Origin of the sequence: Comamonas odontotermitis, from assembly GCF_014207855.1 — a bacterium.
In the GTDB taxonomy this organism is placed as follows: Bacteria; Pseudomonadota; Gammaproteobacteria; order Burkholderiales; family Burkholderiaceae_C; genus Comamonas; species Comamonas odontotermitis_A.
In genome coordinates, this window is record NZ_JACHKZ010000028.1 from 1 (window position 1) to 51,272 (window position 51,272).

A 51,272-nucleotide genomic window follows, 5' to 3' on the forward strand; every position below is an offset into this window, starting at 1 on the left:
CAGTTTGTGGTGCGGTACTTGCGCCGACCCCAGTTCGTCTCACTCATCATCCGAGCCTACTACCGCTGCGGCCCGGATTTGTGCAACAAAGCCCAGTGAAGACTACAATTCAGTCATTAGGCCCTTATCTGGAAAAATGGCCAAATGTCCAAATATTAACCAGATAAATAATGAGAGGAGCTATCGCTTTAACCCTTGCTGCGGGCTTCTCTTCGCCTCATACTGTTGCAGGTACTTTTGGGAACCTCTCACAACCATTGATTTCCAGCCATCCATTGCGCATGACGAGCGAATCATTCATCGCCGGTTGGTGAGAAGCAGATTTCGAGCGTTTGGAGGCCAGGCAGCGCCCAAATCCTCAGGCTCTGCCCGTTTGCAGACGCACCTGTCTCTTTGAGCGCGTTGGTTTGAAGAACGCATCCACCTTGTTCTCAAGGAACGACGCCAAGCGCTTCAAGTTGTAGCGAGCGGCCATCATCGTCATGACCGTGGTGGCTCTGGTCTGTTCAATCGTGCGGACGAACTTGCCGCCCTGGCCGATGCTTCCTCCAGGCCCATCTGCTCTCCCAAAGCGATCTGCGAGTCCAAAGCCTTGGGCGTGCAGCACAAGTTCACCAGGCCGTATCGGCCACAGACCAATGGCAAGGCCGAGCGATTCATCCAATCGGCGCTGCATGAGTGGGCCTATGGTTGGACATACCAGAATTCAGCTGAGCGAACACAAGCCTTACATAGCTGGCAGCATCACTACAACTGGCACAGGCCTCACAGTGGCATTGGTCGAATTGCCCCGATGACCAGGCTCAAATCTGCAAACAACCTCTTGACAGTTCACAGCTGGTGCCCGAGCTGCGGGCACCCAAGGCGCTTTTTCAATCAAACCCCAGGGGCCTGCGCCGCAATCGGGCCAAAACCCACCACCACATCGGCATTCTGCGCGCGGTGGCGCAGGGCATGGTCCATCAGCACCATGGCCAGCAAGGCCTCGGCAATGGGTGCGGCGCGGATGCCCACGCAGGGGTCATGGCGGCCCTTGGTGATGACTTCGGTGCTGTTGCCGTCGACATCGATCGACTCGCGCGGGCTGATGATCGAGCTGGTGGGCTTGATTGCGATACGGATCTCGATGTCCTGCCCCGTGCTGATACCCCCCAGAATGCCGCCCGCGTTGTTGCTGCGAAAACCCTGGGGGCTGAGCGAATCACCATGGGTGGTGCCTCGCTGGGCCACGCTGTCAAAGCCTGCGCCAATCTCCACGGCCTTGACGGCATTGAGGCCCATCATGGCGTAGGCAATATCGGCATCGAGCTTGTCATACAGCGGCTCGCCCAGGCCCACGGGCACGCCGCTGGCGTTGACACGAATCAAGGCGCCGCAGGAATCGCCCGATTTGCGCAGCGCATCCATGTATTCCTCGTAGCGCGTCACATCGGCCACCGGGGCAAAGAACGGGTTATTCGGCACATGCTCCCAGCTCTCGAACGGCAAAGCCACCTCGCCCACCTGCAGCATGCAGGCGCGGAACTCGGTGCCAAACTTCTCCTTGAGCCACTTTTTGGCCACGGCGCCTGCCGCCACCGTAGGTGCTGTCAGGCGCGCAGACGAGCGGCCACCGCCACGCGGATCGCGGATGCCGTACTTGTGCCAGTAGGCATAGTCGGCGTGGCCGGGCCGAAAGCTCTGCGCAATATTGGAATAATCCTTGCTGCGCTGGTCGGTGTTGCGGATGAGCAGCGAGATCGGCGTGCCGGTGGTCTTGCCTTCGTAAACACCCGAGAGGATTTCAACCTGGTCCGGCTCGTTGCGCTGCGTCACGTACTTGCTGGTGCCGGGGCGGCGACGGTCCAGATCGTGCTGAATGTCCGCTTCGCACAGCGCCATGCCGGGGGGGCAGCCATCAATCACACAGCCGATCGCGGGCCCATGGGATTCGCCAAAGTTGGTAACAGTGAATAAGGTGCCGAAGGTATTGCCGCTCATAGCCCGCCATTATGCGGGTGAAAGCGGCAGCCGCCAGAGAGTGCGGACAAGCCGCCAACGCAACTTGCCTGCATGCCGTGCCACCCACGCCCGCCAAACGCAGGTTTTTTGCAGAAAACAAGCTTTTCGCGCCCTGCCAATGCGCGGCAGCACATCAAAAACCCTAGCAACCACTGCACACAGATCAAGACCACTGGGGCGCTGCGCTGCCCGGCGGCATGGACGGGTAGCGCCACGGCGTAGCCACGCCGCCCAGCACACCACTGGGGCGCACCGCAACCAATGGGCCAAAACCGCTGGCCAGCGTTTCAAGGTAAGGTGCCACTCTGGCTGCGACCCCTTCTCCCTCCGCATCGCCAAACCTTTGGGGCAGCACGGGCCGCTGCCCCAGCTCCTGGAGCCACTGGGCCGTGCGCGCCAGCGACACCTGCACATGCCAACTCCCCCCTTGCACGGCCTGGCGGTGCAATGCGGCCTGGATGCCAAAGGCCAGCCAGAGGCCCGCAGCGTAATCCAGAATCTGCATCGGCAGCGCGCGCAGGCCGCTACTGCTTGCGATGTCGTCAAAGGCCTGGCCCTCCGCCCAGTTGATACCGCTGGCTGTCTGTACCAGCGAATCGAACCCGCGCCGGTCTGCCCAGGGCCCACTGCGCCCATAGGCCGACAGGCTGGCATACACAATACCGGGCTGCAACTGCGCAGCCTGCTGCGGGCCAAAGCCGAGTGCATCCAGGCTGCCGGGATGGTAGCCCTGCAGCAGCACATGAGCGCCGCCCAGCAGGCTGGCAAACTGGGCCTTGCCAGCTGCAGACTTCAAATCGAGCAAGGCCGAGCGCTTGCCCCGGCTCAGATCGGCAATGGCTCCAATGTTGGGCAGGCCCGGGCCGTTGATCATCAGCACTTCTGCGCCATGTGCGGCCAGTGTGCGCGCCGCCACCGGGCCCGAGAGAATGCGCGTCAGATCCAGTACCCGAATCCCCGATAGAGGCCCTGCACCTTGCAAGCCTGGCCAGGCACGCGGTGGCGCAGGCTGCCCGGCATCCAGCTGCGTGATCTGCACCAGCGGCTGCGCGGCCACCGCTGCGCTTTGAGGGTGGGTAGCCCACTCTTGCGGCGTGCGCGCAGCCGCCACAACCAGGCCGCGTGCGGCGGCTTGCGTTTCAAAATCAATAGCATCCCATCCTTTCAATGCCTGCACTACGGCTTGTTTTGAAGTCAAGTTACCGGTGGGCAGACCCAACAGTTGCAACGCGCCATCACGGTGGTGGTCGAAATTGGCGTGGATGCGCACCCAGCCCGGTCTGCCCAGCGCCGCACCGCAGGGGTACAGGCCCGAGATGGGCGACCACAGATCGGGCTGCACCCCATCGAGGGTGAAGTACCCCGTGGTTTCTGCCAAGGCATGCGGCACCTGCACATTGGCGCAGGCAAGCGCGCTGCCAGTGCGCAGGCTACCCAACTGCGCCGCAGCCAGCGTGGCTGCAGCGACGCAAGCGCCTGCCGCCACATCCACCGCAAAGCTGGAGGGGTAGCCGCCGCCATCGCCGCCCAGCTGCAGCGCCTGTGCATCGGCGGCGGGGGCCCCCGGCAGACCTGCTGCATGCCATTGCTGTTGCACGGCTTGGCGAATGCGGTGATGCAGGTCATCTGCAGGCGGGGTGGTGTGGGACATTTGCATTTCTGGCTTCATGGGCAAGGGCGTATGAAAGGGTTGCGCTGGCCGCCATTGCACGCGCTGCGCCCTGCACCGTCAATCTTGATTGGGCCAATCCATGTGGGCTAGCATGGCGCATGCCTCACCCAACTGCCGCCTCTCCAACCTCTCAGGCCGACGATTCCCCTTGGCTGAGCAGCCAGCAGGCCGCCGCCGTGCTGGGTGTACAGCGCGCCAGCCTGTACAGCTATGTCAGCCGCGGCCTGCTGCGCGCGCAATCCCAGCCCGGCCAGCGCGGCCATGTGTATGCACGCGCCGATGTACAGCGCCTTGCCACCCAGCGGCAATCGGTACGTAACCCGGCGCGGCTTGCCCAGTCCACGCTGGATTGGGGAACGCCCGTGCTGGCATCCGCCATCACCCAGGTCGAAGGCGGCCAGCTGTACTACCGGGGCCATCTGGCGGCCTCGCTGGCCGCGCATGCGAGCCTTGAGGAAGTGGCGGCGCTGCTGTGGAACCAAGAACTGCCTGCCACGCCCGATGTAAAAGCGCCAACCGCTCACAAAAAGGTAGCAAAAACCGGGCTGCCACGCAGGCCTTCCCAGGCACTGTCAGCCTGGTACGGCGGCAAAGAGGCGTGGGAGCCCGAGATGGAGCAGGCCGCACTCTGGCCGCTGGCCCTGCTGCAGCGCATGGCCGAGGTGCTGACCGGCCAGCCAGTTACAAGCGGGGCAAGGCAATTGCAGTTGCTACAAAAAATAAAGCACCTGCAGCCACTGCATATAAGTCTGGAGCGGATATGGGCTACAAGCCCGGCCCATACCGATATCCTGCGCCAGACGCTGGTGCTGTGTGCTGACCATGAACTCAATGCATCCAGCTTTGCCACGCGCGTGGTGGCATCCACCGGCGCCAGCCTGCATGCCAGCGTGGGCGCGGGCCTGGCGGCGCTGTCCGGCCCGCTGCATGGCGGCATGACGGATGTGATCGCCAGCCATTGGGAAGACTGGCATCGCGCGGGCCGCAAGGGGATTGCTCCATCGCTGCGCACATTGCTGGCAGACACCCGCCTGGGCACCACACCGCACTACTGTGCAGGTTTTGGCCACCCGCTCTACCCGGCGGGCGATCCGCGCAGCCTGCACCTGCTGGGCCTGCTGCCACCGGATGCGGCGCGTGAGCAGTTGCTCCAGCGCGTGTACCAGGACACCGGCCTGCACCCCAGCCTTGACTACGCGCTGGTTGCCATCCAGCGCAGTTTGGGGCTGCCAGCAGGCGCGGCGTTTGTGCTGTTTGCCCTGGGCCGCACTGCTGGCTGGATTGCCCATGCGCTGGAGCAGCGCGCAGGCGGTCAGCTGATCCGGCCACGGGCCCGGTATGTAGGCCAGCCGCCCACGCACAGCAGCGACACACATGCTGCACCGCGCCCTTCCGGCCGCATCATCCGCTTTTGAGCGCAGGCCGGGCTGTGAGCGGGTATGAAAAAGCGGCCTTGCGGCCGCTGTCTGACAGGATGTTGCGGGCCAGCAGATTGTTGCCGCGCCGCCACGTCAGTCGGCCTCGCCTTCCACCGGCCAGTCACGGATATAGGCCTTGAGCATCTTGTTCTCGAAATTCTGGCTGTCAACCACAGCCTTGGCCACGTCGTAGAAGCTGATCACGCCCATCAGCATTTTCTTGTCCATCACCGGCATGTAGCGCGCATGGCGGTCCAGCATCATGCGGCGCACCTCGTCCATGTCGGTTTCCATGGTGCAGGTCAGCGGCGCATCGTCCATCACGCTGCGCACCAGCGTGTTCCCGGCAGAGCCACCGTTGCCCACGATGGCGACGATCACCTCACGGAAAGTCAGCATGCCTACCACGTCGCCGTGCTCCATCACCACCAGCGAACCGATGTCTTTCTCGGACATGGTCTGAATGGCGTCGGAGAGCGGGTCATTCACGCTTGCGGTGTAGAGGGTATTGCCTTTGAGGCGCAGGATGTCACTGACTTTCATGCTCGTCTCCTTCAAGATCTCCAGCAGATGCATGCCCTGGCTGGCGCTCGGTGGAAGTGGATGCGGCCACCCAACGCTTGCGCGACAGGGCTGCCAGCAATGGTTCGTTAAATATAGCCGACAATCCCCACCCAGAATGACAATCTGATGGAGATCCGCCATGCCTGGCTATTCAGACCCCGGTTTTGACACCCTGAGCCTGCACGCAGGCGCCCAGCCCGACCCGGCCACCGGCGCACGTGCCGTGCCCATCCACCTGACGACCTCGTTCGTCTTCGAATCCAGCGACCACGCCGCCAGCCTGTTCAACCTGGAGCGGCCAGGCCATGTCTACAGCCGCATCAGCAACCCGACCAATGCCGTGCTGGAGCAGCGCGTGTCGGCCCTCGAAGGCGGCGTGGGAGCCATTGCCGTGGCCAGCGGCCAGGCAGCGCTGCACCTGTCGATTGCCACACTGATGGGCGCGGGCAGCCACATCGTGGCCAGCACCGCGCTGTATGGCGGCTCGCAGAACCTGCTGCACTACACGCTGCGGCGCTTTGGCATCGAGACCACCTTCGTCAAACCCGGCGACATTGACGGCTGGCGCGCCGCCATCCGCCCCAACACCAAGCTTTTCTTTGGTGAAACCGTGGGCAACCCCGGGCTGGATGTACTGGACATTCCCACCGTGGCACAAATTGCCCACGATGCGGGTGTGCCGCTGCTGGTGGATTCCACCCTCACCTCGCCGTGGCTCATCAAGCCCTTCGCGCATGGCGCGGACCTCGTCTACCACTCGGCGACCAAATTCCTCTCAGGCCATGGCACGGTGATTGGCGGCATCGTCGTGGATGGCGGCAGCTTCGACTGGGAAAAGAGCGGGCGCTTTCCCGAGTTGACCGAGCCCTACGACGGCTTTCACAACATGGTGTTCACCGAAGAGAGCACGGTGGGCGCCTTCTTGCTGCGCGCACGCCGCGAGGGCCTGCGCGACTTCGGCGCCTGCATGAGCCCGCACACCGCCTGGCTGATTCTGCAAGGCATCGAGACGCTGCCGCTGCGCATGGAGCGCCACATGCGCAACACCGAAAAAGTCGTGCAGTTCCTCGCCAGCCATCCGCTGGTGGGCCGCGTGGGGCATCCAATGCTGGAATCGCACCCCTCCCATGCGCTGGCGCAAAAGCTGCTGCCACGCGGCGCGGGCTCGGTGTTCAGTTTCGACATCGCAGGCAACCGCAACCAGGGCAAGAAATTCATCGAAACACTCAAGGTCTTCAGCCACCTGGCCAACGTCGGCGACTGCCGCTCGCTGGTCATCCACCCGGCCAGCACCACGCACTTCCGCATGACGGACGAAGCGCTGGCCCAGGCAGGCATCGGCCAGGGAACGATCCGCCTGTCGATCGGGCTGGAAGATGCCGACGATCTGATCGACGACCTCAAGCGCGCGCTCAAGGCCGCAGAAAAGGCTGCTTGATGAGCATCATGGACGCCACGCATTCCATGCAGATCCGCAGCTTTGCTCCCGCCGATACCGACGCCGTGATCGGCCTGTGGCGCGACTGCGGCCTGACCCGCCCCTGGAATGATCCGCACAAGGACATTGCGCGCAAACTCAGCGTGTCGCCCGAGCTGTTCCTGGCCGGCACCGATGGAGCCGGACAACTGATCGCCAGCGTGATGGTGGGCTACGACGGCCATCGCGGCTGGATCAACTACCTGGCCGTTCACCCGCGCTGCCAGCGCCAGGGCCATGCGCGCCGCCTGATGGAGCGGGCCGAGCAATTGCTCACCGAGCGCGGCTGCCCCAAACTGAACCTGCAGGTGCGCGAAGGCAACGAGGCGGTGATCGCCTTTTACGAAAGCCTGGGCTACAGCAATGACAAGACCGTGTCGCTGGGCAAGCGGCTGATTGCGGATATCTAAGAACGTGTTTACGATCTCCTCGCGCCGCGACAGTGGCTTTGCGGGAGGGGATGCGAGGCGCAGTGCGCAGCCAATAGCCAGCTATTGGCAAGTGCTGCAACGAAGCAGACCGCCCCTAGCCGGGCGCCCCCAAACCCACTGTCCCTCTGGGTTGGAGTGAAATCGGGCGATTTCTTCGCGCTAGCCCTTGCTTGCACCCCGGTGCAAGCTGCGGCCCAGCGCTTCGAACTCATCCCGATTGCACTCCAACGCGGCTGCGCAGAGATCGTAAACACGTTCTAAGCACCAGCCTGCCACGTGAGCCACGAGATACCGCACAAGAATCTGGAGACCGAAATGCATATCCAAGTACAGGGCACAGACATATATGCCTATACCGGCGGCAAGGCGTTCGACGCCGCCAGGCCCACCGCCATCTTCATCCATGGCGTGCTGTGCGACCACAGCGTGTGGGCCCTGCAAAGCCGCTACCTGGCCAACCACGGCTGGAACGTGCTGGCCATCGACCTGCCGGGCCACTGCAAGAGCGGCGGCAAGGCGCCTGCCAGCGTGGAAGAAGCCGCCACTTTCATCGGCCAGATGATGGACGCCGCCGGCCTGCAGAAAGCTGCCTTGATCGGCCACAGCTGGGGCAGCCTGATTGCCATGCAGGCAGCGGCCCAATTGGGCGCGCGTGTCAGCCACCTCGTATTGGTAGGCACCGCTGCCCCCATGAAGGTATCGCCTGTACTGCTGGATCTGGCGCAAAGCGCGCCGGACCAGGCCATCGCCATGGTGCAGACCTTCTCGCGCGCCACCCTCTCGCCACCCAATGGCGCTGGCAGCTGGGTGTTTGGCGCGGGCACCGCGCTGGGCCGCCGTGTGCTGGCCAGCAATAGCGACACCAACCTGCTGTATACCGGCTTTGTGGCCTGCGACAGCTACAGCGGCGCCGAAGCAGCCATGGCGGCCGTCAGTTGCGCCGTTCTGTTTGTGCTCGGCGAGCAAGACCAGATGACTCCGCCCAAAGCCGCCAAGGGCCTGATCGATGCAGCCAAGGCCGCAGGCAAGACCGTGCAGGTGCGAACGATTCCCAACGGCCATAATCAAATGATGGAATCTCCCGATTCAACGCTGTTTGCAATTCGGGATTTCCTTCAGTATTGAGCAATAATTTTGATAGCGAGATATCTCACCTGTATCGGCGGTAAGCAGTGGTAAGGACGGCCATTTTTTAGCGCGCAAATTGCGCAGAATGCGCTAGCCTATGGCCTGTCGCTGCATCGGGGTGCACTACGAACAGTGCACTACGCAGCAGAAATACCTCCAGCCATGCTAGATACCGCCCTTCCCAGCCTTTTGCAGCATTGTCACGCGCTGCCGTGGCATCTGCTGCAACCTCGCCAGCCCGTGGATACCGAGCGCTGGAACGAGGCATGGGCGGATGCACTGGCCCAGTTGCACGAATTTGCCAGCCACGGGTACTACGGGCTGGACATGCAGGATCTGGCGCCCGGCAGCCAGCAGCAGGCCTGGGATGACTGGCGCAATGCGGTGCGCCAGGCACTGCGCCTGCCCGAGTTGGCCTACACCCGGGGCCTGTCGCTCACCAGCCTGGAAGCGCTGTTCGAGCATGTGCTGCACTGCTGCAATGAATTTGCCAGCATGGCCCGCAGCATGAGCGAGAAAGGCCTCGCCCACCACCACACATTGGAAGTGGCGGGCCAGGACTATTGCGCGGCAGTCCAATTGCTGTCCTTTCCGGTACTGCTGGAGCGCCAGGAGCTGATTCCCCCCATCGTGCAGCGCCTGCTGGACAACCAGTGCGACCGTCTGCTCGATTACCTGAGTGCCGCTGCATGTGACAAGACCGAAGCGGTGGAAGCGCTGTTCTGTCCGGAGCCCTACGCGGCCCTCACACCGTTCTTCGAGCAGTTGGAGGTATACAGCGCCCCCTTGCAGGCTTACCTGCAGCAGGCCTATCCCGCTACGCCCGATGCCCTGTCACCCGCCTCGTGGACCGACATTGCCCGCAACCACTGGGCCTGGGAAGTTGCAGCCCTGGTGGTGCTCTACGACCTGAATGACAACGCCTTTGCGGCGCACCCGCGCTACCCCGCAGATCTGGTGGCATTTGCACGCCAGCGACTGGAAGCAAGCTACCCGCAGTCCTTGCGCGCCTGATTTTTTCCGCCCTCGCAGATTTCAGGCTGCGGCGCGTTCTGCCTCCTGCACCTCTCGCGCTTGCAGCGCACCGTGGCGGCGCTCCAACAGATCGATCAGCATGAGGTGATCGAGCCCGCAGTGCCACCACAGGGGCTCGGTGGCTTCGTTGCATTCCAGCAGCAGCGCCGTCATCAATGGCTGCGCACGCGTTGCCGCGGGCTCTACCAGCAGCACGTAGCGGGCATCGCTGTCACTACTCTGGCCCTGTTCTGCGCCGGTGGCACGGCCCTCCACATCCACCACGGCTCCCACCCAGTCCAGCTGGGTCAGCACATCCAGCGCACGGTGCAGCTGCACATCCTCCACCTTCAATTGCGTGGCCAACTGGTGCAGGTACAACCCCTTTTCGGGCTGGTAGCGCATGGGATTGAGAGCGTGCAGGCATTCGAGGGCCAGCTGAAAATCCCAGCTCTGTGCCGTAGGCAGACGAGCCACGCCCGCCAGCAGGCTAGGCAGATAGGCGGCCACCACAGCGCCGAGCAGCACGATCACCCAGGCCACATAAATCCAGATGAGCAAAATGGGCAGGGTGGCAAAGGTGCCATAGATCGTGGAATACGTGGGTACATTGGCCAGGTACAGGGCCAGAATCTTCTTGGCCAGCTCGATCCCGATGGCCACAAACACGCCACCCGCCAGCGCGTCGCGCCAGCGCACATAAGTGTTGGGCACATAGCGGAACATGGCAGTCACCCCTGCCGCCAGCAGTACAAACTCCAACGAATCGAAAGCGAGGCGAATGAGGTACGGCAGCTCCCCCATGGCGCTGCGCGAGGCGGCCATCACCGACGAAGTCAGCGCCAGGCTGGCGGCCAGCAGCAGCGGCCCCAGCGTGATGGCTGCCCAGTAGATGAGCACGCGCTGGCCCAGGGGCCTGAGCTTGCGCACCCGCCAGATGTTGTTGAGCGTGCGGTCCATGGTGAGAATCAGCGCCAGCGCCGTGACCAGCAGAAAACTCAGGCCCGCCATGCCCAGACGGCTTGCCTTGCTGGCGAACTGGGTGATATAGCCCAGCACCTGGCTGGCAATGCTGCTGGGGATCAGGCTCTCGACAAGCCAACGCTGCAGTTGCGCCTCCATCTGCGAGAACATCGGAAACGCGGTGAACAGCGCCAGCGCTACCGTCATGAAGGGCACCAGCGCCAAGGTAGTGGTGAAGGTCAGGCTGCTGGCCGTCAGGCCCAGCCGGTCTTCGCCGAAACGCCTGCGCAGGGTATCAACCGTGTTGCCCCATGGAAAATCAGCCAACGCTTGCCACCAGCGCTCTGACCTGGTGGGGGTGGTATCCAACGCCCTCGATGCCGCGTTTTTCTCTTCTGTGCCGTACATGCCGATATGATGCCATTTTCACACCACGCACCATGCCTTCTGCACCTTCGAATCTGCCTGATTTGGTAACGCCCGCCGCAGCGCCAGGCGTGGCGCAGTTGTCGCGCACGCTTGCGGTGGTATCGCTCTTGGGCCTGGTGATACTGTCCGTGGCGTGGGAGCTGTGGATCGCGCCGCTGCGCCCTGGCGGCTCCTGGCTCGTCATCAAGGCGCTGCCACTGTGCCTGCCGCTGGCAGGACTGCTCAAGCACCGCATGTACACCTACCGCTGGGTCAGTCTTCTGGTGTGGCTGTACTTTACCGAGGGTGTGGTGCGCGCATTTGGCGATGCGCCCCCCAGCCGCTGGTGCGCCATGGCCGAGATTGCGCTGTGCCTGCTGCTGTTTGCCGCCTGCGTTCTGCACGTCAAGGGCCGCCAGAAAGCCGTGCGGCCTGCCGAGCCATCGGCCGGGCCGTCGCCCCACTGACCGCATTTTTGTTTTTGGATATTTGTTGAGACCAAGCCATGACCGACCTGATTGCCAGCCTGCGCCGCATTGTGGGCGATAACCACGTACTGACCGATGGAGACCTCAGCGCCTACGAACAGGACTGGCGACGCCGCGAACACGGCAAGGCCCTGGCCGTGGTGCGCCCCGGCTCCACCGAAGAAGTGGCTACCGTGGTCAAGGCCTGCGCCGCCAATGGCACGGCCATCGTGCCACAGGGCGGCAACACCGGCCTGGTGGTGGGATCGACCCCCGATACCTCCGGCACGCAGGTGGTGCTGAACCTGGGCCGCATGAATGCTGTGCGTGCGCTGGACAAGGACAACCTGACGATCACCGTCGATGCGGGCTGCATTCTGCAAAGCCTGCAGGAGCGCTGCGAGAAGGAAGGTTTCCTCTTTCCCCTGTCGCTGGCAGCTGAAGGCAGCTGCACCATTGGCGGCAACCTGGGCACCAATGCCGGCGGCACGCAGGTGGTGCGCTATGGCAATACCCGCGAGCTGTGTCTGGGCCTGGAAGTGGTCAACGCCCAGGGAGAAATCTGGAATGGATTGAAAGGCCTGCGCAAGGACAACACGGGCTATGACCTGCGCAACCTTTTCATCGGCAGCGAAGGCACGCTGGGGGTGATCACGGCCGCCACGATGAAGATCTACCCCATGCCTGCCAGCCAACTCACCGCCTGGGCCGCACTGCCCTCGTTTGAAGCGGCCGTGCAATTGCTGGGCCTCGCCCACCAGTACCTGGGCGCAGGCCTCACCGGCTTTGAGGTGATGAACCGCTTTGCACTGACCCTAGTAGACAAGCACATGCCGCAGCTGCGCGTGCCCTTCATCGACAACCCCGATTTCCCATACGCCGTGGTGCTGGAGAACTCCGACAGCGAATCCGAGGCACACGCCCGCGCGCGCTTTGAGGCGCTGATGGAGGCCGCGTTCGAGCAGGAAATCGCACTGGACGCCGTGGTGGCCGAAAACCTGGGCCAGGCCCACAACCTGTGGCACATCCGCGAAAGCATTCCGCTCGCGCAGGTCGAGGAAGGCCTCAACATCAAGCACGATATCTCGGTGCCGATTTCACGCATTCCTGCCTTCGTGGAACATGCCACCGCCGTGCTGGCGCACAAGGTGCCGGGCATGCGCCTGGTGAACTTTGGCCACCTGGGAGACGGCAACCTGCACTTCAACGTGCAGGCCCCCGAAGGCATGGATGCCAAGGCATTTCTTGAGGAGCGCGAACACGAGATCAACCACATCGTCTACGACGCCGTTGCCGAGTTTGGCGGCTCCATTTCGGCCGAGCACGGCATTGGCACCTTGAAGGCAGCCACCCTGCCCGATTACCAGTCGCCGGTTGCGCTGTCCATGATGCGATCCATCAAACAGGCGCTTGACCCGCAAGGCATCATGAACCCCAACTGCATGTTGGCGCGGCAAGCTTGATTTTTATCAAATAAAACAGGCCGGAGCGGCAGCGCATTGCCCTGCCCCGTCCTGCCCTCATTGCGCCACTGGCGTGCGGCTCAGGAACCAGGTGTATTCAGCGCGTTGGAGATCATGGTGTTGACATCCTTGGGCCAGAGAAAGGATGCGCCGGGATCCTGCACCACGCGCGGCTGACCGTCCTGCAACCACCAGATGCGCATGGTATTGGTCTGCGCGTCCAGCGCCACGGCGGCGGCGTTGCTGGCGCCCTCATGCTTGCGATTGCCGGTGATGAAGTAGACCGATCCCTCCTTCTGCAAGGGGCCGGCCACCTCCAGATTCCGCATGAAAACCGGCGCCTGCGCGCCCAGCAGATGCTGCAGGCGCGCCGCCATCACGCCGCGCTGCAAAAACGGCGCATCGCTGTGGTATTTGCCCACCTGGGCCTGCAACTCTTGGTAGGCCTGCTGGCCATCGGTCGCCTGTGCGGTTGGAGCCCCTCCAGGCCCGCTCTGGCAGCCTGCCAAAGCCAGCACAGCCGCAAAGCCCCATGCTCTATACCAGGTGTGCCCTTGCATCCTCATACCTCACCTTTCAAAGTGCTTTTAACAAATGTATTGGGATTCCAGCGCTCTCCCATTCAGCGCCTATAGCTACTAAAAAATAGCTATAAATGTGTTCAGATTCCAATCCGCGCCAAACCGCCATGCTTGCACCAGTGCAACAGTTCGGCAGGCCTGAACAGAGAAAACTGGCACACTATACGATTAGTTGTCTCTGTAACCAACTATGGGTATCCTGCACCGGATAGCTGCAGGGGAAAGCGGCCATCGCGTAAAGTACGAGCATTGTGCCCATGCCTGCATGCTGCAGTACGCGGCCGTGGCACCTGGGCCTGACGCATGAAACCATGCCCGGGCCGGCAACCCTCTTGAGAATCCAATGAAGCAATACCTCCAACTCGTGCAGGACATTCTGGACCACGGTTCGTGGCAAAACAACCGCACCGGCATCCGCACCCTCAGCATGCCAGGCGCCAGCCTGCGCTTTGACCTGCAGCAAGGTTTTCCCGCCGTCACCACCAAAAAGCTGGCGTTCAAATCTGCCATCGGCGAGATGGTGGGCTTTATGCGCGCATGCCGCAGTGCAGCCGATTTCCGGGCTCTGGGCTGCAAGGTCTGGGATCAGAACGCCAACGAAAACAAGGCATGGCTGGCCAACCCCTATCGCCTGCAGGAAGACGACCTCGGCGCCGTCTACGGCGTGCAATGGCGCCAGTGGCCAGCCTACAAACTGATTGATCTGGCACAACCCCAAGGCGCCGCACAGATTGCCGATGCCTTGGCCAAGGGCTACCGCCAGATTGGCCAAGTGGACGAAGGCGGAGTGCCGCACGCCGTGCTCTACAAGGCCGTTGACCAGTTGCGCCAGTGCCTGGACACCATCATGAACGACCCCGGCAGCCGTCGCATCCTGTTCCATGGCTGGAACTGGGCGCAGCTGGAGGAAATGGCCTTGCCGCCCTGCCACCTGCTCTACCAGTTTCTCGTCAACCAGCAGGCGGGGGAGATATCGCTGTGCCTCTACATTCGCAGCAACGATGTGGGCCTGGGCACGCCTTTCAACCTGACCGAGGGCGCGGCGCTGCTGCACCTGGTGGGGCGCCTGACCGGCTATACACCGCGCTGGTTCACCTATTTCATCGGTGACGCCCACATCTACGAAAACCACCTGCCCATGTTGCAGGAGCAGCTCCAGCGAGAGCCCTTCCCCGCGCCGCGGCTGGTGCTGTCCGACCGCATTCCAAGCTATGCGGAAACGGGCCGTTACGAGCCGGAATGGCTGGAGAAAGTGGAGCCCGGCGACTTCAGCCTCGAAGGCTACCAGCACCATGCGCCACTGACGGCGCCCATGGCGGTATAGGCCTTTTCGGCGCCGCTCGCATCCACCCCCGCTGGTTGGCCGGACCAGCGGGGGTTTTCATTTCTGCGCTGCCTTGTCCGCGTTGTCCGCCTTGAATTCTGAGGTTGGGCAACCCGCGCAGCACTCCCTACCACGTACTTTTGCGACACGGATTGCAGGCATGGAGGCGCGCGTCCTACAGCCCGCAAAACGCCATGGCGTCACCCTTGGGGTTCATACCCAGCCAGGAGATCAGCCATGCCCCAACCCCCTCATGCTCCGGCGCACGAGCACAGCGAACGCGACGCACAGCCGGACAAAAAGCCCGCCAACCCCAAAGACCTGAACGACCCTCGAAACCCCAAAAGCCCGGCCGTGGATGAACCCACCTATCAACGCAGTCAGGTCATCAAGCAGCCTCGCTAGATTCCCCAGGCAGGTGTTTCGATGGAAGGAGCAAGCATGAACAGCACCCTTTTCATGGCAACGAAGCCACAGCCCGAAGACGAGGATAAAGATCCCGTGGGCGAACCCGATCCGGTGCAGGAGCCCACCCTGCCCGCAGAAGGAGACGACCCGGCCCATCCGCCCTTCTCGCCAGACCATGAGCCCGATATTCCGCAGGACCCGGAGTCCGAGCGGGTCGTGCAACCAGAACCCGTAGGGCCATAACTGCGCTACAGCAGGTGGTCCGTGGTTCATGCTCAGGCCTTGCCGGTGCGGCAAAAACCATACCCGGAGGCGTAATGTACCGAGGTTGCGCCGACCCCCGATAACTTGAAAGTGCCCCCTATGACCGAACCGAGCAAACCATCCAATCCGAAGACAGGTTTTGGCCGATTTGCCAACAAGCGATTTGCCATCCTGCTTGCCATTGTCATCGCGTTTTTGCTAGTCGCGATCTGGGTGCCGTTCTGATCGCGCCTGCCTCACGGGTGCCCTGTTCTTGCCGTGCTACCCCGATCACGGCGTTACCCGACAGCCCAGCGATGACCTTGGCTGCGGCGCCAGCCCGGAAAACCCAAAGCAACTCCATGGTGCGTTCAACACAGTCAACCCATCACGGCAGTCAGGAGGAAATTGCCATGCCAACCCCCATTGCACCACCTCAGCCACCGGTACCACCGCCCATGCCGGAGCCGGCCAAACCTGAGCCCATTGACCCACCCGACAGCACCTTGCCTATCGAAGAGCCGCAGAAAGCACCGCCTGTGAAAGACCCAGAACCTGTTTAGTGATTCATAGAAAACATCGTCACCATCCGTTCCATTTGGTATCCGGGCCGCGCTCCTACACCTCGCCATCGTGAAGCGCCGTACTGTAGTTTCAATCTCGTTATCTAAAAAGGAGTGCCATGTTGTTCAAATCCAAACAGCCCAGCCTGTCCACCGTGCAAGACGATCTGGCAAGACTTGTCGATGATGTTCGAGCCTTGCTCTCTGTCAAGGAACTGGATGCCATCCCCGAAATCAGAGGCGTGCGCCAGCGCATTGACGAAGGACTCGCGAGCGCCATGGACTCTGCGGATCAGGTGCTGCAGCAAACCCGGCACGCTGCGGCCTGCGCCGACCAGTATGCGAAGGATGAACCTTGGCGGATTGCCGGTGCAGCGCTTGCGGTGGGGGCATTGGTAACCTATGTCATGTGCCGCCGCTGAAGCACTTCTATGCGCAGGTGCAGACTCCTTGCAGGGCAGGCATCTGAAGACTGTTTTCCGTGGACGCTCGCCGGTTGGCTCCGCGTCCATGGAGCAATGCAGCCCCATACGGGGCATGTGAGAAGCACAAACTTCGCAACTTCTCGGAGGAGCCGACGATAGGCTGGTGGAGCAAACGATCTTTTGCGACATCAGCGCTTTGAGCACAAGGAGGCTGCCATGCAGACGTTGACCGTCACCCCCAAGCTACGCGCCTTTGTAGGCGGCGCATTCTATCCAACAGGTTTCTCGCTTGTCATGTACCCATCGGAAGATGAGGCCCTGGAGATTGCACGGCGGCTTACTGACCATCTGTTTCGCATTGACGATATTTTTCTGGTACCGCCCCAGGTTGTGTTGCAGGAGATCGCACCCACGGTAGATGCGTCCAACAAACCCTTGCCATCGATGGGCTCTGACGGCTCAATTGCGCGCAGCCTGGTGGAGCTTGCCGAGCAAGGCCATGTCGGCCTTATGGTGCGTACCTCGAATGACCAGGAAATCACTGCGTTGCGCGGAGTGATTGCCAATAGCAATTACTCCTTTGCCAAGGCCTACCACTCGCTGGCCATTGAGGATTTGTAGCCTTTCGGAGCTTCACTTGGCATTTCACCTAACCGGAGAGAAGCGATGAAACTCATCTTCATCGGCATGCATGCGCTGGGCAGCAAACAATCGCCCATACCCCGCACGCCCAAGAAGCCCAGGCCCGGAGGAAGCCCTCCCGCAGACGATGACCCGTCCCAGCTGCGGATTTGAAACGCACCGTGCGCTGGCGGATAAAGGACAGCCACGGGTGGCGCAATCTATGCATGACCTATATATATGACCGCAACACCTGCAAATGAAAAAACCCGTATGCCGAAGCATACGGGTTATGTCAATGGTCGAATGGCGTCTTAAAACCATATTAACAAAACCATTGATTTACAAGGACTAAATCAAGTTAGAAAATTGTTGGCATACACGCTGGCATACATGACTTGCGGCCTATGCGCAAAAATGACTACTTGTTGCCCATGCACAGAATTTCATCGCGGCTTAGAGCAGACTCGTATCTCCTACAACTCTCGGATTTCTGCTTTCGGCTGCTCCGCGTCATCCATGAACTTGGCCCTAAACGGCAGCAATCGCCAACATCGGTCACTGAGTTCCGGCTGTTCTGAGCGTCCGCTTCATCCTCGGTGCGGCAACTCGATTGCCCAGCTCGTCGCGTACCGGCTCGGATGACCGCTTCTGAGCACCACAACAGGCTCATGTCAACCCACTGCTGTCGTTCGAGCCTCGTAGGCCAATGTCATCGATGCAGCGATTGCTGCCTGCCGAGTCCGTGACATGAATGTCTACCGTCGCCAAGTAGCAGCCACCTCGAGTACCTCGTCCGGAGTCCTCCAATGGCTGCGTTCATGTGAACAGCAGTCAGAGGGTTGTGAACTATCTATAAACCGCTGGCTGACTCAGTTACTTTTTGCTGGATGAAAATGCAGCCATGACAAGTAAAAAGCAAATTGACAGCGATCTGCAGGCAGCCTTCCTTGGCGTGAAAGCTCTAAGCAATGATTTGTACGTTGAGGAGTTGGCTGGCTATGAAGATGAGCTCAAAGATTCGCTGAATCAGGACGCAGATGATGCACTGCTGTGTGTCTTTGCTGATCGTGGGGAGGTCGCAATGATGGTGGTTGAGCCAGGTGGCACGATTTACAGAAATGAAAAGGCAGTTGCCAAATTGCGGGGGATGCTTCCGAATACCCTTGATGTCAATTTGCAGGTATTGCTCCCAATGTTCTCCGCTGATATCAGCCGGGGGGACTTCGGTGTAGCTGGAATTAAATGGTTGCCAGCGCAGAGTACGTAAAGTGTGAACTGGGATTGCCGCGTTACTTCTTTAGGGCTGCTGTTTGAATTGAAAAATTGGGACAGCAGCTTCCACCAAGTCCGGTGTGATTCAAAGTGGCAGCTCTTGGGAGTGATACTGACTGGGGCAGTGTCGCTGAATGACAGCCTGCGCATATGAGGACGGTAAGAATCCAGTACGCGAATAGGCTCGGGGCATTGACGAAACTAAACAACGCCAAGTCAAGCTGCCAGTGCCTCCCACCTCAGGCGCTGCCTCCACAGTGGTTACCTTGTCCAGCCTGCCCTACTTCCGCATCTACCCTCTGCGCGCAGTCGAGACCCCGCCACGCCCGCACTCTTAATAGGTCGCTTTCGTCGGCACCGCCGACACCGGCACTTTCCAGCGCTGTTGCGGTCTCGCGTGACGGTTTTGCCCCTTCGGTAAGTGTCGGGATTCGTCAGGAAATGACGGAAGTGGCGCGCGAAAAGCTTGTGCACCTTTTGGCGAGGCATCTGCGTTGCCGAAAAAGGCGCTGCTTTCTGTGAGAAGCACAGTCACAACCTGTGCTGCGTGACTTCTCACCGCCTCAAAAGCACTATTGAGGCATGGAAAAGAAGACCCCCACCGCAGCCACAAAATTTCCGCTGATTTCGCAGCTGCCAAGTACGTACCACGACCGCCTGCTGCAAATCAATGTTGTGCAGCAACTGACGGGGGCCGGCCGCCAAACCATCTACCGCTGGATGGACAGTGGCGCATTTCCCTTGGCAGTTCGTGTGCACGGCAAGCGCATTGCCTGGAAAGAATCCGAAATCAATGCTTGGATCGACAGCCGCCCACGTGCCGATCTGCCATCTGCAAAGGAAGCGAAATGACAGCCCAGGAAAACAGGGCAAGCCGTTTCTTCATTCGCTGCCCGCATTGTGAAGCTCAGGCCAAGGTGCGCACCAGCAAGCAAGAAACCAGAACCATGCGCAGCTTGATATGTCGATGCACCAACGTGCTGTGCAATTTCACTTTCGTGGCGAGCTTTGAGGCTATTCAAACCATATCGCCATCTGCTATGCCGCATGCAGAAGTAGACCTACCCAGTAGCGACTACGCCATTGCATTGCTAAGAAAAGAAGCGCTTGCTACCTACAAAAAGCCGGTGAGAAAAGAAGCCGATACACAGAAAAATTCCATAAAGCCCATTGCAGCGATGCAGTCTCAAGCCAGCAGCCAGGCACACCTACCGCAATGGCATTCGTTGATTCACTACACCGTCACCCCTAAACAGGAGCGCACATGACCACCCATCGCCTGAACGACCAGAAATACAGCCTCAAAGGCGCAGCCCAATGCAGCGACAAAAGCGGACGCAAAACCGGCACCCTGGAAGTCCTGGCTGGCGCCAATGGCGCGAATTTCTCCAGCGAAAGCGCCCCCATCCATGCGCAGGTGGTGCTGCAAGAGGGGAGCGGCCCAAATGCAGAGCCCATCGCCTACTTCACTACCGAGCAAGCCCGCCAACTGGCCACGGCGCTAAATGCTGCTGCCGGCGGCCATGACGCCGTTCAACTGGCCGACTGCTAACCCCCTTGAAAACCGCACCAATCCAGCCATGACCATTACACATACCCCTGCCAACGCCTTTACCCAAGAAGCCGAAGAAGCCAAAGCCGCTTGGCTGGATGCGCAGGCCCGCCTGAGGGCTGCGCGCGAAGCGTTCAACACCGGCGCCGTGGTTCGCTTGAAAGAGATTTTCAGCAACCAGGACTCCTTGAAAGCCAAGCTGGAAGCCGCCCGCCTGGAGCGAGAAAAAGCCGAGTCCGAATTCAAATCCGCATTCGAGGCCGCCGGGTTTGAAAAGACTGCAGCGGTGCAAAAAATCCTCAACAAAAAGAACGACGCCATTGCCATCTGTGAAGAGCTGGAAAGCGCTATTGCCAGCATGAACGCCGAGTGTGCTGAGAACCAGCCACTATTTATGCAGGCCAGCATCGAGGCTGAAAAGTACCAGGCGGCCCATGATTCTGCCTTTGCTGCAGGCGCGTGGTTTCATGCGTTTGCACTGCTGGCAAAGCACGGGCCTGCAATGGCCGACGCACTTGCATTGATTCGCAATGTGCGATCTGGCAACGCAGCGATCGAGGTTGACATAGGCCCATCACTGGGGTTCAGTCCAGAGACCGCCCGGATCACCCTTGAAAGCCGGATGAACGTATTGCTGAGTCCGCTGCGTAGCAAGTCCATGGAAGCTCCCAGTGGCATCACCCAGCCCATTGCCGATGCCATCGGCGCGCTCGACCTCGGGCCAATGAATGGCCGCAAATTGCTCACCCCTGCCGACCATCACAAGGCCAGATTCGCAGCCAAAACCCGAACCGCCTGAGCACCGCTCTATCTCACCTCTACCAAACCCTTCAACAACGGAAACAACACCATGACCGATACCGCAACCAGCCAGACCCAAACCCTCGAAGGCGAAGAAATCATCAATGGCCGTCCTGCTCGTGCCATCACGCTGCAGCAGCCCATCACTCGTGGCGCGCAAGTCATCGCCAAGGTGCATGTGCGCAAGCCCAAAAGCGGCGAACTACGCGGCATCGACCTGGGTGCCATGCTCAATGCCAATGCCGACGCCATCATGCAAGTTCTGCCCCGCGTGACGGAGCCACTTCTGGTGAAGCACGAGGTGGAAAACCTTGACCCTGCCGACCTGCTCATGCTGGGGATGGCGTTGGTAAGTTTTTTCGTGCCGAAGGCAGAGCTGCAATAGCACTGCCAAAACACATTGAGGAGGCAATGGCAGACATTGCCTTCGTCTTCCACTGGCTGCCCAGCTGCATGGATGCCATGGAGCTGGACGAACTAGTAGGCTGGCAGCAGTTGGCCGTACAGCGCTTCAACACCGTCAACGCACCGCCTGAGCGAAAGAGCTAAGATGCCCCTTCATGAATCCACTGCTGTTTTTTGCGGGCATTGCCGCGTACTACAAGCTGGAAGAAGTGCTGGCCGAGCGCGAGACCGCGCAAACCAAACGCGAGCTGGCCTTGATCCAGTTGCGCGCGCGGGCGGAGCAGTTGCAACAAGAACTGGAAGACATGCAGTTCGACCAGACCCTGCAGCCCAGTCGGCACAGCGCCAAGCAGCTGTGCGCTGCCCGGCAGCGTGCAGACCGCGCGCAAGAAGCGCTGCTGATGGCCGAGGCTGGCAGCACTCTGCGCTAAACTGCCTGGCACGCTGTGGGGTGTGCCATGGCTGACAAACTGCGTCTCGAAGTGCTGTTGGCGGCTGTTGACAAAGTAACCGGCCCGCTCAAAGCCATTCAAACCGGCAGCCGTGCTACCGCCAAAACTTTGGGCGAAGCCGAGCTGGCCTTGAAAAAACTGCAGCAGCAGCAACGCCTGCTGCAAAGGCTGGATGATGCCAAACCTGATTTGATCCGCGAGCGCGACAAACTGCGCATGCTCAAAGAACAGCTGTCTGCCATGCGCGTGCAAGGCATTGCCAGCAAAAAGCAGCTGGACAGCAAAGAAAAGGAAGTTGCCCAGCAGGCGGCTGCCTACGAGCGTCAACGTGCTGCTGCCATGCGTTTACGTTCTGAAGTGACGGCCCTGGGCTTGGGCAGTGCATCCCAGGCCCAGGCCAAGTTGGCTACCAGCATTGGCGCCGCCAACACCCAGATTGACGCCCAGCGTCACAAGCTCGAACAGCAGCGCCAGGTAGAAACGCGCTTGGCCGCGCTGCGCGAAAAGCACGGCGCCACCATGATGAAGCTCGCCAAATGGGGCGGCGCAGCCGTAGGCGCGCAGATGGCTGGGCAAAAAATGAGCGGCTGGGTCAAGCACCCGGTGCAAGAATTTGCGGACGCCGAACAGGCCCGTACTCAGCTGCAAGTAGCCTTCATGACCAAAGACGGCGGCGCATCGGCAGAACTGCAGCAAATCACCGACCTGGCCCAACGGCTGGGCGACCGCCTGCCCGGCACCACTTCCGACTTCATCAACATGATGACCGCGCTCAAAAAGGAAGGCATGAGCGCCAAAACCATCCTGGGTGGCCTGGGGGAGGCATCGGCCTACCTTGCCGTCATGCTGGAAGAAACGCCCACGGAAGCGGCTAAATTCGGCGCCAAGATGCAAGACGCCCTACAGGCTACCGAATCCGAGATGATGGGCATCCTCGACATGCTGCAGCGCAGCCACTACGCCGGCGCAGACGCGCGCTACATGCTGGCCGGCTTCGGCAACATGGCGCCGGTGCTCAATATCATCAAGAAAAAGGGCATGGAGGCGATGAAAACGCTCTCGCCCATGATGGTGATGATGAACCAGGCCGGCATGACCGATGGCGGCAGTGCTGGCAATGCCATCCGCAAGGTGTACCAGTACACGATGGATGCCAAAAAACTGGCCAAGGCCAATGAGGCAGTCAAGAAGGCCGGCGGCAAATTCCGACTTGATTTCAGCGACGGCAAGGGCGAGTTCGGCGGGCTGGAAAACATGTTTTCCCAGCTCGAAAGGCTCAAAAACTTCAACACCATGCAGCGGGGCAGCATCATCAAAGAGTTGTTTGGCGACGATGCCGAAACTCTGCGCGTGCTCAACCAGTTCATTGAGAAGGGCCTGACAGGCTACCAAGAAACCGTGGTCAAGCTGCAAGACCAAGCAGACCTGCAAGAGCGCGTCAACAAATTGTTGGGAACCCTGAAAAACGTGGCCGAAGCCGCCCAGGGCAGCTTCACCAATTTGCTGGTCGATCTGGGCGAGCTGATCGCGCCAGAAGCGAAAGCCGTGCTCAACTGGCTAGGCGATATGGCCGTCAGCATGAAAGCGTGGGTCAAAGAAAATCCGCAAGTTGCCAAAACCCTGATGCTCATTGCCGCCGGCGGCGCTGCCTTACTCACCGTTTTGGGCACCCTGGGCATTGCCTTGGTGGGCATGATCGGTTCATTGGCCATGTTGCGCCTGCTGTCGGGCCGCATGCTGCTCAACCTACTAGGCATGCGGGCAGCCGGAGCCTCCGCTGCGGCTAGCACCGGCATAGCCGCCAAGGGCGTGCAGTGGCTGGTATCAGCTTGGGGCGCCTTCAAAGCCCTGGGAATGGCCGGTATCTTCCGCGCCATTGGGCCGGCCATCACTGGAGCGCTCTCGCAGCTCTCTAGCCTGCGCGGCGTGTTTGGCCTGCTCAAAGGTGGCCTGTGGGGCTTGCTTAAACTGGTGTTCGCCTTTGCCCGAGCCAATCCGGTAGCCGCAGTTGTTATGGGCATTGCCGGTGCTGTGGCGGGTTTTGTAGCCCATTGGGACAAGATCAAAGAGTTTTGGGACAAGGGTCAATGGTGGAGCTTGGCCAAGGAGATATGGGCAGCCATTGAATGGGGCTTGAATGCCGCATCGCTGGGTCTGTACGACTTCTTCATGACCATGGCCAAGAAGGCGCTTGGCGCTGTGTGGGAGGGCATGAAAAGTGCTGTCGGTGCAGGTAGCACTGCAGCCGACGATTCACCTGTGCAAGTGGCAGGCCGAGCCAAAGCCACGGCGGCAGCATTTGCGTTGGCCACTGGCGCAACGGCTGGGCCTTCGGTGGGCGCACAAGCACTACAAGATGGTCAGCAGTTTCAGGTTAAACAAGAGCTGCTCACCCTGCAACCCAAGGCAGCCGCCCCGGTTTCGGTGAGCAGCAACAACACGTTCAATATCACCGCCGCACCGGGTATGGACGAAAGAGCCGTGGCGCGTGCTATCACCTTCGAGATGGATAGACGCGACCGCCAAACGGCTGCTCGCCGAGGTAGTTCCCTTATGGATATTGATTAAACGCGACGCCCACCCTACTTTATCCGCACCGTCTCGCTGCTACCATTGAACATGCCAGCCCTAGGCTGATCCCCGAACACCTGTGACCCTGACAGGCTGGGCTGGCATTTCTGGCAGGGGCATCGAGGGATGCATATGAAACAGAAGCAAGGCCGAGTATTAGCCGCTCATGGTTCGATAAAGCCTATTAAAACGAATGCAGTTCCGGAAAGATCTGATGTCCAACGCATTATTCACGGCGGTGTTGTAGAGTGTCTTACGTCATCGCAGATACAAGGCGGTAGCTCTATTTTGCGAGGCGGAGTGGTTCAAGGCTGGGTAAGACAGCAACCAGCTGGGGGGACAATTAGCATTGGATGGGATGAGAAAGAAAGACGCGCATGCAAGGCTCTGATGGGTTATGTGGAGAGCGCAAAAAACGATCCTGAAGTTCAGCAGTCTGCAGAGATCGCTAGCTTCCTGCAGGAGCTTCTAAGGAGTATTAACGACGTCCTGTACAAGAGAACAGAAGACGTGGTAGGCCAGATTCAGAAAAAGAGTATTAGTCGGAACAGCTCGAAGGCAGCTAGAAGGAAAGCAGAAATTCATAAAGAAAAACCTGATGCGCGCCGCGATTACGTCAAAAGGCACTGGTACGCCTGGATTGCAAAGCCTGACCTCTACGACACGTTGGAGTTTTTCTATGAAGAAATGGCGAAAGGTATTGCGGAAGAATTAAAGCTCAAACCGCGCAGCAAAAAGACTATGCAGACATGGGCCAAGGATTGGCCTCTGCATCCAAGAGCGCACCAAAAAAAGCGCTGATCTGCAAGAAATTAGTTTCGGCAATGTGCATGCAGGCTACCTTTTATTTAGGCAGTCTGCATGCACATTGGGCTATTCATATCAGTCGATATGAAATGAAATACATGCATCCCAACCAACCAGGATGCATGGACATGGCACTACTTAGAAAACACAGCGCAGCCGCATTGATCGGCCTGAGCAAAACGGCACTTGACACCATCGTCAGGACTGACCCCAGCTTCCCCCGCCCCATCAAACTTGGCGAGCACCGCCAAAGCGCAGTGCTGTTTGACGAAGGCGAGTTGAACGCCTGGATTGACTCCTTGAAAGCAAAGCGCAGCAATCAGGCTGCGATGGGGGCTGTGTGATGAACAAATACCCTACGCCGGAGCACAACGCCACCACCGCAGTGGGCCAACGCATGTTGATTTTGGAGGCCCTTAAAACCGGCCCCAAAACCACTGACGATTTGCGCCGCATTGGCGCCTTTTCCTCCACCTCTCGCATTGCAGAACTGCGTAAAGCCGGCCATGCCATCGCTACATTGCTGGTGCCGACCTATGACCGCGATGGCCACCCCAGGCGCTTGGCGCTTTATCAGTTGGAGGGATCGCCATGCTAGCCACCCACGCAACCAAAAAAAATGCGCCTGGAACCACAAAAGCAGTTACCAAGGCGCTCAGTCATACAAAGCAAGATTGTACAGAACAAGCCCTAAAAAAAGCCATAGGCATCGGGGCGACACAAATTGCAGCACTACAGGTGCATTTTTTGGGCTACACTGATCGCAAGCCGAGAGGCCCGGTGCTTCAAAACACCAAATCCGAAGAGGTTGCAGCCCCCACCGTCAAGCGGGGTTTTGTCACGCCCAATTTTTGGGGGCTGGTGCGTCAGCACCTACCCTATATGGTTAAGGGTGAGATGGCTCACTCCGCGAGGATGGGCGCACGGCTTCGGACGTGTTTTGAACATCTCACCCACCTTATGCGCTTCAAAACGCAAATGGTGGTTCTCTTGTATCCCGAAGGAGCCAAGACCATGACCGCTATGACACTGGCCGGCCACTGCGCTGTGCCTGCTAAACCTAAAGCCATTCCAGCAGATCATCTGCAAACCGTGTTGGGCGCTTTTAATGCAGCCAACCTGGCCAGCAGCTATATCGAACGCGGCAACTTTGCCGCCGCCCGCCGCAAACTGGTGCTTGCGCTGCAAGCCATCAACCAACTGCAAGCGGAGGTCTGAGCCATGACCACCAGCAAAAAGAATGCCGCGCCAGTCACGGCAGGCGCTGCCCATGACCAGCCTGGCTTGTTGAACGCTGCCGGGACGCTTGCCCAATGTGCAGACAAATTGGCCTTCCGTGCAGAAGATGCTATTGAGCATTTGCGTTGCGCCATGCAAGCCTATGAAGGGCTGGAATACATGGTGTCTTGTGCCGCTGACCATGCCATGCCACAGCCGGAACAGCTTGGCGCAATCATCCGTGCAAGTAATGAGGCGGTGAACACTCGCCTGGATACCCTAGAAGCGGCACTGTCCGAATTGCGCGCTTTTCTGCAGGCCACGCCTGAACATGGAAGGGTATAACCATGGCCAGCACTACTCCAACCGCCACCGCAGCCACCAGTTTTTACGACTTGTGCGATGCAGATAAAGCCGACCTAGCCTATTGGGCGATAGACCGTGCTTGCGCCGGCGAACCACCGCAAGCAGACGATGGAGCGGCCCTGCTCTTTGCTCTCGGCCTGGTTAACCGGGCAGCACAGGCACTGCGCGTTGCACTACCGAAAGGCGGTGCCGTATGAAGCAAGACCGGGCCGAAGCCCAGGCCATCGCAAACGCCATGCTGCAGCGCCTGCAGGCGTTTCCCATCATCGATCAACCCCACGCACAATGTCTGGCTCCTGATCTGGTGTTGCTTGACCCAGTTGCTCCTCGCTTCGCGTCTACGGCATTCGTGGGGCCACCAGAAAAGGGCATTCCCATGCGTTTGCGACCGCGGTTTGCAGAGCTACGCGAGCATTTTGCCAACAAGGCCGGCAACACCACTCATAGCGGCGTAATGGATGCGGAATGGGCGCGCATGCCACTCCCCTGGCGCATTGTGATGCTGATGATGGGCGGGATTGGTGACTTGGATGCGGATATGCACCAGCTGGCCGCCCGAAGTTGGCAGTTGATCCCTCCCAAAGAGCGCGATGGCATACGCTCTGCGCTACGCGAAGCCTATATGGTATTGAGCCGCGTGCAGGCATTGCGACTGCGAACCATCGACTAGCGCATCATGGCCATCCCGCGCCTGTTGCCCACCAGTAGCCTGCGCGACTGGGAGACAAACAAGCCACGCATGCAAATGGTGAAATACCATCTGCAGCGCGTGGCTGACTGCGCGCCAACGGGCTGGAAAGCAGCGATTGCGGAACACCTGGCCGGAGCCATCACGAAAGAAGGTCAGCAGCCAAACATACCCGAATGGGTGCAGGCCTGGGACAAGCTGCAACAAATTGCCGACTTTGATGCAGCTTATGGCGACGCCGCACGCCTGAACCTGAGCGACTATGAAATCTGCACCTGGGCAAAACAGCTGGCCGCCCAGGTAGATGAATTTATGGATGGTTGCGAGCTGGCCCGTTTTAGCCTGGCTGAACGGGGCCAGGCGCTGACCATGATGCTGCGAACCACTGGTGCGCTGACGATCGAGGACTTGGTGGGCCTATTCAAATTCAAAGATGGCGATACGCCGCAGGACAAGGATCGCAAAGTTGATGCAGCGATAAAGCGCTCATCAGACGATAGCTGGTGGCGCCGAAAGCTGCGCCGCTTGGTGGCCCGTGTAGTGGAAGCCGGAGCCATTCGCTTGGGTATGGTGAACATGGCCAAGGGTCGGTATATCAGCCATGGCGGCCTCGTACGCCGCCAAGCACAGATCAAACGCAATACCGAAGCGCTGCAGCGCAGCCTGTACCGTAATGAGGCAGGCCAGGTATACACCTTGGCCGAGCTGGCCGCACTGAGCACCGCCAACCCGCTGGTGCGTGGTGGCGAGCTAATGACGCGCATCCGCGGCGCCGAAGAGTATGCAGACAGCCATGGCCATGTGGGCTTGTTCATCACCCTCACCTTGCCGAGCAAGTTCCACCCAGTCACCATTCGCGCAGGCAAAACGCGCCACAACAAAAAGTACAAAGGTGCCACGCCCCGCGATGGGCAAGAATGGCTGCGCGATACCTGGGCCAAGGCGCGTGCTAAGCTGGCCCGCCTGGGCGTAAAAATCTACGGCCTGCGCGTGGCCGAACCCCACCACGATGGCACACCCCATTGGCACGCCCTGCTTTGGACGGAAAGCCAAGCCGACGCCATCACCCTAGAGGCCACCTTACACCACTACTGGCTGGCAGAAGACGGCCAGGAACGCGGCGCGCAAGACAACCGCGTGTGCATCAAGCACATGGACAGGGGCGGCGCCGCAGGCTATGTGGCCAAGTACATTGCCAAAAGCGTGGGCCATGTGGCACTGACTGACCACCAAGATTTGGTCAACGGCGACCAGATAAAAATGGAGTTCGGCGAAGAGACCAGCCAAGGTCACCAACGGGTAGACGCCTGGGCAGCCTGCTGGGGCATTCGCCAATTCCAGACCATTGGCATGCCCAGCGTGACGGCCTGGCGCGAGTTGCGCCGCGTAAGCAAAGACCAGCTTGACCTGTTCAACCAAGAAGGCGACCTCCAAACCATGAGCGCTTACCGCGCATGCCACCGCCAAGGCAACTTGCGCGCTGACTGGCGCGTGTTTATGGAGGCAATGGGCGGCCACGCCCTAAAGCGCCATGAGTGGCACCTACGCACCGTGACCACGATGGTGGAAGAAGGCCAGGTGAACCGCTACGGCGAAGCGGTAGAAGTGGGCCGCATCGTGGGCCTGACACCGCAGCGGGGCCGCATGTGTGGCCGCTGGCTGGTAAGCCGCCGCATCGCCTGGATGCCGGTAGCGAACGAGAGCAGCACGCATGCGGCGCATGCATTCAAGACCAAGACTGAAAACCCCAATGCCGCAGGCCAAGCTCAGAGCGCAAGCATGGCGCCAGTCCGGCAGGCTTTGCCTGCCGCTTGGACTGGTTTCAATAACTGTACGGCCCGGCTGACGCATGGGCTGCGGAAGGCTTTATTTGGTCGTGAAGACGATGAGGAAAGCGATTGGAACGATCCTGATGGCCAGGTTATGCCAAAAAGACACCAACGCGTTAAAGTCAGCCCATTTTTGCAGCTCATAGAAGCAGACGAACGTAGAGCTGCGTAGTCTCCAGTATTAATCTATTTACATTCCAGCAATGAATCGTTTGTAGAGTTCGCCATATTGTTGTGGTGCGACCTCACTCAGCTGGTTTCCATGTCGCACAAAGAACGCACCGCCAAAATTGGATGGTTCGTCTTGAGCCTGAGCTTCAAATACGTAGACGGTCTTTTCGTAGTATCGAACGGCCTTCACATTTCTCGCCACATAGTCTTTCAGTGGTTCAGAGAGAGTGGAGCTTTTAATCCGCTTAGTTAAGTCCATGAACAGTTGATCAAGCGACTTCCCCAGTGCATCCGCCTCGTGCTCTACTCCTGTAATAAAGAACCGCTCGAATGGCAACGCGTCTACTTTGTAAAGCATCGATACGCGCCTTGCGTCCGCCTCAGTGTCAGCCACCCCAACTATCACATAACCACGAACTCCCTTACGAATGTTTGCGATGCCGACGAGTGTCTTGAGGATTTTTTCGAAGCTATCCTCATCAAATCCATTCTTGCCATCCAAACGCAAGAATCCCTGCTTAAAGTCGTATGCACCTTGTTCAGTGTACGACTGCGTAAGAATGTTTTCCATCTGAGTGATCCAGCGAACTTTCGCGGGATCATAACCACGACTGGGAACAAATGCAGGGCTGTAGACACCCGAAGCTCCATTAACCGCATTGACACGATCTTCAGAGCCCCAGCGCCCACCTTCGGGAATCCGAATGTTTGCTCCACTGCCGTCTATTAATCTAATCAGCACATCTTGATCGGCTACTTCTTTATTTTCAAGAACAATCAGTTTATGGAGTGCCAAAAATACAACTTGAAAATATCGTGGAGCTCGTGGTGGCTGTTCACCAAACAGCAATTGACCTAGTGTTCGACCAGCGCGGTTCAATGATATTTTTAGTTGATCTATCACACGCTGAAAGTCCGCAGATACTACCTCTATAGTATTTTTCTGAGTAGCCAGCTCAATTTCCTGGTACCGTTGTTGTTGAGTTTCACCATCACTATAACCAAAAAAATCATCCAAAAACTCACTTCGAGATGATGGTTTTTCCTCCAACAGCATAAAAGCAAGGATGTCGGATACTAACTCCTCATCCCGAGATTCTCGTACTTGCTCTTTGGTTAAAACGCCTTGCTTAATCCAAAATATTTCATCGACATCAATACCTTAGGACAAATCTCTATTTGTGATTGAGATTTTTTTCATTTCGTTCAAAGGAAGTTCATCCGAAGCAGAAGCATCACCTCTAACCTTAGACGAGATAAGCCGTACAGCCTGAGCAAAATGACCAGTAGCACCGGCAATTCGGAGCTCTTGCCGAGATAGTTTTCGTCCACCGGAATTAATTCGACGAAAAACCTCATCAACATCACTTGCGTTAGAGAATTCGTATATTGACAGAGGCATTGTGTACGCTGCCACTTGCACGCATGCTTCGCGTGGCAATACAGGCTCACGTTGTACTAGCTTCCCCTCATCCATCAATGCCTTGGTTTCAGCCATTGTGTTTAAGTCAAAGTAGCAACCATTGATGTCGTATTCATTTTCGATAAAACCAAAGATGGCATTCAACCGTTGCATTCCATCGATTATTTCGAAAAAATTCTGCAACTCAGCTTTCCGTTCTGCAAGCAAAACAATTGGAACCGGATAGCCTGAAATAATAGAATCAATGAACCGTCGCTTTTCCTCCAATGTCCAAACGAGTTTACGTTGATATCTACGATTTACAATATACCGCCAAGCCAAATAGTTGCCATAGATGCGCTGGATTGCCTCGCCTTTAACTGTTAAATCCTGTCCTGGGCGATTAACTTTGATTTCTATCATATTTGCCTTTCTTCTATCCATAAATTCTATTTTTTAACTGTGCTTGGCAGAGCACTGGACTACGCGCTGCATGCAGATACTCCATAAATCCCGACTAATCCCGCCATCAGCACCATCAGCAATGTCTAAAAACCAGCATATTTGCAAGACAGATATACAAGCAAAATTGCAGAGCAGATGATTACAGGCTTCTACAACACTGGTATGGCTGAAATGTATCAAAGCGAGCGTCTAGATTCATACCTCATTTGTAGACCCTCGCTCGCTCATCCCATCTATTTCATCGGCCCACCATTGCATCAGCGGTCGCCTAGCTTCAATATATTTTGCATGGTTGTAGCGACCGCGAACGCCCCGCGTCACATGTGCAAGCGCCGCTTCGATCAAATCCGAATCAAACCGCTGCGCATCATTGGCCGCTGTGCTGAAAATATGCCGAAAGCCGTGGGGCGTTTGCCTGTCCTCATAGCCCAGGCGTCGCAGCGCCATCAAAAAGAACATGCCGCTTTTGGGCTTCTTGGTATCACTACGGCCAGGGAACAAAAATGGATAGGCACCGTTGATGTGCTGCAGCTCTTTGAGCAACGCGACCGCCTGGGTCTGCAATGGGATGACGTGCGGATCGCCAGTTAGCTTCTCTGACTTTTTGCGCTTCATGCGCATGGCTGGCACCGTCCATTCGCTTTTGGCAAAGTCAATTTCTGCCCACTCTGCCTCTCGCAGCTCAGATGGGCGGGTGGCAAGCATCATCAGCAGTTGCAGGCCAATCGAGGCCTCGCGCGACTTGTAGCCCCTGATTGCTCGAATCAACTCTGGCAGCTCCCCTTGCGTCACATGCTTCATGGCCTCCGCCTTACGGGTCTCTAGGCGCTTGTGCATGGTGGCCAGGGGGTTTGCCTCCATCCGGTCGGTGATGACGGCCAAATCCAGAATATCGCGGCACATGGTCAGCACACGGCTGGCCATTTCAATGATCCCGGCCTCCTGCATACGGTTGAAGTGCTCCAGCCACTCTTTGGCCTTGATCTGCGCGAATGGCCGCATGCCAAACTGGGGATAGACATGGTTTTTTAGTGCGCCGATGTTCCGCACTGCGGTGCCATCCACCCAGGTACGGGTTTTGATGGCGATCCATTCGTTAGCCAGGGCCTCAAAAGTGTTTTCTGAAATTCTCTGAGCGGCGCCTTTAAGCCGGTTTACCGTATCCCGCAGCGTTTCACCTGACTGCATTGCCTCGACCAGCTCGGCTTCTTTTTGTCGAGCCTTTGCCGCAGACAGGCTTCCGTCTCGCTTGCCATAGGCCCCGATGCCCATGAATGACCATTTGCCAGGGCCGATCTTGTAACGAATCTCCCAAGACCTACGACCGTCTGGTCGCACGTAAAGGTGCAGATTTCTATCCGTGGTGTCTCTGACCCGGTAAGCGCTAGCCTCAGGCTCCAGCGCCTCGATCGTTGTGTCCTTAAGGGGATGATGCCTTTTAGTAAGGTCTACTCGCTTCATGTATGCCACCAGTTCGCTTTTTAAGCAGCATACATGACGGCATACACATTGGCCGCTGTTGTATAGGAGCATGTAGGGCCATGCTCGGCCATGAATTTTCACGTAAGTCCGTGAATACAAATGAAAAACCCGTATGCCGAAGCATACGGGTTTATATCAATGGTCGGAATGGCGGGATTCGAACTCGCGACCCCTTGCACCCCATGCAAGTGCGCTACCAGGCTGCGCTACATTCCGAAGACTTGAATTATATACCTAGTTTTCAGGCTCTCCAGAAAGAATGCGACGAATTTCTTGCAATTCGATAGCGGCCTGCTGCCAGGTGACCGGCTCTGCAGGGTTGAACGCACTTGCCTCATCCAATGCAGCTGCATCCATTCCATTCAGTGTGAACGCAGCGTCATCCGCCAAGGCCTCCAGCATGGCATGGCCACGAGGCAGGGTTTGCAGTTGGTTGCGCGCGCCGCTGATGGTAAAGCCACGCTCATACAACAGCTCACGAATGCGGCGGATCATCAACACCTCGTGGTGCTGGTAATAACGTCTGTTTCCGCGGCGCTTGACGGGACGCAGCTGTGTGAACTCCTGCTCCCAATACCGCAGCACATGCGGCTTGACATCACACAGCACCGCCACTTCACCAATGGTGAAATAGCGTTTGGCGGGGATGGAGGGAAGCTGTTTTTCCATGGGCAAATTGTAAACAGCCGCTAATGCGGCCGTGTTGCATACTGGCGATGCGGCCAGACGAGCGGCAGGCAATGTCTGCTGATGGCCAATCTTGGCCCCTCAGTCGGCACATTGCCATACCCTCCAGTCTAGTCTGCGGGAGCCTGCACCGAGTCCTTGAGTTTGCCACTGGCGTGAAAGGTGACAACGCGGCGCGCTTCGATAGGCACTTCTTCGCCGGTGCGCGGATTGCGGCCCGGACGGGCTTTCTTCATGCGCACCTGGAAATTGCCAAAGCTCGACAGCTTCACGTCTTCACCCTTGATCAGGCTCTCGGCGATCAGGTCGAAAAACGCATCCACCATGTCCTTGGCTTCACGCTTGTTCAACCCGATGTTGTCAAACAGCATGTCAGCGAGCTGCGCCTTGGTCAGCGCAGGTTGCTCCAGACTTTCTACTGTAAATTCCATAGCAGTATCCGCAATATAGATCAGCGCAAACGCGCATTGACGCTCTGCTTGAGCTGCTCAAGCACAGCTTGCATGGCGGTCTCGATTTCGGTCTCTTCCAGTGCCCGCTCGTCGTGGCCCAGGGTCAGGCGCACGGCCAGGCTCTTTTCGTCCTGTGCCAAGCTGCCCGGCGCAGCTTCTTCACCGGCCTTGAGCTTCTTGGGGCGGAACACATCGAACAGTACGGCATTGCGCAGGATACCGCCACTGTTGGCAGCACGGATTGCGTCCATGACCTGCGCGTGTGTGACAGCCTCCTTGACCACCACGGCAATGTCGCGCTCCACGGCCTGGTGCTTGGTCACGGGTTTGAATACCGCGACGTTGCGGGCCAGCACGGCGTCCAGCTCCAACTCGAACATGGTGGGCGCTTGCGCCAGATCCCATTCCTGGCGCCACTGAGGGTGCAACTCTCCTACAAAACCGATGGCCTTGCCATTGAGCAGCACGCGCGCGCAGCGGCCAGGGTGCATGGCAGGATGCTCGGCGGGTTCAAACACGGGAACCAGCGGCGCCAGCAGCGCTTCCACATCGCCCTTGACGTCGTAGAAATCGACCTTGGTCTCGGTACTGCCCCATTGCAATTGATCGGCTGCGCCATAAGCGAGGCCTGCCACGCGCATGGGCTGGTAAAAGCCCTTCACGGTGGTGTCGGAATCGACAACCGATGCATCCTTGAAGAACACGCGCCCCAGCTCGAACACGCGCACGCGCTGGGCCTTGCGATCCACATTGAACTTGAGAACCTGCAGCAGCGAGCCCAGCAGCGATGAGCGCATGACGCTCAGGTGGCTGGCAATGGGGTTGAGCAGCTTGACCGGATCGGCATTGCCTGCCAGCTCGGCTTCCCACTTGGCTTCGACAAAGCTGAAGTTGATGGTTTCCTGGTAACCCAGGGCTGCCAACTCGCGGCGTACGGCAAACGGGCTGCGCTGGTTTTCTGCACGCAACTTGGGAGAGATAGGTGCCAGCGGCTTGGAGGTTGGCAGGTTCTCGTAACCCACCATGCGTGCCACTTCCTCGATCAGATCCTCTTCCAGGTTGATGTCGAAGCGGAAGGTGGGCGCGGTCACGCTGATCACACCTTCAGAAGCCACCACGGCTGGCAGACCCAGGCCATTCAAGGCATCCAGGCATTGCTGCTGGGTCACGGCCATGCCGATGACCTTGGCCGCACGCGCCACACGCAGCTGCACGGTCTTGGGCGTCGGCATGTGGGGCTTCTGGTCGTCCATCGGGCCGCACTGGGTCTCTGGTGTGCCACAGATTTCCAATACCAGCGCAGTGATGCGCTCGATATGCTCTACGGTGTGTTCGGGATCCACACCACGCTCGAAGCGGTGGCCAGCGTCGGTCGAGAAGTTGAAGTGGCGCGAGCGGCCCGCGACTGCCTTGGGCCACCAGAAGGCAGCCTCAATGTAGATGTTGCGGGTGTCGTCAGACACGGCAGTAGCGTCGCCGCCCATGATGCCAGCCAGGGACTCGACTTCCTTCTCGTCGGCAATCACACCGACCTGGATGAAATCATCGATCTTGATGGTGTTGCCGTTGAGCAGCTTGAGCGTCTCGCCCTCCTTGCCCCAGCGCACGCTCAGCCCGCCATGGATCTTGTCCAGATCAAAGATGTGGCTGGGACGGCCCAGCTCGAACATCACATAGTTGGAGATGTCCACCAGCGGCGACACGGAGCGCTGGCCGCAACGGGCAAGGCGGTCCACCATCCACTGTGGCGTCTTCACTTGCGTGTTGACATTGCGCACCACACGGCCCGAGAAGCGACCGCACAGATCGGTGGCCTCAATCTTCACCGGCAGCTTGTCCTGCACGGCCACAGCCGCTTGCGGGAAGGACAGCTGTTTGAGCGGCGTACCAGTCAGTGCCGACAACTCGCGCGCAATGCCGTACACCGACAGGCAGTGCGCCAGGTTGGGTGTGAGCTTGAGGGTGAACAGGGTGTCGTCCAGATTCAGGTACTCGCGCACGTTCTGGCCCAGGGGTGCATCCAGCGGGAGCTCCAGCAGGCCGCCGTGGTCGTCGGCAATGCCCAGCTCCTTGGCCGAGCACAGCATGCCAAAGCTCTGCACGCCACGCAGCTTGCCGATCTTGATCTTGAAAGGCTGGCCGTCTTCGCCCGGAGGCAGCTCGGCGCCCACGGTAGCGCAGGGAATGCGGATGCCCACGCGCGCATTGGGTGCGCCGCAGACGATATTCAGCAGCTCGGGGCCACCCACATCCACCTGGCAGACGCGCAGGCGATCGGCGTCGGGGTGCTGCACGGCCTCCTTGATTTCACCAATCACGATTCCGGTGAAAGGCGGAGCCACGGGCTCCATCTCTTCGACTTCCAGACCGGCCATGGTCAGGGTATCGGCCAGCTCTTGGGTGGTCAGCTGCGGGTTGCAGTACTCGCGCAACCAGGATTCAGGAAATTGCATAGTCAGACTCTTTGGCGTTCAGGCTTGTTGGCAGTGCTTGCAAACAGGCCAAGGCGTTCTTGCTTTCAAAACAGGAGCTGCTTGCGCATGGCTGGCGGTCATCTTCAGACACTTTCTTCTTTAAAACCAGACAGGATGTGCACAAACTGCTCACTTTTTCAATTACTGAAACTGCGACAGGAAACGGATGTCTCCGTCGAAGAACAGGCGCAGGTCATTCACGCCATAACGCAGCATGGTCAGGCGGTCGGGGCCCATGCCAAAGGCAAAGCCGATGTACTTTTCGGGGTCGAGGCCCATGTTGCGCACCACATTGGGATGCACCTGTCCGGCACCCGACACCTCCAGCCAGCGACCGGCCAGCGGGCCGCTCTGGAACTGAATGTCGATCTCGGCCGAAGGCTCGGTGAATGGGAAGAAGCTGGGGCGGAAGCGCAGCACGAGATCATCCTGCTCGAAGAACGTCTTGCAGAAATCGGTGAACACCACCTTCAAGTCCTTGAAGCTGACGTTCTCGCCAATCCACAGGCCTTCGCACTGGTGGAACATGGGCGAGTGGGTGGCGTCGCTGTCTACCCGGTAGGTGCGGCCCGGCGCAATCACGCGGATCTCCGGCATGGTCTGACCGGCGTCGATCAGATTGCGGTATTTCTTCACATGCTGCACGGCGTGGCGCACCTGCATGGGGCTCGTGTGCGTGCGCAGCAGATTGGGCGCGTGCTGCGTGCCGCCTTCAACGTAGAAGGTATCGTGCATGGAGCGCGCAGGATGGTCTTCCGGCGTGTTGAGCGCCGTGAAGTTGAACCAGTCGGACTCGATCTCGGGGCCCTGGGCCACATCGAAGCCCATGGAGCCGAAGATGCCCTCGATACGCTCCAGTGTCAGCGATACGGGGTGCAGGCCTCCCGAGCCACGGCGACGGCCGGGCAGCGTCACATCCAGCACTTCGGCCTTGAGGTGGGCTTGCAGTTCAGCATCGGCCAAGGCCTTGCGGCGCGCCGTGAGAAGCGACTCGATGGCCTGCTTGGCCACATTGATCGCAGCACCACGCGACTTTTTCTCTTCGACGGAAAGCTGCGCCATGCCCTTCATGAGCTCGGTCATCTTGCCCGACTTGCCCAGAAACTGCGCCTTGGCGTTTTCCAGATCAGCGGGGGTATGGGCCTGCGCAAACAGTTGCTGCGCGCTCTCGACCAGAGAATCCAACTCGTTCATATCGACTCTTTATCGATTCTTGATTCTTAAAAAGAAACAAGGGCTAGTGCCTTTTCAAGCCCTAGCCCTTGCTGTGTGTGCACCAGCAGCTACTGAATCAGGAGTAACTACTGATCGTGACCTCAGGCAGCCAGCTTGGCCTTGACTTGGTCGACGATAGCTGCAAAAGCAGCCTTGTCGTGCACGGCGATATCGGCCAGCATCTTGCGGTCGATTTCGATCGCAGCCTTCTTCAGGCCGTTGGCGAATTGGCTGTAGGTCAGGCCCAGTTCACGTGCAGCAGCATTGATACGAGCGATCCACAGTTGGCGGAACACGCGCTTCTTGTTGCGACGGTCACGGTAGGCATACTGACCAGCCTTCATGACGGCTTGCTTGGCAACGCGGAATACGTTACCACGGCGGCCGCGGAAACCCTTAGCAAGGGCCAGAACTTTTTTGTGACGGGCGCGAGCCGTTACACCACGTTTGACGCGAGGCATGTGTTTTCTCCTTGTTCGTCAGTGAATTACAGGCCCATGCCGGGCAGCATCTGTGCCATGTGACCCATGTTGGTCTCATGCACGTTCACTGCACCGCGCAGGTGGCGCTTGTTCTTGGTGGTCTTCTTGGTCAGGATGTGACGCTTGAAGGCTTGACCGCGCTTGACGGTGCCACCTGGACGAACGCGAAAACGCTTCTTCGCGCTGCTCTTGGTCTTCATTTTGGGCATGTGAATGCTCCTTATGGATTGTGCTCGTGAGGCGTTCAGACCACTTGGCTGAACTTGTTGGCCCCGAGCCACTTTTGCGACAGACCGGAAACCCTATCCATCGAAGGACAGCCGCCGACTGCACCACCACAGGCCCAGATTCTGGCCCCCTGGCATACAGGCAATTGCTCTCCTATAAAAACCGAAGGCGGCTATGCGCCGCCATCGGAATTCAGTATTTTATGCGATTTTTCAAGCCGCTGCCACTGGGGCCTTGTCGCCTTCGGCAGTTTTACCACCCGCAGCACCTGGTTTTTTACGCGCAGGGGCCACCATCATGATCATCTGGCGGCCTTCCAGCTTGGGAAACTGCTCAACCTGGATGGTATCGGCCAGCTCGTCACGGATGCGGTTGAGCAGATCCATGCCGAGATTCTGGTGGGTGATTTCACGGCCACGGAACCGCAAGGTCACCTTCACCTTGTCGCCATCTGCCAGAAAGCGCTTGATGTTGCGCATCTTGACGTTGTAATCGCCATCATCGGTACCAGGGCGGAACTTGACTTCCTTGATATCGATGACGGTCTGCTTGGCCTTGGCTTCTGCCGCCTTCTTCTGTTCCTGGTATTTGAACTTGCCGTAGTCCATCAGGCGGCACACAGGCGGCACGGCCGTGGCGGCGATTTCGACCAGGTCAACGTCCAGTTCGCCCGCCATGCGCAGTGCTTCCTGCAGCGGCACGATGCCCAGAGGTTCATTATTGGGACCGGACAGACGCACTTCAGGCGCCTGGATCTCACGATTCAGGCGGTGTTTGCGCTCTTCGCGGTGGCGGCGATCACGAAATTCAGTAGCTATGGCTTTCACCCTAAATATTTAAAAGCTACGACAGCGTAGCTGCTCAAAGCACAGTCCACGCTGTCCAAAGCTCATCTACCAGAGGGTTATGCTTTAGAGGCGATGTCCTTGGCAATGAGTTCTGCGAACGCATCGACGGACATCACACCGAGGTCTTTGCCGCCCCGGGCGCGCACTGCTACGGCACCAGCTGCCTTCTCCTTGTCGCCCGCGACGAGGATATAGGGCAGCTTCTGCAACGAATGCTCCCGTATTTTATACGTAATCTTCTCGTTGCGCAGGTCGGTAACCACACGCAGCCCTTGGTGCGGCAAGGCCTTACGCAGTTTGTCGGCCACTTCCTTCACATATTCGGACTGTGCATCGGTGATGTTGAGGATGGCCACCTGCGTGGGCGCAAGCCAGGTCGGCAGCGCGCCAGCGTGCTGCTCGATCAGAATGCCAATGAAGCGCTCAAGCGAGCCCACGATGGCGCGGTGCAGCATGATGGGGCGATGACGCTCGCCGTCTTCGCCCACAAATTCCGCATCCAGACGCTCTGGCAGGTTCGGGTCGACCTGGATGGTGCCGCACTGCCATTCACGGCCGAGCGCATCTTTCAGGGTGTATTCGATCTTGGGGCCATAGAAGGCGCCTTCGCCAGGCAGGTATTCGAAATCACAGCCCGACGCGCGCAGGCCGTCGGCCAGGGCGGCCTCTGCCTTGTCCCAGCTCTCTTCCGTGCCGATGCGCTTTTCAGGGCGGGTCGACAAGCGATAGAGGATGTTGGTGAAGCCGAAATCCGCATACACCTTCTGCAGGAGCGAGGTGAAGGCAGTCACTTCGGCCTGGATCTGCTCGGGCAGGCAGAAGATGTGGCCGTCATCCTGCGTGAAGGCGCGCACACGCATGATGCCGTGCAGCGAACCGGTGGGCTCGTTACGGTGGCAGTTGCCGAACTCGCCAAAGCGCAGCGGCAGATCACGGTAGCTCTTGATGCCCTGCTTGAAGATCAGGATGTGGCCTGGGCAGTTCATCGGCTTCAGGGCATATTCACGCTTTTCCGACTCGGTCGTGAACATGTTCTCGCGGTACTTGTCCCAGTGGCCGGTCTTCTCCCACAGGGTCTTGTCCAGAATCTGTGGAGCCTTCACTTCCTGGTAGCCATTGTCGCGGTAGACCTGGCGCATGTACTGCTCCACCTCTTGCCAGATCGTCCAGCCTTTAGGGTGCCAGAACACGGTGCCGGGCGAGTGCTCGTCGATGTGGAACAAGTCCAGTTCACGGCCGAGCTTGCGGTGGTCGCGCTTTTCCGCCTCTTCCAGCATGGTGAGGTATTGCTGCAGCTCGTCCTTGCTGGCCCATGCCGTGCCGTAGATGCGCTGCAGCATCTCGTTGTTGTGGTCACCGCGCCAGTAGGCGCCAGCCACCTTCATCAGCTTGAAGTGTTTGAGCTTGCCAGTGCTCGGTACGTGGGGGCCACGGCACAGGTCTTCAAAGCTGCCTTCGCGGTACAGGCTCACTTCTTCATTGCTGGGGATGCTGGCAATGATCTCGGCCTTGTAGTCTTCGCCAATGCCCTTGAAATAAGCCACGGCTTCGTCGCGCGGCAGCACACGGCGCACCACCGGCTCATCCTTGTTGGCAAGTTCGGTCATGCGCTTTTCGATGGCGACAAGGTCTTCAGGGGTGAAGGGGCGCTTGTAGGCAAAGTCGTAGTAAAAGCCGTTCTCGATCACCGGGCCGATGGTGACTTGCGCATCAGGAAACAACTCCTTGACAGCGTAGGCCAGCAAGTGAGCGGTGGAGTGGCGGATCACTTCCAGACCATCCTTGTCCTTGGCGGTGATGATGGCAAGTGGGGCATCCTGCTCGATCACATGGCTGGTGTCCACCACTTTGGCGTTATCGCCAATACCCACCTTGCCCGCCAGCGCGGCCTTGGCCAGGCCTGCGCCAATCGAGGCAGCAACATCGGCTACCGATACCGGGCCGGGATATTCGCGCTTGGAGCCATCGGGAAGCGTAATTTGAACCATAAGAATTCCTGTAATCGTGGTGATGGATGGGCTGATGCAAATCCGCGCAACGCCAAAAAAGCAAAAAGCGCGGAACTGGTCCGCGCTTTGGAAGGAAGAGGAGGAAGACGATGACAATCGTGCAGGCGCGAACCACCGGCCTTAGCGGCCAGTCAAACCTCCAGGGGTCGTCGTTCGCGGTGTCATAACCGAATGTGCCTTTCTCGCTCTTGTGCAGGGTTAGAAAACTGATAAACATCGTCATTTTCCCACACTCTGATGCAATCTGCCGCTGTTGTGGCAATCCGCAACGCTACAAGCTTGCCATAATGAAAACGATAGCAGACCCTGACGATTTGATATGCCCTGTCGCTCCGCCCGATCTGTAGGAATTTCCGCATGCCTGACTGCGTTATTGCTGCTGGCAGGCTGCAGCAATGCCCCCACTACGCGAGGCAAGGCGCCTGACCGCGACATGGAAGCCAAGGAATGGGGGCAGTCCGACGTCAATCGCATGGCGACGCTCAGCATGCAGGCCAACCTGCAGAGTCTGTACACCCTGATGGACAAGCTCTACCGCCGCAATCCGCAGGAATGGCGCAAGGGAGGCTTTGACAGCCGCGAACAGGCGATGAAGGCCGTCAAGCAAGCCATCGAGAACCAGCAGCCCTGGCCCGACCTGATGGACCAGCGCGATATCGATGGCATGAGCATGGCGCTGGCGCCCGAATTCTCCAGCGACCGCGTGGCTGCCTTTACCTGGGCGACCGCCGACATGCTGATCACCGCCTACGGTGGCCGCACCACCCTGTATCTGATCCACGGCCTCGATGCGCAGACGGTCTACAACGCTTCGCGCAACCTGGAAATCGCCAACTGGATGCTGACGCATCGCAAACTCTCCAACGGTCAACCCATGCTGCTGACCAACGAAATCAATACCAGCGAACGCAACCTCAGCTTCGAGCGCGAGTTCGGCAAGATGATCGCGCGCAACGATCTGATGGCCGATGTGGTGTCCGAGAAATACCGCCGTGCCGTGATCGGCTATGTGCAGGGCCTGGCTGGCGGCAGCCTGCTGCAGTTCTTGCCTGTACAGGCCGTGGCGCACTAGGCAGCACACACGCCAACAACGCAAAGGCGTACCAAGGGCCATGCATTGCGCTTTGTAATGCACGCCCCGGCACCAAGGCTTCGTGATCCTCCTACACTTGGTCACTTGCGATTTAACTCCCGAGTGACTGCGTTATGAATACCCGTTCCTGGCTGGAAAAGCTGGTGGCTTTCGACACCACCAGCCGCAACTCCAACCTTGCCCTGATCGAAACCGTGCGCGATGCGCTGGCCCAGCAAGGCCTCAAGGTAGAGCTGATCCATTCACCCGAAGGCGACAAGGCCAACCTGTTTGCCACCCTCCCCGCCGATGACGGCAGCACCCAGGGCGGCATTGTGCTGTCCGGGCACACCGATGTGGTGCCAGTCGACGGCCAGCAATGGGATACCAACCCGTTTGTACTGACCGAAAAGGACGGCAAGCTCTACGGCCGCGGCAGCGCAGACATGAAGGGCTACATCGCCGCATCGATTGCCCTGGTGCCCGAATTCATTGCCATGCCGCGCAAGAAGCCGCTGCACATTGCCTTGTCGTACGACGAAGAAGTGGGCTGCGCCGGCGCGCCGGTGATGCTGCGCGCCTTGCAGGCCCGTGGCCAGGTGGCCGATGGCTGCGTGGTGGGTGAGCCCACCAGCATGCAGGTGGTGGTGGCGCACAAGGGCATCAACCTGTATCGCTGCAAGGTGCATGGCAAGGCCGCGCACTCGTCGCTCACCCCCAAGGGCTGCAACGCCATCGAGTACGCCGCGCGCCTGATCTGCCATATCCGCGATGTGGCAGATCAGTTCAAGGCCAACGGCCCGTATGACGAGTTCTACGACGTGCCCTTCACCACGATGACGACCAACCAGATCTCTGGTGGCATTGCGGTCAACACCATTCCCGAGCTGTGCGAATTCAACTACGAGTTCCGCAACCTGCCGGGCATGACGGCGGAGAGCATCCAGGCCAAGGTCGAGAGCTATGTGCGCGACGAACTCCTGCCGCGCATGCAGCGCGAGTTTGCCGATGCTCGCATCGACATCGAAACCGGCCCCTATGCCCCGCCGCTGGAAGCAAGCGAGCAGGCCGCCATCACAGCCCTGGTGCGCGCGCTGACTGCCGACCAGTCCACACGCAAGGTGGCCTATGGCACCGAAGCGGGCCTGTTCCAGAACGTGGGCATCCCCACGGTGGTGTGCGGCCCCGGCAATATCGAGCAGGCCCACAAGCCCAACGAATTTGTCGAGATCAGCCAGCTCGAAGCCTGCGAACGCTTCCTGCGCAAGCTTGGACAGTCGCTGTAAGGCTCTTTGCTATTGCGATTTTTCGATCGCCTACAGCCAGCGCCCACTCCGAGCAGGAATGGGCGCTGTTTTCATAATGCTGCCTCTGGCCCCTTGTGTTTTAAAGAAATCTGCTTTTACGCGCACCAAAAAAACGCCAGCAGCTTCGTTTTTAATAGCATAACCATCCAACCATTTCAGGCCGGTGATCAACCGTCTGCAAGCCACGTACCATCTTGCCCATGAGCACCCAATACGAAGCCCTCAAAAACGCCGACCTGTACCCCACCGCCTTTCGCGTGGAGCCACCCGCCGAGCTGGGCGAGCGCAAGATGACACCGCGCAGGCCCGGCTTTTTCATTACCCGCAGCCTCAGTGGCGCGACCGATGCAGAAAGGGCTGCACTCAAAACTGCCGCTGCCAGCCAGGCCGAGACGCAATCAGCCGCTGACGCGCAGGCCAAAGCGGAGCCTGCCCCTTCCACAGACATCACATCGCGCCTGCTGGTACCCGCACAATGGGGGTTGGTGCCGCATTGGGTCAAATCTGCGTCCGATGGCAAGTTGCGCGCAACCAAGCTGGTCCATGTCAAATCCGACAACGTGGGCACCAGCACTGCCTTTCGCGATGCCTGGCTGAACAACCAGCGCTGCATCGTGCCGATGCAGGCCTTCATCACCGACGACTACCGAAGCAGCGGTAAACCCAAGCCCACGCGCATTGCCCGCGTCGATGGCCTGCCCATGGGCGTGGCGGGCATCTGGGCGCGCTGGCAAGACGAGGACGGCAGCGAACTGCTGAGCTACGCCATCATCACCATCAATGCCAATGCACATGGGTTGATGAACCGCTACCAGGCACCCGGCAGCGAAAAAAGCATGCCCGCCATCCTGAACGAAGGCGCCTACGACGCCTGGCTGGGCTCCTCCGCCGCCAAGGCCAAAGAGTTCCTGCGCGCCTACCCCGCGCAAAAGCTGCTGGCCAACCCGGTAGAAAAGGGCCGTAAGAATCCGCTGGGGATCTGATTGAGCTGCGATGCGTATTCACAACGCAGCAAGCCTGTGCAAACAGCCATTTTCACCCCATTGAAACTATAGTCGGCAGATCCCATCACACCCTGCCCCCATGCTTCGCTGGCTCATTTCCCGGTTTCTGCCCACGCCCTCTGCAGACGCCGCACCCCACCAAGCCGTCCCTGCCACCCAGATTGAGGCACCGGCTGTTGAGCCATTGGTATTGGCCTCGGTGATACAGGACGCCAACGGACTGCCTGTTTTCGATTGGCAAGCGATAACGCACTGGATTGCCCGTCTCCCGGACGCCGCCGATCATGCCAGTGCCTGGAGCACGGCGGAGCGCGCTTGGCTAGACCATATGTGTGTGGCACTGGGGCCGGATTTTCGGGTGCGCGAGCATGGTACGGCCCTTCTGCTGTCCAATCTGGAGCCCGTGGTTGCCCAGGCAACGCTGAACTATGTCAATAAAAGTCTGCAGCGCATCCTGCATGTGCTCAACGGCGTCGCAGAGACACCAGGCTGGGGCCACGATCTGGTGATCGTGTTCAAGGACAAAGAATCGTACTACCGCTATGTTGCGCACTACTACCCGGATGGCGGTGAATACGCGGAAAGCAGCGGTATGTTCATCCAGAAAGGATGCGGGCATTTCGTGACCATGGCCGCAGACCTGCAAGCGCTGGAGCCCATCATCGTGCACGAGCTCACCCACGCGTGCGTGCACCACCTGCCGCTGCCCATGTGGCTGAACGAAGGCTTGGCGGTCAACACAGAACAGCGCCTGAGCCCGGCTGCCAACCCGCGCCCCGACCTGCCCAAGCTGCATGCTCGCCATCAATCCTTCTGGAATGCAGAGCGCATCCAGTCGTTCTGGAACGGCCAGTCGTTCTTTGACGTGGGGCCGCCAAACGAACTCTCCTACGATCTGGCTCGGTTGCTGGTAGCCCATTTGGCTGCCGACTGGAACGCTTTTCGAGATTTTGTGCTGCAGGCCAGCCATGAGGATGCCGGTGCCCAAGCAGCCAATGATGGCCTGGATGTCGCCCTGGGTGCTTTGGTGTGCGCTCTGCTTGACCGTGAGCCCTCTCCCGATTGGGAGCCTGCTCCTGCACGATGGCAGACAGTGCCTGGGCGTGGCGGTTTCTGAAAACCGCTTCGCAATCCAGCCCCCCACTACCCACGCGGATGGTGCTGCCCGTGCAGTACCTTGAGCCGCTCGCGCGCCACATGGATGTAGATGGTGGTGGTTGATATATCGGCATGGCCCAGCAAGAGCTGCACCACGCGCAGATCGGCCCCATGGTTGAGCAGGTGGGTGGCGAAGGCATGGCGCAGCGTGTGGGGCGACAGCGGCGCCGTGATGCCTGCCAGCTGGGCGTATTTCTTGACGATCATCCAAAACGCCACGCGGGTCATGCCACTGCCGCGCTGGGTTACGAATAAATCGGGGCTCTGGCGCCCGGCCAGTATGAGCGGCCTGCTATCGCTCAGATAACGCTCCAGCCACTGTTGCGCCACCTGCCCAAAAGGCACCAGGCGTTCCTTGCGGCCCTTGCCCATCACGCGCAGCACGCCTTCGGCCAGGCCCACCTGCACGCTTTGCAGCTCCACCAGCTCCGACACGCGCAGGCCGCTGGCATACATCAACTCCAGCATGGCGCGATCGCGCAGGCCCAGCGGGCTGCCATCGTCCGGCGCCTCCAGCAAGGCTTCCACCATTTGCGGCGTCAATGTCTTGGGCACGCGCAGCGGCTGCCTGGCAGCCAGCATGCGGATGGTGGGATCGGCCATGATGAGCTGCTCGCGCAGCGCCCAGTGAAAGAACCGCCGCAGCACCGTCAAGCGCCGGTTGGCCGTGGTGGCCTTGTCCGCCATCTTGGCGGCAAAAAAAGCCTGCAGTTGCGCTTCGCTGCTGTGCTCTATGGCCGTGCCGGGGTGCTCTTGCAGCAGCCATTGGCCGTACAGCGTGAGGTCTCGGCGGTAGGCGGCCAATGTATTGCGCGCCAGACCGTCTTCCAGCCAAACGGCGTCTATGAAGCGGTCGATTGCCGGATGCAGCGAAGGCGAAGGTTTACCGGGGGTATTGCGCGTGCGATTGACGGGAGCCATGTCCCATCATGGCATGAAATGAAGCGCCCTATCCCCCTCTTCCCGGGTGCCTCGATCACCGCTCCTGCGAGATCATTTTTGTTGCGATGCGGCCCGGCAACAAAAAAGCCGCCGGCTTGCGCGGGCGGCTTCGTGGGCGCAGAGGCCGGAATCAATCCAGCTTCAGATCCTGTTTTTTCACCACGTCCTTGTAGACAGCAAATTCAGCCTTGATCTGCTCGGCAAACTCGGCAGGCGTATTGCCGACCACCAGCGATCCGGTGTCCTCGATGCGCTTTTTGACAGCAGGGTCAGCCAGCACCTTCTTGGTGGCGGCATTGATACGGTCCACCACATCCTTGGGCAGATCTTTCGGGCCCAGGATGCCGTAGAAGGCCATGCGGTTCACCGGCTCCAGGCCTACTTCCTTGAAGGTAGGAACATTGGGCAGCACAGCCAAACGCTCAGGCGCGGCCACGACGATGGGCACCAGGCGGTTGTCCTTCACGAATGGCAGGGTCGATGGCAGATTGTCCAGAATCATGTTGACCTGGCCCGCCACGGTGTCGTTGAGCGCAGGGCCTGCGCCGCGGTAGGCGATGTGGGTCATCTGGATACCGGACAGGCTCTTGTACAGCTCCATCAGCATATGCTGGATGCCGCCGGTGCCCGACGACGAGTAGGCGTACTTGTTGGGGTTCTTCTTGAGCTCGGCTTCAAACGCCTTGTAATCCTTGGCGGGGAACTTGGGGTTCACCGCAATGATGTTGGGCGTGGCAGCCACGTTGATGATGGGCGTGAAGTCCTTGATCGGGTCGTAGGATATCTTGGGGTTGATGGCGGGGTTGGTTGCCACGGTGGAGACAGTGGCAATACCCAAGGTGTAGCCGTCAGCCGGGGCGCGCACGGTTTCCACTGCACCAATGGTGCCACCCGCACCACCCTTGTTGTCCACCACCACGGGTTGGCCCAACTCCTTGCCCAGCGGATCGGCGATGACGCGGGCGATGATGTCGGTGGTACCGCCTGCAGCAAATGGAACGATCAGGCGGATGGGCTTGTTAGGATATTTGGAATCCGCCAGAGCGCCCGCGCTGAAGGTGGCTGCAGCAGCAGCGATCAGGGTCAGGCCCACAATAGAGCGACGTTGCATGAAAAATCTCCTCTTTGAAGTAGTGCAGCCATACCTGCAACGCAGGACGGATGATCCGCGCTCCTGGCGGCTGCGCAATGCTGTTTGGCACAGCGCGTTTTATACCGGATAAATGCCGCCGCAACGATGTCGATATCGCACCAAAAGATGGTGATTTGCCCTAATCAGTCGGTCGAACCGGCAGCAAATGCGGCGCGCGGCACGCATCTTTGAGAGTATGTGCCCAGGCGCCCCGGATGAGAAAAAGCGGCGGGTGTCACCACCAGCCGCTTGTGTCGTTCAGCTGCCTCCCTGCCAGATCAATCGAGCTTGAGGCCTTGCTTGTCGACCACCGCCTTGTAGGCGGCATACTCGTCCTTCATCTGCTGGGCAAACTGCTCAGGCGTGTTGCCCAGGATGACCGAGCCGGTTTCGGCAATGCGCTTTTGCACATTCGGGTCTTCCAGAGCCTTGCGGGTCGCTGCATTCACCTTGTCAACGATTTCCTTGGGCAGGTTCTTGGGGCCCACGATGCCATAGTAGGCCGAGCGGTTCACCACGGGTGCGCCCACTTCCGCAAAGGTGGGAATGTCGTCCATGCCCGCGACGCGGTTGGGTGCGGCCACCACAATGGCGCGCAGGCGCTTGTCCTTGATGAACGGGTAGGCCGAGGGCAGATTGTCAAAAATCATGTTGACCTGGCCCGCCACCGTGTCGTTCAGGGCCGGGCCGCCGCCACGGTAGGGAATGTGCACGACGCTCACGCCGGTCTCGGCCTTGAGCATTTCCATCAGCAGGTGGGCGATGCTGCCAGGGCCTGGTGTGGCGTAGGAATACTTGCCCGGATTCTTCTTGAGCTCGGCAATGAATTCCTTGTAGTTGGTGGCCGGAAAGCTTGGATGCACGGCAATCACGTTGGGCGTGGCAGCCACATTGATGATGGGCGTGAAATCGCGCTGCACGTTGTACGGCATCTTGGAGTTGACGGCCGGGTTCGTCGCCGTCGTCGACACCGTGGCAATGCTAAGGGTGTAGCCGTCGGAAGCGGCGCGCGCAGCTTCTGCAGCCCCCACCGTACCGCCGCCGCCACTCTTGTTGTCCACCACCACGGGCTGACCCAGGGCTTTGGCCAGCGGCTCGGAGATGACGCGGGCAATGATGTCGGTGGTACCGCCTGCGGCAAATGGCACGATCAGGCGGATAGGTTTGGTCGGATAGGCATCTGCTGCGATGGCACCGGTGGTGGCGGTGGCGCCCAGAGCCAGTGCCATGGCCAGGCAGAGTCGGCGGTTGATCATTTCTTTCAGTCTCCTGGGTCTGGCTGCAGGCGGGCTTTGCTCGCTCGGGCCAGGTTCAATACAGCGCAAAGGAGTTGCCTGCGCAGCCCCGTTCGCATTCGTAGCGCAATGCTAGCGGCATTGGCTGGTGAATTCGGGCTGCAGACAAGGCTCGCAAGCCAGTGTTTTCCCGTAGTTGCACTGCGCAACCAGGGCTTTGCCTGGCCGGAAACCACCGCCGGCTCCAGCCAATGCGACAGTGCGGGCCTTGCGTCCGCACCCGATCCGCTATGCTTGCGGGCGTGAATTACGCCCAACTGCTTTTCCCCGATTTCTCGCTCATCCTCATCGGCTATCTGGTATGCCGTTACACGGCGCTGAACCGATCCGTATGGCAGCCGGTGGAAGGCCTGGTGTACTACTTCCTATTCCCTACCCTGCTGTTCTATTCGATCATCCGCAGCCCGATCGACTGGCAGGGCACCTCCAGCCTGATGCTGGCCGGAATCGGCACGGGCCTGAGCGCCGTCCTGCTGACCTATACCCTGCCGCACTGGCCCTTCATCGGCAAACGGATCAATGAGCGCGATGCCGCCGCCAGCGCGCAGGTGGCGTTCCGCTTCAACTCCTTCATTGGCCTGGCGCTGGCCGAACGTCTGGCGGGGCCTCAGGGTCTGCAGCTGATATCGGTGCTGATCGGTGTCTGCGTGCCCATGTTCAACATTGCCGCCGTCTACCCCATGGCGCGGGGATCGCAGGCGGGCTTTGTGCGCGAATTGCTGCGCAACCCGCTGATCGTGGCCACGCTCACGGCACTCATCTGCAATCTGGTGGGCCTGCGGCTGCCAGCCGTGGTGGAACCCACCGTGGCCCGCATCGGCCAGGCGTCCATTGCGCTGGGGCTCATGTCAGCAGGAGCCGGCATGCAACTGGGGTTGCTTGCACAAGGCAAGCTGCTGAGCACATCGGTGCTCGCCATCCGCCACTTCGTCACCCCGCTGATTGCGCTGTGCGCCGCGCACTGGTTGCGGCTGTCGCCGCAGCAGGCATCCATTCTGCTGATCTTCTCTGCCCTGCCTACCGCCTCCACCTGCTACGTGCTGGCCGCGCGCATGGGCTATAACGGCGCCTACGTTGCCGGGCTGGTCACCTTGTCCACCATCTGCGGCATTGCCAGCCTGCCCTTTGCGCTGAGTCTGCTCAACTGGTGGCCGATCTAACATCCCGCAAGAAAATCAGCCAGCGCCTTTCGCTGCACCTGCACCATGAAGCTCCTCCCCGACACCAGCCGCCGCCACGCCATAAAGCGCCTGATAGCGATCACAAGCATAGCCAGCGGCACTTTGTGGATCAGCGCTTGTGGCAGAAAGCTGCCCAAGGCCGCAGCCATTCCCCCTGGTGCCACGGTGCTGGCGCTGGGCGATTCGTTGACCCAAGGTGTCGGCGCCACGGCAGGGCAGGCCTACCCCACCCTGCTGGCCGAGCGCACGGGCTGGAAGGTTGTCAACGCCGGGATCTCTGGCGAAACCAGCAGCCAGATTGCTGCGCGCCTGCCCGAGCTGCTGCAAACCCACCAGCCCGCGCTGGTGATCCTGTGCGCGGGCGGCAACGACTGGCTGCGCCGCAACAGCGCGCAGGCAGCGCAGGCCGAAATCGCCCGCATGCTGCAATTGTGCAAAAGCCAGGGCGTGCCAGTGCTGCTGGTGGCGGTGCCCGAGCTGAACCTGACTGCCGCCCTCACCGGCCGCATGAAAGACCACCCTGTCTACGAAACACTGGCCAAGGCCGAGAAAGTGCCGTTGCTGGCAGACGCCTGGAGCGAAGTGCTGGGCGATGACGCACTGCGCTCCGACCAGGTGCACGCCAACGCCGCAGGTTATGCGCGCTTCACCGAGCTGCTTGCGGCGCGGCTGAAGGCGTCAGGTTTTTTGCCCTCTTGAAGCAGCCTGCAGATGCTATTCATTGAATAGCTTCCGCCTGCCGAACAATCCTGGCATCGCTTTTGGAACCCATGCGAATGGGTTTCGCGCATCGACATTTGGCTGCCTCACATGGACCCAGGCAGCTGGTAGCGGCACAACGCCGCTAAGAGCCGCCAAAAGCCGCGAACACAATCCAGCACGCAGATTTGCGGTTGAGACGAGACGTCGAGCCGCGTAGGTCGGGCCGCGCCAAGCGAAGCCACAGGCCGTACAACGGTACGACAAGTCTGGGCGCCCCCGGCTGGGCGCCCCCGGCAATGCAACGACGTACAAGGGCTGTATTAGCGGCTCAAAGGGGCTTTGTTGCATAAATCGGTTTGAGACTGAGTCTCCCCAAACCCCAGACGTAGTTATGCCACGGCCACCGTTTGGGGCGTGCCCAGCTCGGTG

General features: G+C 59.4%; 56 protein-coding genes, 1 tRNA gene and 2 pseudogenes. 38 read left to right on the forward strand and 21 right to left on the reverse strand.

Going from position 1 to position 51,272, the window contains the following annotated elements; translation table 11 throughout:
• Positions 1-358: 358 nt before the first annotated feature.
• Positions 359-532 (reverse strand): annotated as a pseudogene (locus HNP33_RS17050) (IS5/IS1182 family transposase); the annotation flags it as partial.
• 60 nt (positions 533-592) lie between these two features.
• Between HNP33_RS17050 and HNP33_RS17055 the strand changes: the two are divergent.
• Positions 593-838: pseudogene (locus tag HNP33_RS17055) on the forward strand (integrase core domain-containing protein); the annotation flags it as partial.
• A 38-nt stretch (positions 839-876) separates the two neighbouring features.
• On the opposite strand, the gene aroC reads toward HNP33_RS17055, so the two are convergent.
• The gene (gene aroC, locus HNP33_RS17060; protein WP_184710640.1) at positions 877-1,980 is read right to left on the reverse strand and encodes a chorismate synthase; all 1,104 of its coding nucleotides are present in this window, start codon (positions 1,978-1,980) and stop codon (positions 877-879) included.
• 184 nt (positions 1,981-2,164) lie between these two features.
• Entirely contained in the window at positions 2,165-3,652 is a 1,488-nt protein-coding gene (locus tag HNP33_RS17065) for a CoA transferase (RefSeq protein ID WP_184710642.1), read from the reverse strand.
• A gap of 119 nt (positions 3,653-3,771) precedes the next feature.
• Between HNP33_RS17065 and HNP33_RS17070 the strand changes: the two genes are divergently transcribed.
• Positions 3,772-5,088, forward strand: coding sequence for a citrate synthase family protein (locus HNP33_RS17070; RefSeq protein WP_221452111.1), 1,317 nt, complete (start codon positions 3,772-3,774; stop codon positions 5,086-5,088).
• Between the two features lie 96 nt (positions 5,089-5,184).
• Here HNP33_RS17070 and HNP33_RS17075 read toward each other — a convergent pair whose 3' ends face one another.
• Entirely contained in the window at positions 5,185-5,634 is a 450-nt protein-coding gene (locus HNP33_RS17075) for a CBS domain-containing protein (protein ID WP_184710644.1), read from the reverse strand.
• A 160-nt stretch (positions 5,635-5,794) separates the two neighbouring features.
• Between HNP33_RS17075 and HNP33_RS17080 the strand changes: the two genes are divergently transcribed.
• The 4 genes from HNP33_RS17080 to HNP33_RS17095 all read left to right on the forward strand — a co-directional run bounded on the left by HNP33_RS17080 (position 5,795) and on the right by HNP33_RS17095 (position 9,705).
• A complete protein-coding gene (locus tag HNP33_RS17080) occupies positions 5,795-7,093 on the forward strand; it encodes an O-acetylhomoserine aminocarboxypropyltransferase (RefSeq protein ID WP_184710646.1) in 1,299 nt (432 codons plus the stop codon).
• 26 nt (positions 7,094-7,119) lie between these two features.
• Entirely contained in the window at positions 7,120-7,542 is a 423-nt protein-coding gene (locus tag HNP33_RS17085) for a GNAT family acetyltransferase (protein WP_184710732.1), read from the forward strand.
• A 336-nt stretch (positions 7,543-7,878) separates the two neighbouring features.
• On the forward strand, positions 7,879-8,688 hold the full coding sequence (locus HNP33_RS17090) for an alpha/beta fold hydrolase (RefSeq protein WP_184710648.1): 810 nt from the start codon (positions 7,879-7,881) through the stop codon (positions 8,686-8,688).
• Between the two features lie 165 nt (positions 8,689-8,853).
• The gene (locus HNP33_RS17095; protein WP_184710650.1) at positions 8,854-9,705 is read left to right on the forward strand and encodes a PoNe immunity protein domain-containing protein; all 852 of its coding nucleotides are present in this window, start codon (positions 8,854-8,856) and stop codon (positions 9,703-9,705) included.
• A gap of 21 nt (positions 9,706-9,726) precedes the next feature.
• Here the strand turns inward: HNP33_RS17095 and HNP33_RS17100 are convergent, their stop codons facing one another.
• Entirely contained in the window at positions 9,727-10,995 is a 1,269-nt protein-coding gene (locus tag HNP33_RS17100; RefSeq protein ID WP_233464580.1) for a YihY family inner membrane protein, read from the reverse strand.
• A gap of 113 nt (positions 10,996-11,108) precedes the next feature.
• On the opposite strand from HNP33_RS17100, the gene HNP33_RS17105 reads away from it, so the two are divergent.
• Positions 11,109-11,543: a DUF2069 domain-containing protein gene (locus HNP33_RS17105; RefSeq protein ID WP_184710654.1), complete on the forward strand. Its 435-nt coding sequence runs from the start codon at positions 11,109-11,111 to the stop codon at positions 11,541-11,543.
• Positions 11,544-11,581: 38 nt separating this feature from the next.
• Positions 11,582-13,006 (forward strand): FAD-binding oxidoreductase, encoded by a 1,425-nt coding sequence (locus HNP33_RS17110; protein ID WP_184710656.1) that lies wholly within the window; start codon positions 11,582-11,584, stop codon positions 13,004-13,006.
• 80 nt (positions 13,007-13,086) lie between these two features.
• Here the strand turns inward: HNP33_RS17110 and HNP33_RS17115 are convergent, their stop codons facing one another.
• On the reverse strand, positions 13,087-13,566 hold the full coding sequence (locus HNP33_RS17115) for a hypothetical protein (RefSeq protein ID WP_184710658.1): 480 nt from the start codon (positions 13,564-13,566) through the stop codon (positions 13,087-13,089).
• 364 nt (positions 13,567-13,930) lie between these two features.
• Between HNP33_RS17115 and HNP33_RS17120 the strand changes: the two genes are divergently transcribed.
• The 24 genes from HNP33_RS17120 (at position 13,931) to HNP33_RS17225 (ending at position 29,307) form a co-directional block, all read left to right on the forward strand.
• A complete protein-coding gene (locus HNP33_RS17120; protein WP_184710660.1) occupies positions 13,931-14,911 on the forward strand; it encodes a thymidylate synthase in 981 nt (326 codons plus the stop codon).
• 237 nt (positions 14,912-15,148) lie between these two features.
• Positions 15,149-15,316, forward strand: a complete 168-nt coding sequence (locus HNP33_RS17125) for a hypothetical protein (protein ID WP_184710662.1) — start codon at positions 15,149-15,151, stop codon at positions 15,314-15,316.
• Between the two features lie 36 nt (positions 15,317-15,352).
• A complete protein-coding gene (locus HNP33_RS17130) occupies positions 15,353-15,562 on the forward strand; it encodes a hypothetical protein (protein ID WP_184710664.1) in 210 nt (69 codons plus the stop codon).
• A 120-nt stretch (positions 15,563-15,682) separates the two neighbouring features.
• Positions 15,683-15,808, forward strand: a complete 126-nt coding sequence (locus HNP33_RS21205) for a hypothetical protein (RefSeq protein WP_267906723.1) — start codon at positions 15,683-15,685, stop codon at positions 15,806-15,808.
• Between the two features lie 167 nt (positions 15,809-15,975).
• Positions 15,976-16,125 carry a hypothetical protein gene (locus tag HNP33_RS17135; RefSeq protein ID WP_184749485.1) on the forward strand — a complete coding sequence of 50 codons (150 nt, stop codon included), beginning with the start codon at positions 15,976-15,978 and terminating at the stop codon, positions 16,123-16,125.
• A 119-nt stretch (positions 16,126-16,244) separates the two neighbouring features.
• The gene (locus HNP33_RS17140; protein WP_184710666.1) at positions 16,245-16,547 is read left to right on the forward strand and encodes a glycine zipper domain-containing protein; all 303 of its coding nucleotides are present in this window, start codon (positions 16,245-16,247) and stop codon (positions 16,545-16,547) included.
• A 219-nt stretch (positions 16,548-16,766) separates the two neighbouring features.
• The gene (locus HNP33_RS17145; RefSeq protein ID WP_184710668.1) at positions 16,767-17,171 is read left to right on the forward strand and encodes a hypothetical protein; all 405 of its coding nucleotides are present in this window, start codon (positions 16,767-16,769) and stop codon (positions 17,169-17,171) included.
• 45 nt (positions 17,172-17,216) lie between these two features.
• Entirely contained in the window at positions 17,217-17,345 is a 129-nt protein-coding gene (locus tag HNP33_RS21210; protein ID WP_267906724.1) for a hypothetical protein, read from the forward strand.
• Positions 17,346-18,075: 730 nt separating this feature from the next.
• The gene (locus HNP33_RS17150) at positions 18,076-18,441 is read left to right on the forward strand and encodes a hypothetical protein (RefSeq protein WP_184710670.1); all 366 of its coding nucleotides are present in this window, start codon (positions 18,076-18,078) and stop codon (positions 18,439-18,441) included.
• A gap of 587 nt (positions 18,442-19,028) precedes the next feature.
• Complete coding sequence (locus tag HNP33_RS17155) at positions 19,029-19,298, forward strand: helix-turn-helix transcriptional regulator (protein ID WP_184710672.1); 270 nt, start codon at positions 19,029-19,031, stop codon at positions 19,296-19,298.
• On the forward strand, positions 19,295-19,714 hold the full coding sequence (locus HNP33_RS17160; RefSeq protein ID WP_221452112.1) for an ogr/Delta-like zinc finger family protein: 420 nt from the start codon (positions 19,295-19,297) through the stop codon (positions 19,712-19,714). Before HNP33_RS17155 ends, HNP33_RS17160 begins: the two co-directional genes overlap by 4 nt.
• On the forward strand, positions 19,711-19,998 hold the full coding sequence (locus HNP33_RS17165; protein ID WP_184710674.1) for a hypothetical protein: 288 nt from the start codon (positions 19,711-19,713) through the stop codon (positions 19,996-19,998). The genes HNP33_RS17160 and HNP33_RS17165 overlap by 4 nt, the downstream gene beginning before the upstream one ends.
• Positions 19,970-20,797 (forward strand): hypothetical protein, encoded by an 828-nt coding sequence (locus HNP33_RS17170; RefSeq protein WP_184710676.1) that lies wholly within the window; start codon positions 19,970-19,972, stop codon positions 20,795-20,797. The genes HNP33_RS17165 and HNP33_RS17170 overlap by 29 nt, the downstream gene beginning before the upstream one ends.
• Positions 20,798-20,848: 51 nt before the next feature.
• Positions 20,849-21,184 (forward strand): phage tail assembly protein, encoded by a 336-nt coding sequence (locus HNP33_RS17175; protein ID WP_184710678.1) that lies wholly within the window; start codon positions 20,849-20,851, stop codon positions 21,182-21,184.
• A 26-nt stretch (positions 21,185-21,210) separates the two neighbouring features.
• Positions 21,211-21,348, forward strand: coding sequence for a GpE family phage tail protein (locus tag HNP33_RS17180; RefSeq protein WP_184710680.1), 138 nt, complete (start codon positions 21,211-21,213; stop codon positions 21,346-21,348).
• Between the two features lie 11 nt (positions 21,349-21,359).
• Positions 21,360-21,635, forward strand: coding sequence for a hypothetical protein (locus HNP33_RS17185; RefSeq protein ID WP_184710682.1), 276 nt, complete (start codon positions 21,360-21,362; stop codon positions 21,633-21,635).
• A 27-nt stretch (positions 21,636-21,662) separates the two neighbouring features.
• The gene (locus HNP33_RS17190) at positions 21,663-24,224 is read left to right on the forward strand and encodes a phage tail tape measure protein (RefSeq protein ID WP_184710684.1); all 2,562 of its coding nucleotides are present in this window, start codon (positions 21,663-21,665) and stop codon (positions 24,222-24,224) included.
• Between the two features lie 135 nt (positions 24,225-24,359).
• Positions 24,360-25,028: a hypothetical protein gene (locus HNP33_RS17195; RefSeq protein ID WP_184710686.1), complete on the forward strand. Its 669-nt coding sequence runs from the start codon at positions 24,360-24,362 to the stop codon at positions 25,026-25,028.
• Positions 24,977-25,378 (forward strand): helix-turn-helix transcriptional regulator, encoded by a 402-nt coding sequence (locus HNP33_RS20890; protein ID WP_221452113.1) that lies wholly within the window; start codon positions 24,977-24,979, stop codon positions 25,376-25,378. The genes HNP33_RS17195 and HNP33_RS20890 overlap by 52 nt, the downstream gene beginning before the upstream one ends.
• Positions 25,378-25,632: a helix-turn-helix domain-containing protein gene (locus HNP33_RS17205; RefSeq protein WP_184710688.1), complete on the forward strand. Its 255-nt coding sequence runs from the start codon at positions 25,378-25,380 to the stop codon at positions 25,630-25,632. Before HNP33_RS20890 ends, HNP33_RS17205 begins: the two co-directional genes overlap by 1 nt.
• Complete coding sequence (locus HNP33_RS17210) at positions 25,626-26,252, forward strand: hypothetical protein (protein ID WP_184710690.1); 627 nt, start codon at positions 25,626-25,628, stop codon at positions 26,250-26,252. The genes HNP33_RS17205 and HNP33_RS17210 overlap by 7 nt, the downstream gene beginning before the upstream one ends.
• 3 nt (positions 26,253-26,255) lie before the next feature.
• Complete coding sequence (locus HNP33_RS17215; RefSeq protein ID WP_184710692.1) at positions 26,256-26,597, forward strand: hypothetical protein; 342 nt, start codon at positions 26,256-26,258, stop codon at positions 26,595-26,597.
• Positions 26,598-26,811: 214 nt separating this feature from the next.
• Entirely contained in the window at positions 26,812-27,288 is a 477-nt protein-coding gene (locus HNP33_RS17220) for a hypothetical protein (protein ID WP_184710694.1), read from the forward strand.
• A 75-nt stretch (positions 27,289-27,363) separates the two neighbouring features.
• Positions 27,364-29,307 (forward strand): replication endonuclease, encoded by a 1,944-nt coding sequence (locus HNP33_RS17225; protein WP_233464582.1) that lies wholly within the window; start codon positions 27,364-27,366, stop codon positions 29,305-29,307.
• Between the two features lie 18 nt (positions 29,308-29,325).
• On the opposite strand, the gene HNP33_RS20895 is transcribed toward HNP33_RS17225, so the two are convergent.
• From HNP33_RS20895 to thrS, 12 genes are all read right to left on the reverse strand, one after another.
• Complete coding sequence (locus HNP33_RS20895) at positions 29,326-30,363, reverse strand: hypothetical protein (RefSeq protein WP_221452115.1); 1,038 nt, start codon at positions 30,361-30,363, stop codon at positions 29,326-29,328.
• A 105-nt stretch (positions 30,364-30,468) separates the two neighbouring features.
• Positions 30,469-31,131 (reverse strand): DUF262 domain-containing protein, encoded by a 663-nt coding sequence (locus HNP33_RS20900; RefSeq protein WP_221452116.1) that lies wholly within the window; start codon positions 31,129-31,131, stop codon positions 30,469-30,471.
• 237 nt (positions 31,132-31,368) lie between these two features.
• Positions 31,369-32,634 carry a tyrosine-type recombinase/integrase gene (locus HNP33_RS17235; protein ID WP_184710696.1) on the reverse strand — a complete coding sequence of 422 codons (1,266 nt, stop codon included), beginning with the start codon at positions 32,632-32,634 and terminating at the stop codon, positions 31,369-31,371.
• Positions 32,635-32,794: 160 nt separating this feature from the next.
• Positions 32,795-32,871 (reverse strand) — tRNA-Pro (locus HNP33_RS17240).
• An 18-nt stretch (positions 32,872-32,889) separates the two neighbouring features.
• Positions 32,890-33,324 carry a MerR family transcriptional regulator gene (locus HNP33_RS17245; RefSeq protein ID WP_184710698.1) on the reverse strand — a complete coding sequence of 145 codons (435 nt, stop codon included), beginning with the start codon at positions 33,322-33,324 and terminating at the stop codon, positions 32,890-32,892.
• 128 nt (positions 33,325-33,452) lie between these two features.
• Positions 33,453-33,773, reverse strand: a complete 321-nt coding sequence (locus HNP33_RS17250) for an integration host factor subunit alpha (RefSeq protein WP_184710700.1) — start codon at positions 33,771-33,773, stop codon at positions 33,453-33,455.
• 20 nt (positions 33,774-33,793) lie between these two features.
• Positions 33,794-36,247, reverse strand: coding sequence for a phenylalanine--tRNA ligase subunit beta (gene pheT / locus HNP33_RS17255; RefSeq protein ID WP_184710702.1), 2,454 nt, complete (start codon positions 36,245-36,247; stop codon positions 33,794-33,796).
• Between the two features lie 162 nt (positions 36,248-36,409).
• Positions 36,410-37,462, reverse strand: coding sequence for a phenylalanine--tRNA ligase subunit alpha (gene pheS / locus HNP33_RS17260; RefSeq protein WP_184710704.1), 1,053 nt, complete (start codon positions 37,460-37,462; stop codon positions 36,410-36,412).
• 122 nt (positions 37,463-37,584) lie between these two features.
• Positions 37,585-37,944: a 50S ribosomal protein L20 gene (rplT, locus tag HNP33_RS17265; protein WP_184710706.1), complete on the reverse strand. Its 360-nt coding sequence runs from the start codon at positions 37,942-37,944 to the stop codon at positions 37,585-37,587.
• Between the two features lie 26 nt (positions 37,945-37,970).
• A complete protein-coding gene (rpmI, locus tag HNP33_RS17270; protein WP_105729206.1) occupies positions 37,971-38,174 on the reverse strand; it encodes a 50S ribosomal protein L35 in 204 nt (67 codons plus the stop codon).
• A gap of 231 nt (positions 38,175-38,405) precedes the next feature.
• The gene (infC, locus tag HNP33_RS17275) at positions 38,406-39,020 is read right to left on the reverse strand and encodes a translation initiation factor IF-3 (RefSeq protein WP_184710708.1); all 615 of its coding nucleotides are present in this window, start codon (positions 39,018-39,020) and stop codon (positions 38,406-38,408) included.
• A gap of 77 nt (positions 39,021-39,097) precedes the next feature.
• Positions 39,098-41,029: a threonine--tRNA ligase gene (thrS, locus tag HNP33_RS17280; RefSeq protein WP_184710710.1), complete on the reverse strand. Its 1,932-nt coding sequence runs from the start codon at positions 41,027-41,029 to the stop codon at positions 39,098-39,100.
• A gap of 340 nt (positions 41,030-41,369) precedes the next feature.
• On the opposite strand from thrS, the gene HNP33_RS17285 reads away from it, so the two are divergent.
• From HNP33_RS17285 to HNP33_RS17300, 4 genes are all read left to right on the forward strand, one after another.
• Positions 41,370-42,122: a hypothetical protein gene (locus tag HNP33_RS17285; protein WP_184710712.1), complete on the forward strand. Its 753-nt coding sequence runs from the start codon at positions 41,370-41,372 to the stop codon at positions 42,120-42,122.
• A gap of 134 nt (positions 42,123-42,256) precedes the next feature.
• Entirely contained in the window at positions 42,257-43,408 is a 1,152-nt protein-coding gene (argE, locus tag HNP33_RS17290) for an acetylornithine deacetylase (protein WP_184710714.1), read from the forward strand.
• 221 nt (positions 43,409-43,629) lie between these two features.
• Positions 43,630-44,412 (forward strand): SOS response-associated peptidase, encoded by a 783-nt coding sequence (locus HNP33_RS17295; RefSeq protein WP_184710716.1) that lies wholly within the window; start codon positions 43,630-43,632, stop codon positions 44,410-44,412.
• A gap of 100 nt (positions 44,413-44,512) precedes the next feature.
• A complete protein-coding gene (locus HNP33_RS17300; protein ID WP_184710718.1) occupies positions 44,513-45,550 on the forward strand; it encodes a hypothetical protein in 1,038 nt (345 codons plus the stop codon).
• A gap of 26 nt (positions 45,551-45,576) precedes the next feature.
• Here HNP33_RS17300 and xerD read toward each other — a convergent pair whose 3' ends face one another.
• The 3 genes from xerD to HNP33_RS17315 all read right to left on the reverse strand — a co-directional run bounded on the left by xerD (position 45,577) and on the right by HNP33_RS17315 (position 48,921).
• A complete protein-coding gene (gene xerD / locus HNP33_RS17305; protein ID WP_184710720.1) occupies positions 45,577-46,512 on the reverse strand; it encodes a site-specific tyrosine recombinase XerD in 936 nt (311 codons plus the stop codon).
• A 151-nt stretch (positions 46,513-46,663) separates the two neighbouring features.
• Positions 46,664-47,644 carry a tripartite tricarboxylate transporter substrate binding protein BugE gene (locus HNP33_RS17310; RefSeq protein ID WP_184710722.1) on the reverse strand — a complete coding sequence of 327 codons (981 nt, stop codon included), beginning with the start codon at positions 47,642-47,644 and terminating at the stop codon, positions 46,664-46,666.
• Between the two features lie 299 nt (positions 47,645-47,943).
• Positions 47,944-48,921 (reverse strand): tripartite tricarboxylate transporter substrate binding protein BugE, encoded by a 978-nt coding sequence (locus tag HNP33_RS17315; protein ID WP_184710724.1) that lies wholly within the window; start codon positions 48,919-48,921, stop codon positions 47,944-47,946.
• Positions 48,922-49,190: 269 nt separating this feature from the next.
• On the opposite strand from HNP33_RS17315, the gene HNP33_RS17320 reads away from it, so the two are divergent.
• Positions 49,191-50,120, forward strand: a complete 930-nt coding sequence (locus HNP33_RS17320) for an AEC family transporter (RefSeq protein WP_184710726.1) — start codon at positions 49,191-49,193, stop codon at positions 50,118-50,120.
• A gap of 45 nt (positions 50,121-50,165) precedes the next feature.
• A complete protein-coding gene (locus HNP33_RS17325; RefSeq protein WP_184710728.1) occupies positions 50,166-50,840 on the forward strand; it encodes a GDSL-type esterase/lipase family protein in 675 nt (224 codons plus the stop codon).
• The last annotated feature ends 432 nt before the right edge of the window (positions 50,841-51,272 follow it).

Excerpts from the sequence above, each read along its gene's own strand:
- aroC (WP_184710640.1), bottom strand. The coding sequence starts at position 1,980 with ATGAGCGGCAATACCTTCGGCACCTTATTCACTGTTACCAACTTTGGC.
- HNP33_RS17065 (WP_184710642.1), bottom strand. The coding sequence starts at position 3,652 with ATGTCCCACACCACCCCGCCTGCAGATGACCTGCATCACCGCATTCGC.
- HNP33_RS17070 (WP_221452111.1), top strand. The coding sequence starts at position 3,772 with ATGCCTCACCCAACTGCCGCCTCTCCAACCTCTCAGGCCGACGATTCC.
- HNP33_RS17075 (WP_184710644.1), bottom strand. The coding sequence starts at position 5,634 with ATGAAAGTCAGTGACATCCTGCGCCTCAAAGGCAATACCCTCTACACC.
- HNP33_RS17080 (WP_184710646.1), top strand. The coding sequence starts at position 5,795 with ATGCCTGGCTATTCAGACCCCGGTTTTGACACCCTGAGCCTGCACGCA.
- HNP33_RS17085 (WP_184710732.1), top strand. The coding sequence starts at position 7,120 with ATGCAGATCCGCAGCTTTGCTCCCGCCGATACCGACGCCGTGATCGGC.
- HNP33_RS17090 (WP_184710648.1), top strand. The coding sequence starts at position 7,879 with ATGCATATCCAAGTACAGGGCACAGACATATATGCCTATACCGGCGGC.
- HNP33_RS17095 (WP_184710650.1), top strand. The coding sequence starts at position 8,854 with ATGCTAGATACCGCCCTTCCCAGCCTTTTGCAGCATTGTCACGCGCTG.
- HNP33_RS17105 (WP_184710654.1), top strand. The coding sequence starts at position 11,109 with ATGCCTTCTGCACCTTCGAATCTGCCTGATTTGGTAACGCCCGCCGCA.
- HNP33_RS17110 (WP_184710656.1), top strand. The coding sequence starts at position 11,582 with ATGACCGACCTGATTGCCAGCCTGCGCCGCATTGTGGGCGATAACCAC.
- HNP33_RS17115 (WP_184710658.1), bottom strand. The coding sequence starts at position 13,566 with ATGCAAGGGCACACCTGGTATAGAGCATGGGGCTTTGCGGCTGTGCTG.
- HNP33_RS17120 (WP_184710660.1), top strand. The coding sequence starts at position 13,931 with ATGAAGCAATACCTCCAACTCGTGCAGGACATTCTGGACCACGGTTCG.
- HNP33_RS17125 (WP_184710662.1), top strand. The coding sequence starts at position 15,149 with ATGCCCCAACCCCCTCATGCTCCGGCGCACGAGCACAGCGAACGCGAC.
- HNP33_RS17130 (WP_184710664.1), top strand. The coding sequence starts at position 15,353 with ATGAACAGCACCCTTTTCATGGCAACGAAGCCACAGCCCGAAGACGAG.
- HNP33_RS21205 (WP_267906723.1), top strand. The coding sequence starts at position 15,683 with ATGACCGAACCGAGCAAACCATCCAATCCGAAGACAGGTTTTGGCCGA.
- HNP33_RS17135 (WP_184749485.1), top strand. The coding sequence starts at position 15,976 with ATGCCAACCCCCATTGCACCACCTCAGCCACCGGTACCACCGCCCATG.
- HNP33_RS17140 (WP_184710666.1), top strand. The coding sequence starts at position 16,245 with ATGTTGTTCAAATCCAAACAGCCCAGCCTGTCCACCGTGCAAGACGAT.
- HNP33_RS17145 (WP_184710668.1), top strand. The coding sequence starts at position 16,767 with ATGCAGACGTTGACCGTCACCCCCAAGCTACGCGCCTTTGTAGGCGGC.
- HNP33_RS21210 (WP_267906724.1), top strand. The coding sequence starts at position 17,217 with ATGAAACTCATCTTCATCGGCATGCATGCGCTGGGCAGCAAACAATCG.
- HNP33_RS17150 (WP_184710670.1), top strand. The coding sequence starts at position 18,076 with ATGACAAGTAAAAAGCAAATTGACAGCGATCTGCAGGCAGCCTTCCTT.
- HNP33_RS17155 (WP_184710672.1), top strand. The coding sequence starts at position 19,029 with ATGGAAAAGAAGACCCCCACCGCAGCCACAAAATTTCCGCTGATTTCG.
- HNP33_RS17160 (WP_221452112.1), top strand. The coding sequence starts at position 19,295 with ATGACAGCCCAGGAAAACAGGGCAAGCCGTTTCTTCATTCGCTGCCCG.
- HNP33_RS17165 (WP_184710674.1), top strand. The coding sequence starts at position 19,711 with ATGACCACCCATCGCCTGAACGACCAGAAATACAGCCTCAAAGGCGCA.
- HNP33_RS17170 (WP_184710676.1), top strand. The coding sequence starts at position 19,970 with ATGACGCCGTTCAACTGGCCGACTGCTAACCCCCTTGAAAACCGCACC.
- HNP33_RS17175 (WP_184710678.1), top strand. The coding sequence starts at position 20,849 with ATGACCGATACCGCAACCAGCCAGACCCAAACCCTCGAAGGCGAAGAA.
- HNP33_RS17180 (WP_184710680.1), top strand. The coding sequence starts at position 21,211 with ATGGCAGACATTGCCTTCGTCTTCCACTGGCTGCCCAGCTGCATGGAT.
- HNP33_RS17185 (WP_184710682.1), top strand. The coding sequence starts at position 21,360 with ATGAATCCACTGCTGTTTTTTGCGGGCATTGCCGCGTACTACAAGCTG.
- HNP33_RS17190 (WP_184710684.1), top strand. The coding sequence starts at position 21,663 with ATGGCTGACAAACTGCGTCTCGAAGTGCTGTTGGCGGCTGTTGACAAA.
- HNP33_RS17195 (WP_184710686.1), top strand. The coding sequence starts at position 24,360 with ATGAAACAGAAGCAAGGCCGAGTATTAGCCGCTCATGGTTCGATAAAG.
- HNP33_RS20890 (WP_221452113.1), top strand. The coding sequence starts at position 24,977 with ATGGGCCAAGGATTGGCCTCTGCATCCAAGAGCGCACCAAAAAAAGCG.
- HNP33_RS17205 (WP_184710688.1), top strand. The coding sequence starts at position 25,378 with ATGAACAAATACCCTACGCCGGAGCACAACGCCACCACCGCAGTGGGC.
- HNP33_RS17210 (WP_184710690.1), top strand. The coding sequence starts at position 25,626 with ATGCTAGCCACCCACGCAACCAAAAAAAATGCGCCTGGAACCACAAAA.
- HNP33_RS17215 (WP_184710692.1), top strand. The coding sequence starts at position 26,256 with ATGACCACCAGCAAAAAGAATGCCGCGCCAGTCACGGCAGGCGCTGCC.
- HNP33_RS17220 (WP_184710694.1), top strand. The coding sequence starts at position 26,812 with ATGAAGCAAGACCGGGCCGAAGCCCAGGCCATCGCAAACGCCATGCTG.
- HNP33_RS17225 (WP_233464582.1), top strand. The coding sequence starts at position 27,364 with ATGGTGAAATACCATCTGCAGCGCGTGGCTGACTGCGCGCCAACGGGC.
- HNP33_RS20895 (WP_221452115.1), bottom strand. The coding sequence starts at position 30,363 with ATGCTGTTGGAGGAAAAACCATCATCTCGAAGTGAGTTTTTGGATGAT.
- HNP33_RS20900 (WP_221452116.1), bottom strand. The coding sequence starts at position 31,131 with ATGATAGAAATCAAAGTTAATCGCCCAGGACAGGATTTAACAGTTAAA.
- HNP33_RS17235 (WP_184710696.1), bottom strand. The coding sequence starts at position 32,634 with ATGAAGCGAGTAGACCTTACTAAAAGGCATCATCCCCTTAAGGACACA.
- HNP33_RS17245 (WP_184710698.1), bottom strand. The coding sequence starts at position 33,324 with ATGGAAAAACAGCTTCCCTCCATCCCCGCCAAACGCTATTTCACCATT.
- HNP33_RS17250 (WP_184710700.1), bottom strand. The coding sequence starts at position 33,773 with ATGGAATTTACAGTAGAAAGTCTGGAGCAACCTGCGCTGACCAAGGCG.
- pheT (WP_184710702.1), bottom strand. The coding sequence starts at position 36,247 with ATGCAATTTCCTGAATCCTGGTTGCGCGAGTACTGCAACCCGCAGCTG.
- pheS (WP_184710704.1), bottom strand. The coding sequence starts at position 37,462 with ATGAACGAGTTGGATTCTCTGGTCGAGAGCGCGCAGCAACTGTTTGCG.
- rplT (WP_184710706.1), bottom strand. The coding sequence starts at position 37,944 with ATGCCTCGCGTCAAACGTGGTGTAACGGCTCGCGCCCGTCACAAAAAA.
- rpmI (WP_105729206.1), bottom strand. The coding sequence starts at position 38,174 with ATGCCCAAAATGAAGACCAAGAGCAGCGCGAAGAAGCGTTTTCGCGTT.
- thrS (WP_184710710.1), bottom strand. The coding sequence starts at position 41,029 with ATGGTTCAAATTACGCTTCCCGATGGCTCCAAGCGCGAATATCCCGGC.
- HNP33_RS17285 (WP_184710712.1), top strand. The coding sequence starts at position 41,370 with ATGCCCTGTCGCTCCGCCCGATCTGTAGGAATTTCCGCATGCCTGACT.
- argE (WP_184710714.1), top strand. The coding sequence starts at position 42,257 with ATGAATACCCGTTCCTGGCTGGAAAAGCTGGTGGCTTTCGACACCACC.
- HNP33_RS17295 (WP_184710716.1), top strand. The coding sequence starts at position 43,630 with ATGAGCACCCAATACGAAGCCCTCAAAAACGCCGACCTGTACCCCACC.
- HNP33_RS17300 (WP_184710718.1), top strand. The coding sequence starts at position 44,513 with ATGCTTCGCTGGCTCATTTCCCGGTTTCTGCCCACGCCCTCTGCAGAC.
- xerD (WP_184710720.1), bottom strand. The coding sequence starts at position 46,512 with ATGGCTCCCGTCAATCGCACGCGCAATACCCCCGGTAAACCTTCGCCT.
- HNP33_RS17310 (WP_184710722.1), bottom strand. The coding sequence starts at position 47,644 with ATGCAACGTCGCTCTATTGTGGGCCTGACCCTGATCGCTGCTGCTGCA.
- HNP33_RS17315 (WP_184710724.1), bottom strand. The coding sequence starts at position 48,921 with ATGATCAACCGCCGACTCTGCCTGGCCATGGCACTGGCTCTGGGCGCC.
- HNP33_RS17320 (WP_184710726.1), top strand. The coding sequence starts at position 49,191 with ATGCTTGCGGGCGTGAATTACGCCCAACTGCTTTTCCCCGATTTCTCG.
- HNP33_RS17325 (WP_184710728.1), top strand. The coding sequence starts at position 50,166 with ATGAAGCTCCTCCCCGACACCAGCCGCCGCCACGCCATAAAGCGCCTG.